General features: G+C 59.3%; 58 protein-coding genes and 1 pseudogene (1 of these 59 only partly in view). 33 read left to right on the top strand and 26 right to left on the bottom strand.

Translation table 11 applies throughout. The features are described 5' to 3' along the window. Positions 1–565, bottom strand: partial view of a hypothetical protein gene (locus tag IAG25_RS28440; protein WP_187607786.1) — the 5' portion only. Its footprint begins 230 nt before the window's first position; the window shows 565 of its 795 coding nt (coding positions 1–565); it begins with the start codon at positions 563–565; its stop codon lies off the left edge, out of view. A gap of 511 nt (positions 566–1,076) precedes the next feature. Here IAG25_RS28440 and IAG25_RS28435 point away from each other — a divergent pair. The 9 genes from IAG25_RS28435 (at position 1,077) to IAG25_RS28395 (ending at position 5,455) form a co-directional block, all read left to right on the top strand. Next, on the top strand, positions 1,077–1,523 hold the full coding sequence (locus tag IAG25_RS28435) for a hypothetical protein (RefSeq protein ID WP_187607785.1): 447 nt from the start codon (positions 1,077–1,079) through the stop codon (positions 1,521–1,523). Then, complete coding sequence (locus tag IAG25_RS28430) at positions 1,520–1,792, top strand: hypothetical protein (protein ID WP_187607784.1); 273 nt, start codon at positions 1,520–1,522, stop codon at positions 1,790–1,792. Before IAG25_RS28435 ends, IAG25_RS28430 begins: the two co-directional genes overlap by 4 nt. A gap of 11 nt (positions 1,793–1,803) precedes the next feature. Next, a complete protein-coding gene (locus IAG25_RS28425; protein ID WP_187607783.1) occupies positions 1,804–2,133 on the top strand; it encodes a hypothetical protein in 330 nt (109 codons plus the stop codon). Beyond that, complete coding sequence (locus IAG25_RS28420) at positions 2,114–2,884, top strand: DUF1173 family protein (RefSeq protein WP_187607782.1); 771 nt, start codon at positions 2,114–2,116, stop codon at positions 2,882–2,884. Before IAG25_RS28425 ends, IAG25_RS28420 begins: the two co-directional genes overlap by 20 nt. Positions 2,885–2,922: 38 nt before the next feature. Beyond that, positions 2,923–3,183, top strand: a complete 261-nt coding sequence (locus IAG25_RS28415; RefSeq protein ID WP_187607781.1) for a DUF1173 family protein — start codon at positions 2,923–2,925, stop codon at positions 3,181–3,183. Between the two features lie 203 nt (positions 3,184–3,386). Continuing rightward, positions 3,387–3,905 (top strand): hypothetical protein, encoded by a 519-nt coding sequence (locus IAG25_RS28410; protein ID WP_222946678.1) that lies wholly within the window; start codon positions 3,387–3,389, stop codon positions 3,903–3,905. Then, positions 3,902–4,216, top strand: a complete 315-nt coding sequence (locus IAG25_RS28405) for a hypothetical protein (RefSeq protein ID WP_187607779.1) — start codon at positions 3,902–3,904, stop codon at positions 4,214–4,216. Before IAG25_RS28410 ends, IAG25_RS28405 begins: the two co-directional genes overlap by 4 nt. A 55-nt stretch (positions 4,217–4,271) precedes the next feature. Further along, the gene (locus IAG25_RS28400; protein WP_187607778.1) at positions 4,272–4,667 is read left to right on the top strand and encodes a DUF7682 family zinc-binding protein; all 396 of its coding nucleotides are present in this window, start codon (positions 4,272–4,274) and stop codon (positions 4,665–4,667) included. A gap of 122 nt (positions 4,668–4,789) precedes the next feature. After that, complete coding sequence (locus tag IAG25_RS28395; RefSeq protein WP_187607777.1) at positions 4,790–5,455, top strand: Lar family restriction alleviation protein; 666 nt, start codon at positions 4,790–4,792, stop codon at positions 5,453–5,455. Between the two features lie 303 nt (positions 5,456–5,758). On the opposite strand, the gene IAG25_RS28390 is transcribed toward IAG25_RS28395, so the two are convergent. Next, entirely contained in the window at positions 5,759–6,952 is a 1,194-nt protein-coding gene (locus IAG25_RS28390) for an integrase domain-containing protein (protein ID WP_187607776.1), read from the bottom strand. Positions 6,953–8,649: 1,697 nt separating this feature from the next. On the opposite strand from IAG25_RS28390, the gene IAG25_RS28385 reads away from it, so the two are divergent. The 4 genes from IAG25_RS28385 (at position 8,650) to IAG25_RS28370 (ending at position 10,539) form a co-directional block, all read left to right on the top strand. After that, the gene (locus IAG25_RS28385) at positions 8,650–9,681 is read left to right on the top strand and encodes a PRTRC system protein D (RefSeq protein WP_187607775.1); all 1,032 of its coding nucleotides are present in this window, start codon (positions 8,650–8,652) and stop codon (positions 9,679–9,681) included. Beyond that, a complete protein-coding gene (locus IAG25_RS28380) occupies positions 9,678–10,007 on the top strand; it encodes a hypothetical protein (protein ID WP_187607774.1) in 330 nt (109 codons plus the stop codon). The genes IAG25_RS28385 and IAG25_RS28380 overlap by 4 nt, the downstream gene beginning before the upstream one ends. A gap of 155 nt (positions 10,008–10,162) precedes the next feature. Continuing rightward, on the top strand, positions 10,163–10,306 hold the full coding sequence (locus tag IAG25_RS28375; RefSeq protein ID WP_187607773.1) for a hypothetical protein: 144 nt from the start codon (positions 10,163–10,165) through the stop codon (positions 10,304–10,306). Next, the gene (locus IAG25_RS28370) at positions 10,303–10,539 is read left to right on the top strand and encodes a hypothetical protein (protein WP_187607772.1); all 237 of its coding nucleotides are present in this window, start codon (positions 10,303–10,305) and stop codon (positions 10,537–10,539) included. The genes IAG25_RS28375 and IAG25_RS28370 overlap by 4 nt, the downstream gene beginning before the upstream one ends. A 390-nt stretch (positions 10,540–10,929) precedes the next feature. Here the strand turns inward: IAG25_RS28370 and IAG25_RS28365 are convergent, their stop codons facing one another. The 5 genes from IAG25_RS28365 to IAG25_RS28345 form a co-directional block, all read right to left on the bottom strand. Beyond that, entirely contained in the window at positions 10,930–12,012 is a 1,083-nt protein-coding gene (locus IAG25_RS28365) for a DUF7146 domain-containing protein (RefSeq protein ID WP_187607877.1), read from the bottom strand. A gap of 253 nt (positions 12,013–12,265) precedes the next feature. Further along, complete coding sequence (locus IAG25_RS28360) at positions 12,266–12,808, bottom strand: single-stranded DNA-binding protein (protein ID WP_187607876.1); 543 nt, start codon at positions 12,806–12,808, stop codon at positions 12,266–12,268. Positions 12,809–12,819: 11 nt separating this feature from the next. Beyond that, complete coding sequence (locus IAG25_RS28355; RefSeq protein WP_187607771.1) at positions 12,820–13,611, bottom strand: hypothetical protein; 792 nt, start codon at positions 13,609–13,611, stop codon at positions 12,820–12,822. A 10-nt stretch (positions 13,612–13,621) separates the two neighbouring features. Next, positions 13,622–14,056 (bottom strand): hypothetical protein, encoded by a 435-nt coding sequence (locus IAG25_RS28350; RefSeq protein ID WP_187607770.1) that lies wholly within the window; start codon positions 14,054–14,056, stop codon positions 13,622–13,624. 108 nt (positions 14,057–14,164) lie between these two features. Then, entirely contained in the window at positions 14,165–14,464 is a 300-nt protein-coding gene (locus tag IAG25_RS28345) for a hypothetical protein (RefSeq protein ID WP_187607769.1), read from the bottom strand. A gap of 198 nt (positions 14,465–14,662) precedes the next feature. On the opposite strand from IAG25_RS28345, the gene IAG25_RS28340 reads away from it, so the two are divergent. Further along, complete coding sequence (locus IAG25_RS28340) at positions 14,663–15,313, top strand: nuclease-related domain-containing protein (RefSeq protein ID WP_309243978.1); 651 nt, start codon at positions 14,663–14,665, stop codon at positions 15,311–15,313. On the opposite strand, the gene IAG25_RS28335 is transcribed toward IAG25_RS28340, so the two are convergent. After that, the gene (locus IAG25_RS28335; RefSeq protein ID WP_187607768.1) at positions 15,285–15,515 is read right to left on the bottom strand and encodes a hypothetical protein; all 231 of its coding nucleotides are present in this window, start codon (positions 15,513–15,515) and stop codon (positions 15,285–15,287) included. The two genes, IAG25_RS28340 and IAG25_RS28335, sit on opposite strands and share 29 nt — an antisense overlap. A 277-nt stretch (positions 15,516–15,792) precedes the next feature. Here IAG25_RS28335 and IAG25_RS28330 point away from each other — a divergent pair, with 277 nt between their 5' ends. From IAG25_RS28330 to IAG25_RS28310, 5 genes are all read left to right on the top strand, one after another. After that, positions 15,793–17,025, top strand: a complete 1,233-nt coding sequence (locus IAG25_RS28330) for a hypothetical protein (protein WP_187607767.1) — start codon at positions 15,793–15,795, stop codon at positions 17,023–17,025. A gap of 71 nt (positions 17,026–17,096) precedes the next feature. Continuing rightward, entirely contained in the window at positions 17,097–18,278 is a 1,182-nt protein-coding gene (locus IAG25_RS28325) for a FlhC family transcriptional regulator (protein WP_187607766.1), read from the top strand. 21 nt (positions 18,279–18,299) lie between these two features. Further along, positions 18,300–18,470, top strand: coding sequence for a hypothetical protein (locus IAG25_RS28320; protein ID WP_187607765.1), 171 nt, complete (start codon positions 18,300–18,302; stop codon positions 18,468–18,470). A gap of 3 nt (positions 18,471–18,473) precedes the next feature. Further along, entirely contained in the window at positions 18,474–18,848 is a 375-nt protein-coding gene (locus IAG25_RS28315; RefSeq protein ID WP_187607764.1) for a hypothetical protein, read from the top strand. Positions 18,849–19,057: 209 nt separating this feature from the next. Further along, positions 19,058–20,167 carry a CAP domain-containing protein gene (locus IAG25_RS28310; protein WP_187607763.1) on the top strand — a complete coding sequence of 370 codons (1,110 nt, stop codon included), beginning with the start codon at positions 19,058–19,060 and terminating at the stop codon, positions 20,165–20,167. 649 nt (positions 20,168–20,816) lie between these two features. Here the strand turns inward: IAG25_RS28310 and IAG25_RS28305 are convergent. The 14 genes from IAG25_RS28305 to IAG25_RS28240 all read right to left on the bottom strand — a co-directional run bounded on the left by IAG25_RS28305 (position 20,817) and on the right by IAG25_RS28240 (position 35,793). Further along, positions 20,817–22,124, bottom strand: coding sequence for a hypothetical protein (locus IAG25_RS28305; protein ID WP_187607762.1), 1,308 nt, complete (start codon positions 22,122–22,124; stop codon positions 20,817–20,819). Between the two features lie 15 nt (positions 22,125–22,139). After that, positions 22,140–22,754, bottom strand: coding sequence for a type 4 pilus major pilin (locus tag IAG25_RS28300; RefSeq protein WP_187607761.1), 615 nt, complete (start codon positions 22,752–22,754; stop codon positions 22,140–22,142). 10 nt (positions 22,755–22,764) lie between these two features. Beyond that, a complete protein-coding gene (locus IAG25_RS28295; protein WP_187607760.1) occupies positions 22,765–23,883 on the bottom strand; it encodes a type II secretion system protein in 1,119 nt (372 codons plus the stop codon). 12 nt (positions 23,884–23,895) lie between these two features. Next, complete coding sequence (locus IAG25_RS28290; protein WP_187607875.1) at positions 23,896–25,614, bottom strand: GspE/PulE family protein; 1,719 nt, start codon at positions 25,612–25,614, stop codon at positions 23,896–23,898. 714 nt (positions 25,615–26,328) lie between these two features. Then, the gene (locus IAG25_RS28285) at positions 26,329–26,889 is read right to left on the bottom strand and encodes a hypothetical protein (protein ID WP_187607759.1); all 561 of its coding nucleotides are present in this window, start codon (positions 26,887–26,889) and stop codon (positions 26,329–26,331) included. 34 nt (positions 26,890–26,923) lie between these two features. Next, on the bottom strand, positions 26,924–28,204 hold the full coding sequence (locus IAG25_RS28280; RefSeq protein ID WP_187607758.1) for a hypothetical protein: 1,281 nt from the start codon (positions 28,202–28,204) through the stop codon (positions 26,924–26,926). A 19-nt stretch (positions 28,205–28,223) separates the two neighbouring features. After that, complete coding sequence (locus IAG25_RS28275; RefSeq protein WP_187607757.1) at positions 28,224–29,822, bottom strand: type II secretory pathway protein; 1,599 nt, start codon at positions 29,820–29,822, stop codon at positions 28,224–28,226. Between the two features lie 5 nt (positions 29,823–29,827). After that, positions 29,828–30,487: a toxin co-regulated pilus biosynthesis Q family protein gene (locus IAG25_RS28270; protein ID WP_255504011.1), complete on the bottom strand. Its 660-nt coding sequence runs from the start codon at positions 30,485–30,487 to the stop codon at positions 29,828–29,830. A 5-nt stretch (positions 30,488–30,492) separates the two neighbouring features. Beyond that, positions 30,493–30,915, bottom strand: coding sequence for a lytic transglycosylase domain-containing protein (locus tag IAG25_RS28265; RefSeq protein ID WP_187607756.1), 423 nt, complete (start codon positions 30,913–30,915; stop codon positions 30,493–30,495). Then, the gene (locus tag IAG25_RS28260; protein WP_187607755.1) at positions 30,912–32,171 is read right to left on the bottom strand and encodes a hypothetical protein; all 1,260 of its coding nucleotides are present in this window, start codon (positions 32,169–32,171) and stop codon (positions 30,912–30,914) included. Before IAG25_RS28260 ends, IAG25_RS28265 begins: the two co-directional genes overlap by 4 nt. Beyond that, positions 32,168–32,968, bottom strand: coding sequence for a transglycosylase SLT domain-containing protein (locus IAG25_RS28255; protein ID WP_187607754.1), 801 nt, complete (start codon positions 32,966–32,968; stop codon positions 32,168–32,170). Before IAG25_RS28255 ends, IAG25_RS28260 begins: the two co-directional genes overlap by 4 nt. After that, entirely contained in the window at positions 32,961–34,211 is a 1,251-nt protein-coding gene (locus IAG25_RS28250; RefSeq protein WP_187607753.1) for a TrbI/VirB10 family protein, read from the bottom strand. The genes IAG25_RS28255 and IAG25_RS28250 overlap by 8 nt, the downstream gene beginning before the upstream one ends. 2 nt (positions 34,212–34,213) lie before the next feature. Then, positions 34,214–35,086, bottom strand: a complete 873-nt coding sequence (locus tag IAG25_RS28245; protein ID WP_187607752.1) for a TrbG/VirB9 family P-type conjugative transfer protein — start codon at positions 35,084–35,086, stop codon at positions 34,214–34,216. 2 nt (positions 35,087–35,088) lie between these two features. After that, positions 35,089–35,793, bottom strand: a complete 705-nt coding sequence (locus tag IAG25_RS28240; protein ID WP_187607751.1) for a type IV secretion system protein — start codon at positions 35,791–35,793, stop codon at positions 35,089–35,091. 977 nt (positions 35,794–36,770) lie between these two features. Between IAG25_RS28240 and IAG25_RS28235 the strand changes: the two genes are divergently transcribed. From IAG25_RS28235 to rpoD, 6 genes and pseudogenes are all read left to right on the top strand, one after another. Then, positions 36,771–37,637, top strand: coding sequence for a hypothetical protein (locus tag IAG25_RS28235; RefSeq protein ID WP_187607750.1), 867 nt, complete (start codon positions 36,771–36,773; stop codon positions 37,635–37,637). A gap of 1,238 nt (positions 37,638–38,875) precedes the next feature. Next, the gene (locus IAG25_RS28230; protein WP_187607749.1) at positions 38,876–40,096 is read left to right on the top strand and encodes a ParA family protein; all 1,221 of its coding nucleotides are present in this window, start codon (positions 38,876–38,878) and stop codon (positions 40,094–40,096) included. After that, on the top strand, positions 40,083–41,123 hold the full coding sequence (locus tag IAG25_RS28225; protein ID WP_309243977.1) for a ParB/RepB/Spo0J family partition protein: 1,041 nt from the start codon (positions 40,083–40,085) through the stop codon (positions 41,121–41,123). Before IAG25_RS28230 ends, IAG25_RS28225 begins: the two co-directional genes overlap by 14 nt. Positions 41,124–41,369: 246 nt before the next feature. Further along, on the top strand, positions 41,370–42,518 hold the full coding sequence (locus tag IAG25_RS28220) for a hypothetical protein (protein WP_187607748.1): 1,149 nt from the start codon (positions 41,370–41,372) through the stop codon (positions 42,516–42,518). A gap of 608 nt (positions 42,519–43,126) precedes the next feature. Then, positions 43,127–43,330 (top strand): cold-shock protein, encoded by a 204-nt coding sequence (locus tag IAG25_RS28215; RefSeq protein WP_035504549.1) that lies wholly within the window; start codon positions 43,127–43,129, stop codon positions 43,328–43,330. 730 nt (positions 43,331–44,060) lie between these two features. Further along, positions 44,061–46,107: pseudogene (gene rpoD, locus IAG25_RS28210) on the top strand (RNA polymerase sigma factor RpoD). A 198-nt stretch (positions 46,108–46,305) separates the two neighbouring features. Here rpoD and IAG25_RS28205 read toward each other — a convergent pair. The 3 genes from IAG25_RS28205 to IAG25_RS28195 form a co-directional block, all read right to left on the bottom strand. Next, positions 46,306–46,716: a hypothetical protein gene (locus tag IAG25_RS28205; protein WP_187607747.1), complete on the bottom strand. Its 411-nt coding sequence runs from the start codon at positions 46,714–46,716 to the stop codon at positions 46,306–46,308. 494 nt (positions 46,717–47,210) lie between these two features. Then, the gene (locus IAG25_RS28200) at positions 47,211–47,417 is read right to left on the bottom strand and encodes a hypothetical protein (RefSeq protein WP_187607746.1); all 207 of its coding nucleotides are present in this window, start codon (positions 47,415–47,417) and stop codon (positions 47,211–47,213) included. Between the two features lie 256 nt (positions 47,418–47,673). Then, the gene (locus IAG25_RS28195) at positions 47,674–48,444 is read right to left on the bottom strand and encodes a DUF3047 domain-containing protein (protein ID WP_187607745.1); all 771 of its coding nucleotides are present in this window, start codon (positions 48,442–48,444) and stop codon (positions 47,674–47,676) included. Between the two features lie 640 nt (positions 48,445–49,084). On the opposite strand from IAG25_RS28195, the gene IAG25_RS28190 reads away from it, so the two are divergent. The 3 genes from IAG25_RS28190 (at position 49,085) to IAG25_RS28180 (ending at position 49,992) form a co-directional block, all read left to right on the top strand. Continuing rightward, positions 49,085–49,360, top strand: a complete 276-nt coding sequence (locus tag IAG25_RS28190) for a hypothetical protein (protein ID WP_187607744.1) — start codon at positions 49,085–49,087, stop codon at positions 49,358–49,360. 61 nt (positions 49,361–49,421) lie between these two features. Then, positions 49,422–49,727 carry a hypothetical protein gene (locus IAG25_RS28185; RefSeq protein WP_187607743.1) on the top strand — a complete coding sequence of 102 codons (306 nt, stop codon included), beginning with the start codon at positions 49,422–49,424 and terminating at the stop codon, positions 49,725–49,727. 49 nt (positions 49,728–49,776) lie between these two features. Beyond that, entirely contained in the window at positions 49,777–49,992 is a 216-nt protein-coding gene (locus tag IAG25_RS28180) for a hypothetical protein (RefSeq protein ID WP_187607742.1), read from the top strand. 20 nt (positions 49,993–50,012) lie between these two features. On the opposite strand, the gene IAG25_RS28175 is transcribed toward IAG25_RS28180, so the two are convergent. Continuing rightward, complete coding sequence (locus IAG25_RS28175) at positions 50,013–50,504, bottom strand: hypothetical protein (protein WP_187607741.1); 492 nt, start codon at positions 50,502–50,504, stop codon at positions 50,013–50,015. A gap of 874 nt (positions 50,505–51,378) precedes the next feature. Here IAG25_RS28175 and IAG25_RS28170 point away from each other — a divergent pair. The 5 genes from IAG25_RS28170 (at position 51,379) to IAG25_RS28150 (ending at position 55,474) form a co-directional block, all read left to right on the top strand. Next, a complete protein-coding gene (locus tag IAG25_RS28170; RefSeq protein ID WP_187607740.1) occupies positions 51,379–52,041 on the top strand; it encodes a CsgE family curli-type amyloid fiber assembly protein in 663 nt (220 codons plus the stop codon). Between the two features lie 53 nt (positions 52,042–52,094). Next, positions 52,095–52,532, top strand: a complete 438-nt coding sequence (locus IAG25_RS28165; protein WP_187607739.1) for a curli assembly protein CsgF — start codon at positions 52,095–52,097, stop codon at positions 52,530–52,532. 18 nt (positions 52,533–52,550) lie between these two features. After that, complete coding sequence (locus IAG25_RS28160) at positions 52,551–53,471, top strand: CsgG/HfaB family protein (RefSeq protein WP_187607738.1); 921 nt, start codon at positions 52,551–52,553, stop codon at positions 53,469–53,471. Between the two features lie 50 nt (positions 53,472–53,521). Then, positions 53,522–54,040 carry a hypothetical protein gene (locus IAG25_RS28155; RefSeq protein WP_187607737.1) on the top strand — a complete coding sequence of 173 codons (519 nt, stop codon included), beginning with the start codon at positions 53,522–53,524 and terminating at the stop codon, positions 54,038–54,040. A 159-nt stretch (positions 54,041–54,199) separates the two neighbouring features. After that, the gene (locus IAG25_RS28150; protein ID WP_187607736.1) at positions 54,200–55,474 is read left to right on the top strand and encodes a hypothetical protein; all 1,275 of its coding nucleotides are present in this window, start codon (positions 54,200–54,202) and stop codon (positions 55,472–55,474) included. The last annotated feature ends 227 nt before the right edge of the window (positions 55,475–55,701 follow it).

Genomic DNA, 55,701 nt, shown 5'->3' with positions numbered 1-55,701 from the left:
CCAGGCCGCCGAACGTTGTCACCACCGACTGCTGCGACGAGTAATAGACCTCGCGCTCGCCTTTCGAGCGAAACGACGCTTCAGACGAGACACGCTTTTCCAAGATGACAGCGCTGCTGGTGCGCTTGATCTCTGTATCGGGCTTGAGCCAGAAGCCATCGATGATGGCCTTGGCTGCCTGCTCGAAGGCGACGCGCTCGCCTGCTTCACCGCCGAACGTTCGTTCGAGGTGTCGCCAGAAGCCGTCCAAGTCAGGCACGTTTCCCTTCCTCAGAGCCTCCTCGACGTTGAGGCCGCATCGCTCGAGTTCGCGATCCTCCTCGATCTCGATTCGGCCGCCGGCCGGCGCGAATTTGCGGCTTGCCTCCATCACAAGTCGCGAGAGCAGCCGTCGGCAGAACGTGTTGAGCTCGCGCTCGACTTTGTATTCGCTTCGGGCTTCCATCGCCGAATACTCGGACAGTCCGTCAGCAAAGACATCGCGCTCAGCTTGAACGACGGCGCCATAGGCTGCTGCTGCCGCGGTTTGTGCCGTCTTGAACTGCTCGATCAATTGTGTGTACATGCGTGGCTCCCTGAAATGAGCAGGCGCACGCCCGCGATCGGGGACATGCCCCTGCGGGTAGAAAGAAAATTGACGATTGTCGGCGGCAGACAGCTACGCGCCTGATGGTCGATGCGCAAGTCGCGCGGGTGATGCTCCAACGATAACTGCGTGATGCCGCTTTGTATGGGGGAAAGGCGAGCGTTTGATGGTGTCTTTCGAAGCGCGCCCCTCAACACTTATCCACAGATTCTGTGGGCAAAGCTGGGGATAATCGCTCGCGACAGATGGAGGTGAGGCCGACTGAGCGTCGGGGGCTGCGCCGTAGGAAATATCATGACATTAGTCAATACGCGAAAAGAGCCACTAAACATACCTCTTTCGACTCCTGCGGTCAGCGTCGCTGAGGCCCGACGCTGGTGAGTGCATCCGAAAGGGGCGAGTATTCCGGTCGCTTTCGCGGGTCCGCCACTGCGCGACTGGGGCCAGAATCAGTTTGTGCACGCGCGTGCGTGAAGCCCACCACAGACGTATGAAAGCAAGTCACATCGCCACCCTAGCGCTCCTCAGTGTTTCAGCCATCTGCTCGACCGGCGGCATCACCATTGCCGCGCGCCAGTTCACCATCGAGCGCTCCGCCGTTCGCGTGGTTGCCGATAGCACCGTGGCGGCTCGGCTTCAGGGCCTCTCCGACGCGATTGATCTCGTCCCCGCAAACCAGCGCCCAGAACTGCTCTTGAAGTACGGGTTGAAAGACGAGCCGGCTCTGGCGGCCGCCTTGTCGGTGCAGCGTCGGGAACTCGACGCAGCAGCAAAGTCTCGCGCCGAGGAACTTGCAGCCAACGACAAGCGATTGACTGGGCTCCTCGCGGCCTGCGGCCTGAGCGCGATCGTCGCGATGATGGCGGCCGTGACGCTGTATGACATGCTTGCGGCCGCCGACCGGCGCACGCACGAATTGCAGCCGTTTGCTCAATGAGCCAGCGCGCTTTCGTGGCTGAGTTTGTGCCGATGCATGCCTACCGCATCGAGACGCACGCGTTACGGCTCGCGAATGGCCGATTTCCTGGCCTTGTCTTCGACCGCATCTTTTTGAAGATGCACAACGTGGACGGGCTGCGCTTTCTCGAATTCCAGCGTCCGAACGGCAGCCGACACGTCATGGTGTCCAGTGAGACTGAACGCGCCTTTCCGATCGGTCGGGCAACGGCTCTATCCGAAGACTCGCTGCGGCTCAACCGCGTCTAGCAAATCGAACAATGGAACTTATCATCGTTAGCTTTGAAGGCTTTACGAAGGATCCAGTCGGCGTACGGGCCGACGCTAAGCCGTCACCGGGCTTCCCCGACAGTTGGATCGACGCGCTTGTCGGGACTGGTTCAGTCTTCTCGCGCGATTACGCCGCTCCGGGCGCAGTAAAAACTATTGGATTGCACTTCCCCACCGGCTTCCATGCCGAGCAGTTCTGCCTGAGCGTGCGAAAGGTCGCCAATCTGCTTGGGACTCGGGCGCACATCCACAAGGTTCCCGCTGATCAGGCCAATCACACACTTAGCGAGGCGGGACGAAATGGCGCAAGTGTCCTTTGATGGAGTGACCGTCGCGATCGACGACGTTCAGAACAATCCTGCGAGGTATGCGCGCCAACTCCAACGCGCGAAGAAGTCTCCAGGGTACGCTCACTGCCGATGCAAGCCAGACGGCGCCGGGAAGCTTCTGCGTCTAGCTATTCGCCGTTACGGCGCGCTTTTCCACCTGGCCCGGTGGCCCGAAGAAGGGCCGTACCACGACGCGCAGCTATGCCCGCTCTATGCGTCGGCGGCCGTCGCCGGCAAGAAAAAGTCCGACGCCTCCGAGGCGATCCAGCAAACACCCTCCGGCCTGAACGTCAAGCTCGACGCCTCGCTGTCCGTTAGGACAGTCGAACACTCGCCTCGCTTGTCCGCGAACGCTTCGGGCACCGGCAGGACGCGCCGGGCCGCGCCGCTGCTCGGCTTCCTGCAACGCGTTTGGATCGAGGCGGATTTGCATATCTGGATGGGTGCCCCTGCACGCAGTTGGGGCCAATGCAACGCTCAAGTCGTGGCCGCACTGGGAGTAGGCAAACTCAACGGTAAGCCGATGCAGGACGTCCTGCACGTCATGCGTCACTATGAAGAGAACGAAGCGCAATCTATCGTTGCGGAGTTCGATGACTTTCTCGGTCGTATCAAGACGACGCCCGCGGTGTCTCAGCGCGGCTTGGTGCTTGGCGAGCTGCGCTCCGTGATGCTTTCAAGTATGGCTTCGTCGTCAAGCTTCGCCAGACAAAGCGCACCTTCTTCGCTTCGAGACACTTGATTGAGACGGCGGCCGCATCATCCCGATCTGCATGGGCCATGGTCGGCGACGCGAACGCGCGGATCGTGGCGTTGGCGGTCATCGAGCGGACAAAAGAAGGCAAACTTCGAATCGTCGACATCGCGCTCCAACTGTGCAACAGCAGCTTCATACCTTGCGACTCCAGTTACGAAGTGGCGATGGCCAACAGGCTCGTGGAGGAGCGCCGCCGCTTCACCAAGCCGCTCAGGCTTGAGACCGGCGATACACTGCTTCCAGACTTTCGACTGACAGGACACCGCGACACTGACCGCAGTTGAAGTCTATGGCATGCAGGGCAACCCGGAATATCTCGCGCGCAAGAACGAAAAACAAGCGCTGTACGCGCGCACCGCGACGCCTTGTGTCGAGTGAATACCGCCAGCAGAACTGGCGTCGGTACGACTGCCGGCAGCCGTTTGACGACTTGACAGCAGCCATCGCCGGGATACTTTGACCCGGTCTTCAACCATCTCAAAAACAAGTGAGCTCGAACTCGTTCTTTCTGAAACACGCGACGGCACGCCATGCCGACTCGCAGGTGAGCTACCCCGCGCTCGCAATGGCAAGTTCGATCGACCCGGTCGATGAGCGACGCAAGCAGATCGTTGTCGCGGCCGCCGACGACAATCATGTGCGCATGGTCTTCTTCAGCACCCTCGGCGCGATCCTCGACTTCAAAGCGTCGTGGGCAGAGATCGGTAGCTCCGCGCGTAGCTGGCTGACCTTTACCGTTCGTTGGAACAGGTGGTGGCTGCCGGACGCCTGCCACGGCCATGCCCTTGAGCAGCACGCGTCGGTGCCGACCGACCTGCGTCTCGCGCATTGTCCGGTTCCGGGCCATTCCTCCGACGACGCAGCCTTTCGCCGATATCTCGATACTGTCGAACGACACTGTCGGGGAGATCCGAGAATTGCGCGGGTCTTGTTGCCCGACAACATAGCTGGCGAAATTGACCGTGGTCGGCTTAGCGAGCGGGGCCACTTGTCGACTCCTGAATGAGCAACATCCTTCCCTTTACGCGTCTTCGATCTACCAACGATGTGCGCAGTCACGTCAACGACTGCGCGCATCGTCATATTCGCCTGGCCAAACACGCCGGCATCGTCTCCTGCGCTGACTGCGGTTCGGCGCTCACGCCCTTCTCCGCGCTTTCAATACTCGCGGAGCAGTACGGCCTCGCTCTCTCCCAGATCGAGCACCTCAAGGATCGACTGGCTCTCGCCGATGCCCGGATTCTCGAGCTTTCCGAAACCCTCGACGCCATCGATAACCTGAAAAGAGCACCGAAACAGCCTTCGACGGACACTTGACCGAGCGCCAATCAATGGTGCAATAGGCTATCAGCAACAGCAGAGCACTAGCACCATGAAACAGACGTTCGCATGCGGCCACACAGGCAAGGGGAAGTTTTGCCACACCTGCGCAAACGCAGAAAAAGAGAAGGCGGAGCAGCGCCTGGCGTTGGAACAAAAGCGAGCGGTGAAGCGCAGTTCGACTGCGGACGACGCCATCGACTTGTCCATGGTTCGCCATCTGTCGTCCGTGCAACGTGAAGCCCGCGATCTTCTCGCGAAGGTGAGCAACGGAATCCATCCCTTCTCACTCGACGGCAAGTTCCTAAAGTCCTCCGCCGGCAAGCTCGTATCGGTCCCCGTTGGCAGATCGTATCGGTTGCTTTTCGACGCCCCGTCGTTGAGGCCCATTCGCTTGGTGAGCCACGAGGATTACAACGCGATCGCGGCAAACCGCGTAGCTGCGTAACGTTTAGTCTCCAACTGCAAGGGTGCTTTGCGACAGTCGGTTCTGGCGACGGTACGCCGGTGGCTATAATCAATGGCTACCTTCATATTGACCCGCCGGCGCCCCGGCGACAGGACCGCGCCATGACTGACGAACTTTTTCCCTGCGACCACTGCGGCGGAAAATGGGCCTTCGGCTACTCACACCGGTTGCTCAAACGCCCGTCTGCCCCGGCGCGTGACTATCTGAGCGCCGACGAGCGTATTGCTCCCGAGATGAACGATCTTGAGGCACGCTCGTTGTTCGCGATTCCACAAGAAAAAGTCTGCTGCATTTACTGCGAAGACTGCGGCATGCAAACGCCTTGGTTTGCAATCGGCGACGACCGGCACGCGGCTTTTGAAAAGGCGGGTGCGATCTGGAACGCCCGCACCAGGCGACCGGCCGCCAAGGAGGGTGACCTCCTGAAGCTACTTAGAAAGGAACTCAGCGCCGTCGACGCGCCGTTCGTCATTGATCTGCTGGCGAGGACGGAAGGCGACTGGGAGAAGCGTGGTCCCATTTTCGCCATGATCGCCAGGAAGATCGCCGACAGCCAGATCACGCTGAGCGACTTCTGGCCGGTCGACACCGTTCTCAACGACGCAGCAAGGTATCGGAAGCTTCAGCAACTCGCTAAGCGCGTCTACATCGACGGCATAGCGTCTATACAGTTTCCGCGCATACCGGCGACCGGTGGAGACGAGGGCAACTTCGAGAACAGCGTGAACCTCGCTGTGGACGATCTTCCCGACAGAAACCGCTGGTGACTTGACCTTCGTCGGGGTCTGTAATACTTGGACTGTGCATGGCCATGTGTGCCAGCGACATCCCGAAGAAGGAAAAAAATGTCCCCCGTCGAATACATCCGCGCCGCCTACCGTCTCCGCGCGAGACTGGTCCCGCAGATCGCCACTTCTTTCGCGCTCGCCATCGTCTTAACTTATCACGTGCTGACTAGTCAGTCTCTCAACTGGCTTCTTCAGTGACCCGTTTGGGCCATATCGAGGCTAGGAAATATCATGATATTTCCTGCGCAAGAGGGGTCACCTATCTAACCAACTGATTTGAAATTAGTTTTGGTTGACCTTGCGGGTGACACGTTTAGGAACATATCCGCGAAACGGAACAGCGCCTTCATTTCTAGCGAGAATACGGTAGAGGGCCTGACGAGAAATTCCCACGGCCGCCGCCGCGACCGTCTTGTTCCCCCCGGCCGCCTCGACAGCGGCAGTCGCCTGCTCGAAGCTTATAGCCGCCGATCTTTGCTGCGCAAGGCTGTTGTAGCTAGCGATGTAGGCATTGGCCTTAGAGGGGCGACTATGGCCCGCCGCTTCAACCACCTGTTTCAGCGCTTCTCGGTGCAGCTTGAGGTCAGCCTTCTGGCCACCCCCTTTTACCGGCGCGGGCACTCCCGTTACCGTCTCATACATCTGCTGTAGATACTGGTGTCGCAGCCCATGACTCGTGACACCTAATCCCGCTTTCGTGACGCCGTGCCGCTTGAGAACATCATAGTAGTGATTCTTCCACTGCTTCTTGGTACACCCATCAGGTATCGTCGATCCGGTAAGAGTGTTGCAGTACTTCATTGCCTCTTCCAGTACCGCAGTCTGCAACTGGATCGGAACAAGACGGTCTCGGCCGCCTTTCGTCCCACGCGTAACGCTCAGCAAGCCATCGCGCCTCACGGATTCCTTCGGTCTTAGGAGGAAGCTCTCCTCAACGCGCAACCCGAACGCCGCCTGCAACTTCAACTGCATCGCGACGACCGGGTCCGTTTCAGCGATCTCGTTGATCATGGCTACGGCATCAACCTTATTGCCCTCCCAGGATCTGTCCTCCAGCGCCGAATATGTGCGAATGAGCCCCTGTTCCTTGCGATCGACGTAATCAGCCAAGGCACCCACCAGGGTTGACTTATTAACCCAACCGGCAAACGCGCGAAGGTATGTGAGCTTGTTCTCAATGGTGCCGGCGCTCTGCTTTTTCCGCACCCACAACTCGACGAGGAAGCGCACGTGCTTCGGTTTGATTGCCCACGGTGACTGCAACGCATAGCCATTCTCTCGAAGCTCAACGAAAGAGTGGCAAAGCTTCTGCAACCGGTACCCTTGAGTCTTCACCGACAGCTTCTTCGAGCTGACACGCGTGCGGCTATGTACGCGACCCGCGTTATCCAGGAACAGGACGCTAAGCGCGTTCTTGAAATCGGCCGGAAGCTTGTATTCATTGAGAAGCGAGCGTACGTTCACCGTCACTGCCATCTGTTCTCTCTCCAGTAGGTTCCAACAAAATATCTAACGCGCGATGAAAAGCGCAGCCTAGGTCAAACGCCTCCCGAAGTTCCACACGATCCGAGAATTGGCGGTCCTGTGCCCACGACGCTGACGACGCGATTTCCCATCCCGCCATCGCAGCGCGCTTGAGTGCTTTGCGTCGGGCCCTGACATCCGCAAAGCCAAAGCGCAGAGATAACGTCCAAATCGACCAGGCAGCTCGCGCATTGATTTCGTGGTCCATCCAACGGATCGTCCGTCGAGCCAACCGTGCGGGCAGCGATTTTTAGCGCCAAAGCGATGCGCTCGATCGACCTCGCACGTCAGTCCGTAATGGGGCATCTCGTTCGGTGCCTCAAACCTTTCCCAAAAAACCGGCCCTAACGCGACGTGGTACGAGCCAACGATTACTCGCCCCGTCATGCGCAATCTGAGGAGGCGAACCCGTTGCCAACCTCCTCCATTAAAAGCTCTCGTTCTTGTTGCGTAGCCGGACGACGTCGGTGACGCCCGGGTTTCTTTGCCGCTACGCGGGAGACCAGGGAGCCTATCTCCTGGCAGTCATCGCGCTGCGCGCCGCGTATCCCCGCCGGGCCCTGCCTTCCCTTTCTTTAGCGATTCCATTCGATAGCCCCGCACGTGGAAGAAACGTGCATCGACCGTCCGTATCTGCTGCGTGCTGCCAGCCACACGCTTCGCGTGTTGACCGCCACCGACTGCTGCTGGGAGCATATCGAACACGGACCCCCTTCGCGGTTATCTCGTCGTTGTGTGCTGTTCCCGCTGCTGTCAACAGTCGACTCGCGCGCCTTTCGCTGCGCGAATCGGCTATGCCGCTGCTACGGCTACCGCGCCGGCCTTGACGCATCTCTGCGCCCGTGTGCCCTGTCTTTCGACGGCACGACGTCGGCCATTTGCTCGGTAATTCGTTTGCGCTGTTTTTTCTCCGGTCGCGCCTACCGTTCGCCTTCCGTACAGGGAAGAGTGTTGCCCTTACGGCTTGCTCCACCCCCATCCCCAAGTCCGTTCAATCTGCCGCGGTGTATCGGGCGTCATGCAACGTACCCAGCTTCGTATGCTGAAAGGATGTGTCGATGCGCATTGAGATGGCGGCGTTCGTAGCACGGCAAAAGTGTCCGTGTGTCCGGGTCCAATCCGTCTCAACTTGCTAATTCGGGCAAAACCGCCCGCAAACCCAATGGATATCGCGTGTCCGGCTTCCTCAACTTGGGTCACCCTGTGCTTGATTAGCTTCAGAAAAAGGCCGCATCAATTTGCGGCCTGTGACAGAGGGCTTTTCGCTAGGCAAAGCGACGCCCTCGATGGTCCGTTCAGGAGGTCGATGCGCTGTCCGCGCGGTGGGTAATCAGCAGGATAGCGCGTAGACATACCAATGCGTACACGAAAGCTGCCTAAATCATGCGAGCTTTTGGATCCTTGACATCGCGCGCCGCTCGGTACAGTTCATCAAGCGTATCGGGGACTTTTCTCACCGATATCGTCCCAATAACTGGCAGATTAAAACGCGCTTGATGCGTTCGATTTTCATCTCACCGTTGAGGTGGAGATAACTGACACTTATCCGGACGTTTATAGAAACCGAGCCGTCGCCACCGACAATCTGCCACTTTTCTGTCAGATAACAGGCAGATAAATAAACGAACTGATTCACCTCTGGAGGGAGAATGAACGCACTTAAGACGCATGCACCCGTCCTCGCTGTCGACGTGGGATATGGCAACACCAAAATCGCTTTCCGCAACGGCTCAGACGTGTCAACGTTTATGTTTCCGTCGCTGACACCGCCGTACAAGGCGCATACGATCGCAAAAGAGAGCGCTGGGCTGATTACCACGCCCAAGACGGTCGCGGTAGAGGTCGAAGGTAAGCGCTATCAAGTTGGTCCGGGCATACTTTTGAGCTCACGCAACGGCGATGCGGGTGCCACGCTCAACGACGACTATTGCACTACGTCGAGCTATGCCGCGCTGCTGGCTGGTGCTTTCCATTTCGCAAACGTCGCGTCGGTCGATCGCCTGGTTCTCGGCCTGCCGATGAGGAACTTTCACACGCACGTGGCGCATCTGCGGAGTGCGTTCACCGGCAACAATGCGTACGGCCAAGTCGAATTCCATGTCGGAAGTGTCATTGTGCTGCCGCAGCCTCTCGGTGCATTGGTCAACTTCTCGCGGTATCACGAGTTCGACAAAGAGGACCCACACCTCATCATCGACGTCGGCTACTTCACCACGGACTGGGTAGTGGCGACTGGGCTGACGATCGACGAAGAGCGCAGCGGCGGTCATCACAGCGGCGCGTCTCACTACTACGAAGCCATCGCCGCTGTTATCAAGGAGAAACTGCATATCGACACGCAGGGAATTGAGCGGATCGATAAGGCGCTACGCACCGGATCGACGCTGCTGCTCAACGGGAACGACTACAACCTGCAGGAGTTTCTGCCTGGGGCGCAGACGGTCATCGACGCCGCGGTCAAAGCCATCCAAGCGGGCGTGAAGAACACAGTGGACATTCGCTCGATCGTTCTCACTGGGGGCGGTGCGGCTCTCTACAGGCACGAGATCCAGGCGCGCTTTCCCCACTTGAGGATCGACCATATGACAGATCCATGCTTCACAAATGTCAGGGGGTTCCTTGCCGCTGGCGAGGCGACGCTGCTGCGCGATAAGAAGCGCAAGGAAGGGGTGCCCGCATGACAGGCGCTTTGGAGATCAAGGTAACAATCAGCGAAATCGCGACGCCAACGCTGTTCGATGCTTTAGTTGCGATCTCCAACCCTCGGCAACGCGCGGCACTCCTGAAACGGCTGGCCGAAGAAGCTCTACGAGGCAGCGTCTCGGGTTCTCGCGTCTCGTTGAATCCCGGCATTGCCGACTCCGCCGGGGTCTCGCCAAGCAGGGAGCCAACCATCCAGCCTCACATCGGCGAGGCGGTGGTCGCTGTTCCGCGAAGGGAAGCGCACAACGAAGCCGAGCCTGATTTCGACTACGCGTTTCTCGCTGAGAATTTAAACCTAGAATGACCCGGCGATCGTAACAAGAAGGCACACTTGCTTAATTGCCAGCGATTCTCGTCCGTTATCCGATTCGTGTGTGATCATCACGGCGACTTGACATGGATTGAATGCTGGCAAGATAGAAACGTATCGACTAGGCCTGCAACGGCGACGGAGAAAACATGAGCTTGTTGGACAACTTGGCGCAGATCGACTGGACACGAGACGTCCGCATGTGGATCTTGGTCGCCGCAGGGCTGGCCTTGTGTGAGGCCGCGTTCCTTTTCAGCCACGCGATCAAAAATCGTAAGCAACGGGGAGCATGATGTACGCAAAATTCATGGCATTACCGTTTGTGACCCGGCGCATCATCATCGCGGCCGCGTCGTTCTTCTCGATGTTCTTGATTGTCCATCTGCCGAAAAACGGATTTAGCGAAACGTTGTTGTTCGCGGCGGGGCTCACCTTGTTATGGTCGGTGGGTATTCTGATTCCTTTCCTAAAAATACTGTTCTTCGTGTTGAAGTGGCGTTTGAGCTACGTCGTGCGCTTCAAATAGTCTCAGAGTGACGAGGTAAAAAAAACCCCGACCAATGGTCGGGGTTCGTTTTAACGGGGTGCTCAGTGCAGCAGAGACACCCCTTGTGCGCTCGCCTGTCGACGAATGCAGTAAAACCAAGCAGTGTCCAACGTAACGCCCTGCTTCTCCAGTCGGGCATGACCGCCTCTTTTTCGGTCAATCACGTCATAGGCTTCCGCCTCCGACTTCCCCACTCTGACCGAGCCGTTCTCAACACCGGACGTTGCCACAATCTCATACCGGCCAACAATCATGCTAAAGCTCATTTCCTCTTCTCCATTGGAAAAGCTCGGGCGGATTGCGGCCCCGGTTGGGGACAAATCCCCACCGGGCAAAAGTTACTGTTAGCGGACTGGACGCCGCCAAGAATCAAAAATGCAGTGCTTCGTGCAACTCGCGGCGCACTACCACAGCAGACGTGAGGCCGTGCGCGACGTGAGACGCACACCACTCGTCGGCGAAGTCGGTCTCCCGCTTCTTCGGCCGATGAACCATAGCCGTGTACCCTTCAGCGCGAAGCCGCTTTGCAAGCTTCAGGGCCGCATCGACGCCTGGCGACTTCCTGGTACGTGGATCGACCGCATCGAAGTCCGCGAAGATATGGACGACGCGGATGCCGAGGCCGTCTGGTACAACGAAATCGGCGAGAAGGATACGATTCAGGCAATACCAGACCGGCACACCAAACAGCATGTGCGCGGCATAGGCCGTCTCGAGACCCTCCGCGACGCCAATTTCCCCGTCAACCGGATGCATCAGCCGGACTGCGCCGCCGTTGAGCTTATGAAGCGTCACGTCGTTCAGCTTGGCCGGAAGGATCTCGCCATCGTTAGTAACGATCGACGCTTTCCCCGGTTTCGAGCGTTCAAGGAACGTGCGATGCAGCGTGCCGAGACGGCCGTCCGGCAACGTGAATCGAGCGAGGATGCCCGGCCACTGACCAATGACTTTCTTTTCGTGCCGGTAGTCGAGCATCGCCATGCGCAGTGCTGCGGACGGCGATGCTGTCAGACCCGGAACACGTTCGCGCAGATACCGCGGAACGAGGCCATCCGAGCCGACCTGCGTCGCTCGATCCCACATCGAGTCGAGCCGCTTGCGCGCCCACTCCGGATCGACCTTTCGGCCAGGCGCCGGAGCCGCCGGTTGCGCTCGGTTTTGCCGTGCGTCAGCCAGACTGCCACCTTCGAGTTCAATCATGAGTTCGCGGAAAGTCATGCCGGCGGACTTGCAGATAAGCTCGAAGCCGTCGCCGGCTTTTCGGTCTCCGTCGTTGCATTTGCGGCAGACCCAGTCGCCGCGGCCGCGGTTGTTGTCGTATGTGAAGCGGTCGTTTCCGCCGCAGATGGGACAGGGTGCGCCCTTCCCGGTCAACGAGCTTTTGGGCACTCCGTACTTCTGGAGCAACGCAACCCACTGTTCCGGGGACAGCTTGATGTCCTTGATATTCATTGGCACTCCAGTTGTGGTGTGGTTGAGGTCGATGCCTGAACAGGCGGTGAAATCGTGCTCAAAAAAAACGTCCGCCTTGCGCAAGGCGAGATGGCGGGCGGCTTTTTTCAGCAAGGGAAGCGAAAAGGCGGGGGTAGCGACGTTTGAGCGGGTCGCGTAGGAAGACACGCTTCGTTGCTTCGCCGACCGTTTTCCGGTTCGACGAAGCAACGAAGGTGAGGAAAAACTGGAAGCGAGGTGAGCTCTTACAGGATCAGATGGCAGCCCACTCACGACCCATTAGATAAGGCCTGAAGGGTATGTCGTCGTCCACATCTGCGAAGCCACCGCCTCCACCATACGACGTCGATTGCGGTTCGCGATTCGCCGGCGCGGGGTTGCCCGATCGCGGCTGCTGCGAACGTTCTTGACGTGCAGGGCGCTGACTCTCGAAACCGTCGCTCGAAGAGCGATCGCCAGAGGCCCGGCCTCCGAGCATCTGCATTTGATCCGCCACGATCTCTGTCGAATACCGCTCTTGCCCGGCTTGGTCCGTCCACTTGCGTGTGCGGATTCTCCCTTCCATGTACACCGACGAGCCCTTCTTCAGGTATTCGTTGGCGATTTCAGCCAGCCGACCGAAGAACGACACTCGATGCCATTCGGTCTGCTCCTTCATCTCGCCCGATGCTTTGTCTTTGTACCGATCGGTCGTTGCGAGCCGGATATTCGCGACTGCATCGCCGCTCGGCAAGTAGCGCGTTTCCGGGTCGGCTCCCAGGTTGCCTACGAGGATGACCTTGTTCACTGATGCCATAAAAAGCCCCTTTAAGATTTCTTCGAAATAGACCAAAGCCACTTGTCCCACAGCACCTGAGCGCCGCTGGCATCCAGCTTGGGCCGCCCACGTGCGTCGACTGCCGGCACCTTGGTCTTACCGACACGCCTAACTTCCACATGATCGCCAATGCGGCAGGCCGACTCTGCGATCGCGTCGCGTAGGCCCTCGCCTTGCAGGACGTGTGTCTCGCCGCGATGCTCGAGCGTTACGCAAAATGATTCGTATGTTTTGCCAGGGCGCTTTCCGTCGGGGAATCGCTTCTCGCCCCACTCTTTCAACACACCGTATCTCGCGCGTTCCTTGCGTCGATGTGACGACTCAGCGGCACGCGGCGGCGTCGATACAATAGCGTCTACAATTTCCACCTTTGGCCGGGCGTCGCCGAGGGCAACCGGTCGAGCGCGTTCGGTGTCGACCGTCCGGCTGGCAGGTTCGTCTGGTGACCGAGCGCCCTTGACAGCAGCCGCAATGGCCTCTGTTAGCGTGCCCTTGTGCTCGTGCAGCACTTCCCAGTGCGGCGCGAGCGCTGGTATCAGCTTCAAACCGACAGCCGTTGGCCGCAGCTCGTAGTCGAAGGCCGGACGAAACTGCACAACGACACCGCCTTCATCGCGAAACAGCATCGGTTGGCCGGCGATCGCGATGTGCCGCTCGTTGGGACCGCCCTTTCCAACCTCAACCGGGGATGAATGGCTTGCGGGATAGTCACTGCCACGTTGCGTCTGGGGCGTCACACCGAAGAGCGCTCCCAGCAGTCGACTGAATGTTGATGTGCTCATAGTTGAGCTCCTAGAGCAGCGTGCCGAAGCACTCGCGACGCACCTCTTCCATGTCGCGTTTGAGCAGTGGGTTGCTCAGGATGACGTCTTGCAGGATCTCGGGATCGACGCCGTTGATCTGGCACACGAACCGGTATGGCAAGGCGCCCTTCCAGAACTCCATGACCCAGCCGAGGGTAGCCCGGTAGTCTTCGAGTTCCATTTTCTTTCTGTTTTTGAGCCGCTCGCTGAACAACGCAGCGCAGTCCATCAGAGACTCGGGCATGTTGTCGCCGCGTCTGCTGTCAGTCGCGAGACTAATCAGTGCGTCGACCATCTTGTCTTTGACCGCCGCGCTCCACAGGTGCGGATCGGGCAGCGGGTCAGGCTTGGCCTGGACACGCGTAATCGGCGCTGCGGGAGCGTCGAACATGTCCAGTTGCCATGCGGCTACTTCTGCTTGCATGGGAATCTCCGGGTGAACGGGAACCCATGCCCCGCACCGGGATGGTTCCCGTTGGGGTGAGGGGTCAAGACCGCCCGGGCGGGCAGTCTTGACATTCAGGCGTAGCGACTAGTCGTCGGTGCCTGTCTTAAGTGGAACGACCACTGCGGACTTTGCGTACTGACGCTTGATATGCGTGACGTTGTCGTCGGCGGTAGCCAGAACGGCAGCGGCATGCGCAGGAGCTTTCGCATCCTCGACTTTCTCCTCCTTCAATGCCGACTTGATGGATCGCTTGATCCACGAGAAGACAACGAACAAAACGAACAAGAAAGCGAAGAACGAGTGCGCAGCGAGCCACAACGCAAAGCTAACAGCGACCAACCAACCGGGCGATTTCATCGCCTTGAGAACCAACTGCTTCGGCATTTTTTCTCTCCAGAAAAAAGACGCACTAGGGGATGTCCAGCCAATACAGCGCTGGATGGTTTTCGATGCTCGGGTGAGCAGGGAAAAACGGCGCGCGGAGAGACGCTTTCGTCACGGCTCACTAAGGCGTGGCGAAAGCAGCTCTATGCGGGAGACAGGGATCAAGCGCGACCGCGAGTTCTCGCGTGGCTTCGGTCGATGCGTCAGAGACGCGGGGATGCAGAGGAATTTACGCCGGTGTCGCAACTAGAGAGGCGCGAAAGCTCGCAAAAACATGGCGTCTTTCAAGAGACGACAGAGTTACTGCGCATAACGCGCCTTGACTACGTTAGGAGGGTGTCAAGCTGGTACAGACAAACCGACGGGACACCGCAATGCTTTTCGAAATCCTGGCCGCGGTCGGCCGCTACAATGCGTATCGGCATCTCGCAAAGGGTTCTAAGTTCCGCCCCTCGAGGCGCAGCTTCGACGCGATCGGCGCTGCCGGGGGGCAACCGACCAAGCGAAGCATCGCAAAACCCTGTACTGGCTCTGCGGGAACGACTTCTACTTGCACGAAGGCCCGCTCGCTATCAAACACGCACCAGGACCCAGTTCCCGACCGCGGAGATCGACCACCTCGCCGTGACGCCTTTTGGCGTCTTCATTTTTGAGACCAAGCACTGGTCCGGCCACATTGCCCCTTCGACCGCCAACGGCTACCACACGCACAGGCGCGGACGAACTGGCCGAAGACCGACGTTCCCTGAACCATCAACACCGCAAGGTCCGCTTTCTCCGTGCCGAGTTGCCACCGAACTGGCCGGTGATCGGAGCCGGCCTATTCGCATCCGCGGACGCGGTCCTTGATGCCCAACTTCCCTTGGGCCTGATCACGCTCGATCACCTGCCCCAGTGGCGTCGCACCAAACGAGACCTCCTCGATGGCGTCAAGCCTTTGAGCGTTGAGCATGCAATAGCCGCTGTTCAGATGTTTGCCGACGGATCGAGCGCTGCAACATAAGGTCACCGTCAGCAAAACGTAAATAATGGGGTCGCATGCTGCAAACATCGCAGGTCCTTTTTCTAGGTATTCCGTTTCACTTATGTAATTAAAGTCTTACAGAGTTCTTCCGTTAAACGTTTGCGGGCTGCACCAAAAAAGTGCCGCCTTATCTTCGGCGGGCTTAAAGAGGGATAAAAAAGTGCCTCTTTCCGCTCCGTCCGAACCTTACCGACCGTTACTCTTTGTTACCGAAGTGCAGACGGAAGCACCAGGGCAGTCGAGAGACGCCTGCGGCGCGACAAGCAGCACCGGGGGGTGCTGTAGCAAAATCTGGAGAGAAGAAATGCTGAACGGCGAGACGTCCAAGAACACCCCAACGAAGCAAAACAACCTTCCTATCAAGATCGATGACGAGGACTTCAATGAATTCATGGTTCCTCGTGACGATCACAGCCGTGTCACCCGCGCGAACATCGAGAAAGCGGCGCGCGTGCTCTTCGGCGCAGAAGAGGAACTGATCGCCCGCCTGACCGACGCCATGATGGCGGTTGCGGAATCGCGCGAACGGATTGCCGCTGAAATGATCGCCCTCGGCAATCAGTTGTTTCATTGCCACAACCTCGTGCGCAACAACATGACCGCAAAAGCCGGGGACAGTCGAGCCACGCGCAATCGTGCCGCCAACCTGGCCTACGACTTCTTCGATAGAGCCATGAACATCAAGCATTCCGCTGCGCGCAGTTACATGCGTTGCTACGAGCGCTTTGGCGACAACACCGAGGCGATCCGCATTTTCAACGTGGGCGAGTTGGACATGTTGAAGGCCAGGCACATCACCGACGCGACGATCAACGAGCTCATGGAGAAGAAGCAAAGCAACCCAGACATGACGCGCGCTGAGATGAAGAAGCTGTTGGACGAACTGAAAAACCGCGACAAGGCGCTGGTTGATGCTGAGAATCAGCTTGAAAACGTCGCCTCGTTGCTGGAAGACAGTAAGACGGAGTTGTTCCTTGCTGGAAAGGAAGTCGCCCACCTCAAAGAGGAACTAGCAGCTAACGCGCGCGCCTTGACTGCAAAGCAAGAAGACTTGGCGAGGCTCGATGACCTTCTGACCCGCCGCACGGCAGGTCTGAGCAGCATGGAGAAGGACATTGCCGACAAGGACAAGCAGATCGCGCAACTGCGCCGCGCCTTCGATAATCAGAAGCCCGTGGTAGAGATCAAGGAGGTCATCAAAGCTCCTGAAGGCTTCAGGACAATCAGCGCTGCGGTTGAGGCCAAGAACGCCGAACTCGCTGAAACGGAAAATGCGCTTGATGCAACGAAGCAGCAACTTGAATCGCTGCAGCAAGAGCGAGACCGCCTCAAGGCGTCCATTGACGCGACCCAGAAGGTACAAGAGTCATTGACGGCTGCAACAACGTCCTACGAGAATTTTGCGGGCAAGTTGTCGTCGGCGCAATTGGCGATGCAGGCCTCCAGCAATCCTGCGGAGCATCGCCCGTTGATCGAAGCGCTGGCTGGAATGTTGCGCAAGTCGCTTGTCGAGATCGACACGTGGCTTTCGCGATAACGATAAATAAACGATAACCCTGGACGGTGCGCGATGCGCGCCGTGTTGTACACAAACAATAAGAATTAGCGATGGCCATCAATACACTAAACGCGATCGAGACCAGCCATACTCTGCCCACGTTTCTTGCAGAGAAGATCCAGCGCGCGAATTACTCTTTGACCGACGTGATGCACAGGGTGCTTACCCGGTATGAAGGAGCCGAGGCCGTGCTCGCCGTATGCCTCGAAAACATCGAGACGTTCAACGAGCACGCCGCTCCGAAGGCGACGCTAATGAACATGCCTTTTCTGGCGCTTCTGCCAACGCTTCCCAACCCTCGCGACTGGGAAACCTTTGTCGACGACGTGCTGGTCTCGCCGACGGTTGCAGATCTCGCTTCGAACATGCCTGCCGTGGACGGCATGATCAGCCGCGATATTTTCCACTACAACTGCTACTACGTGACGCTGCTGAAGGATGTGCTGCACATGAACATCTTGGCAGCGCCGTTGCTGGGCATCACGTTCGAGCTCGCCGAGTATTTGACGACAAAGCCCATGCGCCAGCTTGAGGCGGCTATTGGCCGGATCAAATTCCCTCTCTTTAGATGGCGCTTCGAAGATACATTGTTCTGGAAAGAGTACTGCACAGGTTGGCTTTCCAACGAATCGGTTGCGCACTACCTCATGCGCACGTCCCAAATTCCGGCGTCGACGTTGCCCTATAAGGACTCTTGGTCGCATCTTCGGCTCGAACGTGCTGAACGCGACGGGTTCGCGCGTCTCTTCATTGCGCAGGGATGCCGTGCGTCCACGGCGGTGGACTTCTTCAACCTGAACCGCACGACGGCGCGCACGATCTACAAGCAAATTCACGGCGTTAGCTCGCCAGTGGGGTGCAGGACTAAGTCGCTCACGTGGTATGTCCAAACGGCAGTCAACAGAGTCCAAGCGACTTTCGTGGTCTGGCTGTACCGATGTGCGCTTCAGAACGGCGCGAATATCCCGGAGGCCCTGATCGCAACGAATGACATCGCGGCGAAGTTGTTCGGTGACGACCTCGTGATCACCGCAGATCGTGCGAACCACCTCGCCGGCGCGATGGCGATGGATTCGAGACTTTCTGTAGCGCCCTGCCGCTCCTGCAAGACCGACTACGTCCTCGCTAACGAGCAAGGAAAGATCGAACTGGCGAAGGATTTCGTGTGTCCGGGCTGCAACTATTCCGTTAAATCACGCCTCGCCTCCAAGCACAAGAAGGCCAGGTCGTAAATCCCACCCGGAGGTTGAGCGATGTCCCATGAATTTTCCGTCGAGGCCGGGCTTATCGTTTTTTCACGCGATGGCCGCGCGCAGTTTGGCTGGCTTGACCTCCAAACTGGCGCGTACTACGGTGAGGCCGACGGCTTGTGCATTGCGGATGCGATCGGCGCCATCGCGTTCCACTCGGACGTGACGCACTGAGCCATGCAGGACTTCGCTTACCTCTTTCGTGACAGCGCCGCCGCGTGGCTCGAAGGCCGCGGCGACGCGCGATTCCAACAGTACGAGAGGCACTACCGCGCAGATCGCGCAACGGTGCAGTCGCAGGAGGTGTTCGACCTTGAGCAAAGCAACATTCGCTTCGCGCAAAGATTCGGCTCTGGCAGGCGGCAGTTCGCGGCCGCGTCGAGAAGCAAAGCATTCGGCGCGCTCGCGACTTTCGCCATTCTCCTTTGGGGCGGCACCGCACTCCTCTCTTCAGTGGGCGCGACACAGCCCGTCGCGGTCGCGGCGGTGCTCGGCGTCGTCTTCGTCGGATTGCGCGTGAAGCACTTCCGCGCCCGTAAGCAGAAGCGATAGCAAACGGTTGCGATCAAACAACGATGCAAATCTCGACCCCTTACCAGGTATTACAATGCCTGCGCCGCCGATTGGCCAACGGCAATTTTCCAACGAGGAAAGCGGTTTCGAGGCTGACTTCCAAGACGACTTGACTTCGAACACCGCTCGATAAGATGAAAGTAAGCAGATCGTGGGGACGACTGCATTAATTAGATCGGAAACAACAAATGACGATTCAGAAGAACTTAAAACTTTCGATGGCTGCGATCGCTGCATCGCTGCTGGTGGCTGCTTGCGGCGGCGGTGGCGGCGGTGACAATGCAAGCTCCGGTGCAGCGCTCGCCTCTGGCGCGAGCACGCCGACTGGCAGTCAAACGACGTCAGGCGTCGCGCCGCGCACGTCGGTCGCGACGCCGAACTACGCGGCTGGCTCGTTCCAGCTCGCGGCGTTCAAAGAGATCAACGCATATCGAAATGCGATGGGCGTTGGCATGCTCAGTCAAGATTCGATTCTCGACACGTCGGCGCAAGCGCACTCACTGTATTTGTTTTCCAACCTCAGTACGGGTGTGATCAGCGTGCTGTCACACAACGAAATCGCTGGTAACGCCAATTACTACGGCGACACGCCGCTCTCGCGGGCACAAAAGGCGGGTGCTCCCACGGCGGAGTTCGTCGGAGAAATCGCCGCTGCGGGAGTCGCAACACCAAACTCATCCGCAGCCGCTGCTGACTGCGTGGGACAAACCCTGGCATCGGTCTATCACTTGGCTAACCTCACGTACAATCAGGAAACTGTTGGGCTTGGTTATACGCCCGGTAGCACAGCTTATCCGATCTACGCCTGCAGCATTGACTTCGGTCAAATGACCGGAGTGGTGGGTACGCCAAGCGCAAACGCTGTTTCGTCGTTTGGCGGCCAGCAAATCGCGCCCACAACAGTCGTTCATTCGCCTTATACCAACGAAAGCGGTGTTGCGCTTGCTATGCGCGCGGAAGCGCCGAACCCGGCTCCGGATGTATCTACCCCGGGGCGCCCGATCCTCATTCGTGTCAATGCCGTCCAAGGCGTCGACACGCTATCGGTGAGTCGGTACACCCTGACGGACAACTCGGGTACGGTCGTCGCCTCGCGCATTCTGATCCCCTCCGCAGCCACGGCCGGATCAAGTACGGCGGTTGTTGCCGACCCCAATAATGGGTTGCCAAGTGGCACTGCCGTATTGCTCCCGCTGGCGCCGCTTAAGGCCAACACGACCTATCAGGTCAACTTCGCTGGTGCGCGCAACGGCGCCGCGCTGTCGGCATCTTGGAGCTTCACGACAGCGGCTAACTAATCCAGCTTACTGACCAACAAACAACGCCCCGTAGTCCGGGGCGTTTTGCATTGCGCTCTACACTACGGTGACGCTACTGCAGCCGATTAACCACCCTGTCCGCCACATGTAATGTTCTCTGCCTGCGGTGCGAAGTCAACGGAGTCCACCGTGCTGTCGGGGTTAACAACGCAGTACATGATGTAGAGATGAGTCAAATCTCCGCAAGCGTCTCCCGAGTTTGTGTATGGTCCATGCGCCATCCACGAAAACGTACGCTTCGGGGGGGCGAAGTTTCTCAACTCTTGGAATCCTGAGAAGTCATAGAATCCCCTTGCAGACATCGCCACGCCGCAGCTTCCGACCGGATCGAACGGTATCACCGGTGGGGGCGGCGGAGCCGGCGGTGGGTTGCATGTATACACCCACGAACTTCCGTTCCAGGCTGGGCCCGCCTCGAAGCCGTATTCGCAACTAGGCGGCGGGGTCATGCACTGGTAGCGATTGCCGCTCTTCTGCCACGAGTACCCCGGATTGCAGCCCGGAGCACGCGGTACGCCTATTGGATTTTGAACCCATTCAGCTCTAGATTCGATCGAAACAGTCATCGTTGCACTCAGCGTCGCCAGCATCGCCAGCGACACCACCGCCTTGGTTCTCATTGTTTTCCTTATTGATTTGCGTAGGTGCAGCCGACGTCTATCTGAGCTTGCAATCCAAGCTGATCGGGAATGAGACTGTTCGCACCATCCGCAAGCACGTTGTAGATTTGGAGGATCCACTGAGACCCGTTCGAGCCCATCGTGTAACGCGCCCCTGAGATAGGCGGATTACGGTTGGAGTAGTCAGTTGTGGTTGACTGCGGAGTGATTCGATACCATGCCGCCCCACCTGGTCCACATGCAGGGGGATAGACTCCCCAACCGTTGTACCAACCGCTGTATTGAGCATCGGCAGACTGATTGCTAACAAGGCTGCTAGCTCCGACCCAGTTGCCGAACTTGTTGCAAACGAAGAGCTGGTTATTTCGGATCGTCACGCCGTTCCACGAACAGTTCGACGCCGCCGAGTTGATGTTTGCAACGGTGGCGTTCACTGTAGTCCCCGTCACCGTGACCGCACTTACCGTACCGTTCGAGGTGACGTTGCCGACGCTGATCGGAGCCGGAGCTGATCCCGAGTAGTTCTGGACATACAGCGTACCTTTGGTACGAACCGCCGCATTCGTGTCGTCGCCATAGTAGATGGTTCCGTTGGCCATCTGCAGGGTGTTACCAGCCGGCAATTTGAGCGTCTTTGCGGTTAGGTTTCCAGCGTTCTGGATGTCCTGATTGTTCGCGTTCATCGTGCCAGTTAGCGGTAACGCGCCGTCACGCCGGTAATAAGGCGAATTACCGTCCGCACCAAAACCGTTGATCGCCAGCACCATCCCAGCCTTGTTACCTACTGGATTAGGCAATGTCCACCCGCCATGAATCCCGGTGACCGTCGCCGGCGCTCGGTTTGTCGAGTAGCCGAACTGCGCTCCCCCGGCGGCAGCTAGGACACCGGCGCCGGCAATGTCGGCCGTCTTGTCCGTCATGCTGATCAGCGGCAGGCTGGAATAGATTTGCGAGGCGATATGGCAATTGCCCGCTGCGGTCGAGCAGTTGTCGGGCACAACGGCCAACGCGATCTGGTAAGTGCCGCCCCAAAACGGCCCGTTCTTGAACGTGACTTTGTTGTTCGACTGCGCGCTCAGTTGCGCCAGCGTCGGCGCGACGATGGGCGTTGACGTCGTCTGCGAATACCCCATTGGAATAAGCGAGGCGTAGTTGTTGGTAATGTAACTGCCAAGCGCCGAATTGATCGACGCGATGTTCTGCCCTTCGATCTGCAGCAGATTCTGGCGTTTGGCAGCGATGTCTTCCTTGATACCCTGTACCGTCAGCAAGGCCGCGCCGACCAGGACGATCAACATCTCAAGAATGCTTCCCATGTCGGCGGTCCGCGATCAGGTACGGGTGGTCCACAATCCCATCGACGCCATCGCGCCGTTCGATGCGCATGCAGTGGCGACCGTCTGCGGGTTGAACGTGACCGTCGGTGAGAAGATCGTTGTGCCGTTGACGGTCACCTGCGTGTAGACGGTGATCAGCGCAGCCGCACTCAGGGAGCAAACCGTCGATGTCACCGGATACGTCAGAATCAGCGAGTCATTCGAGGTAACGAGCGTGCCGACGGCCGCCGTCACCGTGCCATTGAACATGCCCTTGACCGACGACTTGTCCGAGGCGGCGCGCGAGCCCGCCGAATCGAAGGCGTGATTCTGCGCGAGCACCGTGAGCGTCTCCGAGGAAAAATCAGCGTCGTTCTGCGTCGCGTTCAGGATCCCGGTGTGAAACATCTGTGCTTCACTCTTGAACTGAGACGAATGAATCAGATCGAGCACATACTTGCCCCCCGCATAGACGGCGAGCGCGAGCAGCGCGGCGCCAGCCATCACCGCGCCTGCCTCGATCATCGACAGCTCGCCCGACTGCTTTTTCGCGCGGGCAATCTTTAGAATGCGCGCCCGGCGTTCTTTGATCGGGTCGACTTGAACTGCTTGCGTGTTTTCGTTGGTCACTTTCTTTTCCTTAATAGCTTGAAGCGGCGGGATTCCCCGATGTGAGGTTGACGGCACCCGTCACGACGTATGAGCCAATGCCGAGGGTCAGAAACAGTGCAGCGGCAAAGCCGAGCAGGATGAAGTGGGTCATGCGGGCGTTGCGTTTCACGGCTTCAACGACGCGATCGAGCGACTCCCGGCCTAGACTCTTGATGGCCGCTTCGAACTGGTCGCGGCCCGCCGCGTCGGTGATTGTGTCGACGATCGTGATCGAAAAGATGCCAGTGTCGAGCGCCCTCATTGGCTCATCAGAGCGGGCCGTCAAGCGTCGATCCATGATCTTCAGATGCCAGCGCAGCCACGGATCCGCTGTCTTGAGGAGCCTGTCGAGCGCCGCACGGAGCGTGAGGTTGGAGTCGAACAGGCCGGCGAGCGAAACAATAAGGAGCGCCGCGCGAAGGTCGCGGCGATTGCGCCAGAGCAGCGGCATGCGGTCGAACTTATCGCGAAGAGGTCCAGACCAACGCTTCAGGCTCGAAAAATAAGCGAGCACAAGGCCGATCATCGCCGTGAGCGTGAGCCACCAGTATTCGTAGCAAAACGTGTCGACGTGATAGAGGAACCGGCCAAGATCGGGCCATTGGTCGAGCGGCCGGACGTCGAGGACCTGCGGGAAGATGACGCCGCCAAACAGCATGCAGTACGCGTACATGTAGACCAGCAGCAACGCCGGGTAGGCCATCTGCACCGAGGTGGTCGACGACAGCACGCGCTTGGCCTTTGCGGCCATTTCCGCGAGCTCGAAGCCGCGAACGACCGCATCTTCGCGCGAAGACTCGTCAGCGATGTCCAGCAACGCGTACTCGTCGCCGGGGACGAACGGTTTGATTGCAAGCGCGAAGCTCTCCCCGCGCTGCATCGTCTCGCGGATGCGCGCGAACACACGCCACTCGAGCTTGCCTCGCGAACGGCTGCGCTTCTCGTACGTTTCAAGCCGGTCGAACAGCGTCTCGGTGTTGCGCAGGCCCTTCGCGGCGATATCGAGCCGCGTCTCGCGGTAAAAGTCCTCGCGGACTTTCTGAAACCGCCAGCGCGCGACGACCAACTGCTGCCGCACGGGCAGCATCTTTGCGAACGTGGTGATCATGGAGGACTAGGTTTAGACCATCAAGCCATCGACGCCGGGCATCACGCGGTACTGCGCGAACGACTGCATCGAGCGATTGATGAATTGTGGATCAATCAAACCGCGCGAAGCCTTGAAAAGAGCATGTTCATATAGCGTCTTTCCAGTCATATCTGCGTTATCGAACCCGGTACGACGCGCGCCGCGCCAAACTGCGCGTGCACCCGCCCAGTCGCGCTCGGCTACACGCTCCAGAAATTCCGGGGTCGGGCGGTACAGCTCGGCGGCCAGCGACGGGCGCTTCGTGCCACCTGCCGCCTTGCCGTTGCGCGTGAAAAGCCCCTTCAGCCGGCAGTGCTCGCAGCCGTCGTAGTTGCGGCACGCCATCGCCGAGGTGTCGAGACCGAACTTCGTGCGCAGCAATTCCAGATCGGCTTTGGGCATGACGTCTTCGGCCGGCAGCTTGCAGTGCTCGCAAAGCGTCGGAATCAGCTTCTGGTTGCCGACTGCATTGATAAATCCCTCGGAAGCGAGCTCGTCGATCGGCAGTTGCAGCCGCCGGCCCGCCATACGCATCACGGCCGCGATGATGTCGCCGGCGTGCAGCGAGAATCGCACCGGGTGACCGGTCAGCGCGAGTTCCGCGACCAGTCCCATCACGACGCGGTCACGGACTTCCCCGATCGTCAAATCGTCAGGGTCCTGCCGCATCAGCGTTCGAATCACCTCCGCATACTTGCGGTTGGCTTCATCGTCGGTTTCGTCCGGGCGGCGGATGATCGAGTAGTCCGACAGCCACGGCATTGGATACTCGGAAGGCTCGTTCACTGCGAACTGCTTCTTGAGTTCCCGATCTGGCAGCATGTACGAGAGGGCGCGCAGCGTCGTCGTCTTGCCCGAACCCGTCTCGCCAGTGAGCGCCGTAATGCCGCCGCTCACATAGTTGAGCGTCTCGATGAGCTCTAGCTGGCTCTTCTCCAGGCCCATGTCTTTCGGCAGCAGCACCGAATAGTTCTTGAAGTTGCCGTCGAGCAGACGCAGCGTGACGTCATACCCGCCCACCAGCGGAGACGACTGCCAGCGCAGGTTGACGGTGTCCGTCTTGACCACCAACGGAATCATTGCCGACTGGGGCGCGGTCGGCTGGAAGCTGTTGCCCGAGTTCGTGTTGCGCTGAACGAGATCGCTGTACGCGGCAAACAAGGCGCGACGAACGATGGCCTTCGGCATGCGGCTGAACGTGTACATGTCACCGTTCACGCGAAACCGAACTTCGACTTCGTTGTGAAACTCGCGTGGCTCAAAATGAATGTCACTCGCGCCGTATACGTGTGCGGCCTCAACAATGTCCCGGAAATTGCCGATCGCGCGGCTCGCTTCGCGGACTGTGCAGTTCGCGGACGCCGCGGCCTTACCCGAGTAGATTGCGGCGATCACGGCATCGGTTGCGATCATCTCCTCGCGCACGAGTATGTCGTTGGCGCCCAAGTCCTTGATGAAGGTCGCGTACTGCGCCTTCTCGGCGAACCGTGCGGTGGCCACCGTGATGGCCACGCCCGGTTGCAGTTCAACCGCGACGAATTCCTTGCGCGCGGCCGCGGGAATCCGCAGCGCGGCGTCGTCATCCGCCACGGTCAGAATGCGCTTGAAGTCAGGAAGTGAATCGGGCGATACGAGCTCCGGCCGCCCTGATGACAACCCACTGCCCTCAAGCTGTTCTTCGTCGTCCGCTGGCTGTTCTTGCTCTGCCATCGTGGGCGCGGACATGGACTTTTTCTCGTCCAAGGCGATGAGCCGCTGAGGCACCTCCGGTTGCTTCTCGGAAGCACGCGAGTTGGCGTTTGCACCAGCCGCGAGGCGTGTGTCAGAAGGCGCAACGTCCGCGGCAACGTTACGATGCCCAAGGGTTTCCGACGGCGCGGCCATCGGCTGCGGCTCAGGCCGCGCATCGTAGCTCGGTTGGGCAGCTGCTGGCGCCGCTTCGGCCGTTGGCACGCCATGCACTGGTTCGCTACGCTCCCTGGCCGCCATCGCCGCAGATATACTCGCGAAGGTTGGCCGTGCGAAGCTGGGCGGGACAAACGGGCGAAATGGCACGTCATCGTCGGCCGCATGCACCGGAGCTTCGGATCTCTCAGGCACCGCCTGCGCCGGCGAGTGCCAGTCATCGCCAACCTCTGTGCTCTCGACGTCCTCAATGTCGCCCCCCGACAGCGCGCGACCGAGAAACGTGACTTGGGGATTCACCGCGCGCGTGCTCACCGGCGACGCTTGCTCCGCCGCCAATTCGGCAGTTCTATCTCGCCGCTTCCGTTTTCCGGCAACAGGCTCTGCGGAGGCGAATTTCGGCTCCGCAGCAATGCCAGGCTCAACGAAGCTCGAGCGCGGAGCGCGGAACCGCTTCAGGAAGCCACCACGCGGAGCGTCTGGCGTACCCTGCTCTTCATGTGCGAACAGACCCATTGCTTATTTCCCAAACGGTACAAAGGTGGAAGCGGTCGATGAGACACCGCCCGGAGGAAGCGGCGAGGACAGATCAGTGATCGCCCTGACGGCCGGCGAGTCTGGAATCGCGGCGGGCGCGTCGGAGGGCGCTGCGATGGTCTCTGTCCAGTGGCGCTTGCCGTCGACAAGATTGACGGTGAAGCCGTCGACGGAGGCGACAGTCCAACCGTTGAGCAAGCGGCTGCCGCTGCGCGCGGTATAAGTCGTGCCTTGATAGTCATACAGCACGTAGGAGCCCGACATGTCGGAGTACGCGCCAACGAAGGTTGCTGGAATGACGCGCTTGAACGGGACACTGGGCTTGTGCTCAAACTTGGGCGCGGCTGGTGGGGCCGCCGTCACCGCCGCGGGCGTCGCGCCGAGTGGGGAAGCAAGGCCAACGCCGCTGCCCGGTGCCGCTGCTCCGCCTTGACCACCTTGCGGACCCCGCATCGAGTCGACGAGCTTTGCGCGCGCCAGCTTGTCAATGTCGTCCAGCGTGAGATGACTTTCCTGCGAAACCGCCGCGCCGGCGACGAACATGAGCGCACCGAAGCAGGCGGCCCGTGCTGGCCACTTAGTTGAGAACATAGTATTTACCCTTCGCAGTGAAATGCACCCCGGTACCGTCCTCTTTCAGCTCAACGTCGAGGGTGTCCAGTGCCATGTTGTCGGGCAGCCGCGCGAGCAGTGCGCTTTGCCACTTGTATCCGTCGATCTGCCACGTGCCACGCTGCACGAGCGGCCCCTGCACTTCGCCAGCCATCGGTTGTCGCGCAATGAGGCGCTCGGCGGGCCTGATATCAACGACGTAACCGTGGCTATCGAGCGTGTCCGGCTTAATCGAAAGCTTTTGCGGATCGGTCTGCAAGGCCTTGATGAGTGCCTGCTGAGTCGGCCACGTCTTTTGCTGGGCGAGCGCGACACGTTCAGCGACCGTTACTTCAGGCCCACGCGCGGTCAGATGCCAACCGTCCGGGTTGAAGAGGACCGGTCGCAGCGACTCCGGCGCGCGTGCGTCGAATTCCTTGAACGTTCCGCCCTGCCGCTTGTAGGTTGTGATGCAGGGACCCGCGATCGTGCAGGACGCTTTTTGAAACTGCCATCCTGCGACGTTGGTTTCCTGCGCGCCAAAGCTAGCGAGCAGCTTGGGTGCAAGCTGATTGGCAAGTGGAGCAGGCGCGGCCAGCGTGCGCATGACAGCCGACTGGTATTCCTGCATGAACGTCGGCGGGGGTGCCGGCGGCGGAGGCGGCGGGTTGAGCATCTCAATCAACTGCTTGCCGCCGAAGAACACGGCAGCGAGGATGACGAGCAACGGCACCGTCGTGGGCACCGCCACCGGGACCTTCTTGATTAGCCCGACCTTGCGCGCAACGAGCAGCTCGCGAAGGTCGAACGACTCGTCGACCGCGTGCAGCTGCGCGCCGTAACCCAGGGTCGCCAGTTCAAGCCCTGCTTTCGCGCACCCGTCCTCGATCTCGTCTCGCTTGTCGGCAAGCGCATTAAGTGCTACCTCCTGATCGAGCGAGACAGCGCCGCGCTGCACGAGCACCAAATGCACGCGCTCATCGTTCTGTATGAGAACGAGTACCGCCGGACGCCGACGAACGCGGTCCAACGACGCGATACGCGCCGCAGCAGAGTACAGCTTGCCGCCCTTGCGCTGCGCATGTTCAAGTTCGCAGAACCCGACGATGGTCTCGTCATTCGCCTTGTATTCGGTGTAGTGCGTCGCACCGGACTCCTCGACGTAGTGTCGGCGTTCGGCGCGGGCGCCCTTGGCGGAGTAAGCGCGCCAATCCAGCCCGAATACGAGCTTCGCGCCCTTTTCTCCCGGTATGGATTCGAAGTGCATAGGGATGCTTACCTCGCGCTCACATCGACGGGACGACAGTCGCCGTCAGCATGATCACTTGGAACGTCCGGCTCTTATTCCATGCGCCCGACAAGCCGCCAATGCCGTTGTTGCTGTTGCCGTCGTAGCGATTGCTCACCGCGCCGTACAGCACGACAGTCTGTCCATCGGACAGCGCAATGGTCTGGTCGTCCTTATTGCCGAGGATGTCAGGCAACTGGATCTGCTGCAGCGTGGCGCCCGAACCCGTGCTGATGGTCGTGAACGGGCCGTTCAGCTTCGAGCTATCGCTCCAGTACGACAGGATGATCTGGTTGTGGTCGTTGACCGACGGCAGAATGTTCACGAAGTCACCGACCGTGACGGATCCCGGCTGCAGACCCGGTACGCCCGCGCTACTACCGGCGATCGAGCCAACGCTCGGCGTGGTGGCTGCCAAATAGCCCTTCGTCTCGAATGAACCGATGGACACGGGCAGGCCGTTCAAAGTCAGCTTCGTCTGGGTGTTGTCCTGCACCGTCTTTCCGAATGCGTTGAGGCCGCTGATGATCGCGTTGGTGCCTTCCATCGGCGAGCCGGGCTTCAAGACCGACAGGCCTACGGTGCCGCCAATCGCTGTTGCCAACGACGTCGGCGACGCGACCGTGATCGAATAGCGCTTCAGTCCGTCCGAGATGCGGTTGAACACGATGTCCGCGCTGACGCCTGCTTGCGACGAATTGCTCAAGTCGACTTGCAGCGTACGCACGCGCAGCGCGACCTGACGCGTCGAGATCGCGTTCTCACGCGCGAGCAGCGCGCCCATGCGATCGACGGCTTCCTTGGTGTCGCGAACCATCACCAAGCGGCTTTGCGGATTGACAACGACTTCGCCGAGCGGAGACTTTAGCTTTTCCAGTTCCGACTGGATGATCGCGATTTGATCGAACGTGCCATCGCGTCCGGTGGACGTGATCGACGAGAAAGATCCGGTATTGCCCGATGTGCCGCCCGTGGTACCACCGGACGCCTGGTTACCGGTTGACGTATCCGTACCCTTCGACATCGTCGACTTGATGGACACCTTGCCCGGGATCGCCGCGATCGTGAACGTCTTGGTGACGAACCGGCTGATGGAAATGGTGCTGCCATCAAACGTCCAGTCGAGGCCGAGGTTTTCGGTCACGCCGCGCAGATACTCACCGACCTTGCAGTTACACGCCTGCGCATAGACCGGCTCGACATTCGACTTGGCCAATGCTTGCGGCTGCATCGGGGCACCCTGCCCGTTCCCGCCGTTGGTCTTCGGAATCAGCGCATCGCGCGGAATGAACACATCCGGGCTCAGATGCACCGGATAACCGGTAGCGGTGGAGACAAGCGTGGCGATCTTCGACAGTGGGAGATTGCCGGGGAAGACAACCGACTTCTCGCGGAAGATCGCGGGCAATGTGGCTTCATACGCGACCGGCACTTCTTCAACGAGCGACATCGACTCGGGGCCGTTACCCATCGCGCGGGTGGCTTCCGCGTTGGTCGCGTCATAGGCGTGGTTCACGTCGGATTGCGACACCGCGCAGCCGGTCAGCGATGCAGCCACGAGAATGGCAACGGCAGATTTGATTTTCGTGAGGCGCATGGCGATTACTCTTGGCAGTTGGCTGCGCGTGCGACGACGCGGATTACGTTATTGGTGTGCTTGCAAACCCGCGTGGGCGTGCGCATGTGATTGGTCGCCTGCATCACTTGTGTGAGCACCGACTTGAAATCACCCGAAAAGCTCGCGTTGAACTCCAGCGGCAAGTCGTCGTTGATTTTCCAGGCGAGCTGCCATCCCTGCTGCTGCAGCCAGCGATCGAGCGCATTGCGCAGGTTGACGTCCTGCGGCGTGATCGACAAAGTCAGGACCCCGCCGGGCACCGTTGCGCCGCCTTGCGACGGCACGATGACCGGGGCGACATCCATTGAGCCAACCGGCGACGGAGCGGCTGCACCGGGAAGTGCGACCGGAGCGGGACCGCCGATAGTGGCCTTGGCCGCGGCCGGAGCAGCAGGCGCGGCGGGAGCAGGAGTAGCAGCACGAACGACGGGAGTGACCGGCGACGCCATCGCCAACTGAGCGATGGGAGCTTTCGCGGCAGGTGCGGATAGAAGCTGCCAGCCGTCACCGGGCGGCGGTGCAAGGCGAGACTGGTCGGGGTCCGCTGCTGCAAGACTCGATACGGTCGTGAGTGCCAGACACGCGAACAAGTGAGCCACCATGCGCGCGGCGCGATGCGTTTGAATAGAAAAAGTAGGCGTCATGTCGGTCAATTCGCGCGTTGCAGGCGGCGGTAAATGTTGTTGGCGTAGATGAGCTGCTTGTTCGAGGAAACCGCGTTGTAGGCACCGACCGCTTTCCATGTCGGACCGAACTGCTTGATGTTGGAAGCCAGGATCCATGTCCCCACGTATGCGTTCACGCAGGCGTCGAACAGGTGTTGACGGGTGATGCCGAAGCGGCCCAGTTTTGGTAACCATGACGAGTTGATCTGCATCAGGCCTATGTCCTCGCTCCCATCGGTATTGCGGTTCGTCACATACGGGCGCATTCCGGACTCTTGCTGTGCGATCGCACGCACCACGCGAACGCTGACGCGGTGATAGCGCGCGGCATCGTCGAGACAATCGGCATGCGCGTGGAACGAGACGACTGCAAGGAGCAGCGTCGACACGCGAAGCGGTCGGCTCATGACGCGGGCCGATCGAAGAACCGCACATCGTGCTTGCGCAGCACGTTCACGACGTTCCCGTCTGCGTTGACGATGAACTGGTCGGCGGTGCCGTTGAACTTGTAATAGCGGCCCTTCTGCTCGCCCGAGCCCATGTGCGCCACGTCAGCGACCGTCACCTTGCCGACGGTGTCGGCGAACTTGAAGAACGTCGAGCCGTTTTCATCAAACACGCTTTGCAGCGCGGCCTTGTTCGCGGCGTCGAACTCATAGACGGTTCCCGCGACGCGGGCGACTTCGACCTTGTCGGCGTCGTTGGAGATCGTGAAGCGCTCGGCGCGGTTGAACGTCATCACGCCAGTCGCGTCATCCCACTTCGGGCGCAGCGACTTACCGTCTTGACCGGTTACCTTCAGCTCCGCAGCGGGCTTCACCGAGAACTTGATTTGGATATGGCTGTCGTCACCATCGCGGATCGCCAGCGCACCAAACTTTGCCGCCAGCACGGACCCGGATGCGGCCGGCGCGTCGGCATCGACCTTCTTCGCGATGTCTGCGATGGGGTCTGCCCCTGAGGTTGCGACCGACGCGGCCGGTGCTATAGCAGCGACCTGCGACACCGGCGCGACATAGTTGACAGCCACCGACTGCGGAGCCGAGCGGCGAAGTGTTACGTGGTGAGAGTTGAAATCGACGTCGGCGTACAGGTCGGACGCGGCCACGAGCCGATCAAGCGACTGCATCCAGTTCTCGCCATCGCGCGTTCCGAAGCTCGTCGAAGCCGTCAGATCGATGTCTTTCTGTGCGGACCCCGTCCAACCCTGCGGCACCAGTGCTTTGACCAATTGCGCGAGCGGCAGCGTGGTGTTCAGAGGCCGAGTACTTTCAAGGCTGCTGCGCGGCCCGATGAGCGCAAGGCGGCCGGAGAAGCCAGAAAAGCCGGACGGAGTGTCGCTGTGCGCCTTGTCGCCAATGAAGCGATTGGCCTTTTTCCAGTAAGCCGTGGCGCTCGAGCCGCCCGCCGAGTAACGGATCACCTCGGGCGTACCCGGCACAACGATGTATGGGCCTTGGCTATGTCCACCGTCCACGCGCAGCGACTGCCCGGCGCGCGGCTGGAAATACGTGTCGCTGCCATCATTGAAGACCAGTGCGGGACGCTCTAGCACATTGCCCGCGATCTCGTAGTCGAAGTCGAGCGGGTCTGTACCGGTGGCCGCCGCGTTCAGCGTGACCGCGGCGAGCGCGAGAGTAAGAAGAGAGAGCGTGTGCTTCATAGGCCGCGTTCGATTTGAGAAAGATGCTTCACGAAGCGCGCGAGGTATTCGCGGCCCGGGGCGGGATTAGCACTGTGGTAATACGCGACGGCCTTTACCGCGGAGTGCGTGAGGCGGTAGTTCTCGTTGAGGATGTCTTCTGCGACGCGGATGTTGGTCGCCGGTGCAAGGGCATCCCAGGCACTCGCGAAGCGCTTGCCGTGGTATCCCCAGTTCACTTGCATTAGGCCAATATCGAAGTTCGATCGGCCGTTGCTGATCAGATAGCGGACCGCGCGATACGCGTCCTCTCGGGTGCGAAAGAAGAAACCGCGACCCGCGACATTCAAAGTCCACGGCCATGCACGACCGTTGTATGCGGACTCATTGAGCGCGATGCCAGCGAGAATCTTGGGATCGACCGAGGTGTGCATCGCGTCGAACGGCGCCTGCGCGGATGCGCACGACCAGCCCCCTCGGCGCTCGGTGATGCTCGCTTGGGCGTCATCGGTAAGCGTCGCGGGGCGCAACCAGCCCCCCTTTACAAAGAGGCTCTCGAGGCTGATAGGCGAGCCGTCGATGTTGATCGCAACACCGCCAGTCGTGGCCTCGACCGTTTGGCCCTCAAATCGGTTTGCCCACGCCAGAAACGGCTTGAGTCCACATGCGTAGACGGGTTCGCCGGGCAACTCGACGATCGCGCGTTTCGTGCCGTCATCGACCACGATGCGCGTCGGGCTGATGATCGAATCGATGGTCGCCGCGTGTGCGCTGAGCGCCAATGCAGACAGGCAGGCAGCCGCCCATGCCTTAGTCATGGTATGGCTCCATGACGATGTCCTGCGTCACTTGCACCAGGAACTTCTGGCCCGGTTCGACGGTAATGGTCGGCGGGATATTCTGGTTGCGCTGCATGACGGTCTGGGCCGTCGCTGCCGCGACCTGCCCCGCCGTGTCACCATAAGTAGTGACGCCGTTCGGCGTCGCGGTCGTCGCCGTCTGAGAGCTGCTGTCGAACGCCTTTAGCAGAATCGCCGTAATGAAGCCCGCGCCGAAAATCTTCAGGAAGTGGTTGTTCACATCGCCCGAGAACCCGGCGTAGCCGTTCTGGTCCGCACCCTGCATGCCGTTGAGCGGCACGCTCTTGCCGTTGGGCAGACGCAGACTCGTCGAAGCGACCAGCAAGCGCTCTTGGCCAACTTTGACGTCCGCGCTGTACATGCCATTGATGAACGCGCCCTTCGGGATCATCAAGCAGTCGCCGCCCAAGCTGTCGTACACATCCTCATCGACCATCAACGCCACGCGACCCGGCTTGTCCGAGTTCAGCCCCTCCACCGTCTTGACGTGGATGACGTGCGGCGGCGTCAACGTGCAACCCGTCGACCGGCCATTGAAGGTTGTCCGTTCGATGCCGCCGCGTGAACCCGCATCGCGCAGGAAGGCGCGGTCGCGATCTTCCGGTGCTTGGCCCTGCTTCGCCAAGGCAATCGCCATCGCATCGGGGGTGTTGGCTCCCGCAGCGTTACGGGCAGCTCGTACCTCGTCCAACGAAGGGACGCCAGCGGGCAGTACGCCGGTCGCCGAGTTCGCCGAACGCGACGCGCCTGCCTGCTTGAAAATCGAGGACGTGTAGATCGCGTCTTGCGCCGCTTGGCGGGAAAGCTCGCGCGTGTCCGTGCTCGAGCCTTTGACTTCCTCCTGGAAGTCCGCACCGGTTAGCATCGGCTTGACGGCGGGCTTCGGAGTCGCTGCTTCAGACGCTGCATGCGCGGCAGCCTCTGACGCCGCTGCGTCGCGCTGCTGACGGATCATCTGGTCGATGTCGTTGTTGTTCGCGGCAGTGGGCGCTTCGGTACTCGATTTAAGCGCGGTCGCCTTCTTAATGCGCGCGTCTTCGTCTGCCTTGTTCGTCGCCTGCAGCTGATAGTAAAAGCCGAGGCCCCCGATGACGACCGCAGCCAGAATGCCGATGCTCATGATCGCATTGCGGGGCGTCTTGCCTTTGACGAGTGCTTCTTGCTCCGCGCTGGGTGTAGCCGAGTCCGGTTTTTTCGCCACGATCAGAACACCCCGAACAAGCGGCGGCGGCCGCGCGTCACCGTGACCTCGTCCTTGCCGGAACGCAGAACGATCTCATCGGCCAGACGCTGAAGGACAAGGAAGTCTCCGCGGCGAATGAAGTTTGCGACGACACGATCGCCGTGGTCGAGAATGAATGGGACCGGCCACTCCTGAGCTTTGGCCGGCATGCGCATCCAGACCGCATGTCCGTCGTCGAAGACGGTTTCCGGCGTGAATTCGGCGCGGCCTTCGACGCTGTAGTCCCAGTTCAGCTTGTCAAGCGCAACACCGATGCTTCCTGAGTCCGCACCACCGCGACCGCCTGTCGCCGTCGCGTCGTCGCGTGCGCTGACGCGGGCCATCGGCGCGCGCGGGTATTGGAAGCGCACTGTCTGATAGAACATGCCACCGGCCGGCGACGCGATAAGCGTGAAGTCGTACTCGCGCAGATTCGTCGTTAGGTGAAGCGTATTGACGAGGTCCGCCTTGTGCGGCTTGATGAACACATGGTTCATCTTGTCATCGTCGATTTCCCACTGGACGCTGTCGCCCATCGCCGGGTCAGCGATCAGCTTTTCGCCCTTCTCCAGCTCGATCGTCGTTAGCTTCAGCGGTGCAGTCAGCACGCGATAGATCTGGTCGCGGCTGTACGGGAACACGCCGATGCGCGCATCACCCGGCATCGTCAGAGGATCGGCCCCGCCGTTAAATGGATTGACCGGGCTCATCGGGTCGCCAGCCACCATCGCCGCATTGAATGCCGAGTCGCTCGATGCTTTCTTAGCCTCTGCGGCCGGAGCAAGCAACGCTGCACACGCAGCGAGGATGCACATGCCGATGACCGGCCGTTTGCTGAAAATGGTTGCGGTCATGCTTATGCGGTCCGCTCGAGGCGGAAGAACGGAATGAAGATGCCGAACGGATTCGTGGTAAGAGCCTGTTCGGCCGTCGGCGCAACGATCTGATAGCGCAAGGTCAGCGCATAAGACTTCACGTCGGGCTTGCCCGTCGCGCCAGCTTGCGAGGTAGTCGTCGTGAATTCGACGAGCACGGTCGAGTCTTCGAGCAACGCGATGTTGCGTACGTCGACTTCACGAATCAGTTTTGGGTTTGCGGTTATCTGCTGGAACGGTGCGTCGGCCTTCAGCCAGTCGCGGAATTGACCGGTCGCGGCCCCGATCATTTGCGCCTTCACCGAGTTGATGTTGGCGGTCATGCGAGAGGTTTCAAGACGGTCCGAAAGCACTGGCTCGATGGTGAACCAACGAACCGCCATATCTTTGACCGTCGTCCGAACGGCTTGGGAGTCGGGCTTGTACGCGACAAGCGCGGTGACGATCGGATGACCGCCGGTGTCGGCAGACACGCCAACGACGCGCGTGACCGAAGGCGGAGGTTGCCGAGTCCAAACAGCGCCGGCCGCGATGAACGCCAGGCCGAATGACATGATCATCCACCGGTTAGCTTCAAGTGTGAGCCTCGTGCTGGTCTCGAAAACCACCTTGCTTGGATCTTCCTCGGCATATGAGCCGGGGGCCGTGGACAGCGCGGCCCGACGCTTGTTCTTGAAAAGACGCATGGCAACCCTTTGGAATGGTCACCATTGAAACAGCGCAAGCGTCCCTTTTTTGGTGGAAAGACGGCTAGTTTTGTGCGTCTTTGGACCGTGGGCTTTTCGGCCGTGCGGCTTGGGTCACCGCCGCTGGCTAGGAAATATCATGATATTGGTCGATCCGAGAAAAGGAGCATGAAAGCATGCCTCTTTCTACAAGCCCGGAATGCTATGCCGTGATAGACCGGCATGAGCTGCATCAAAGATGCGTAAGGCCGATGACAAACGTTGCTACCGACCTGCGGTCTCGGTCTTATCACGTCATGGGCGTTCCGCCTAGCAGATGACGGTCACTGTCACTCGCATGCACGCGAACCAGTGTTAGTACGGTCGCTCATAGGTGAGTGCTATGCCGTGACTGACCGCATCAACGGTGACGGAAGGAATAGTTTGGCGCATCGTGCAGAACGCGGCGAGCCGCGCAGGAAATATCATGATATTTCCTAAAGCTCGCCTGGGTTTTCGTTAAGTGCATGAATTTTCGCGTCAAATCCCTGCCGAAGAGGATGTTACGATTAGGAACAACAAGCGATTTCGGTACAAAAAGGCGCTTTTGCGCTTCTGTTGCTCTGATGTGCCCAAAGATCCTAAGACCGAGTGAGTCAAGACCGCTGGCAATGCGGAATGCTATGACGTGGAGGCTTCGCTCGCTAGCCTGCTACAGACGCGCCCATTTGACCATCGTCTCGTCCTTGTAGAACTCTACGTCTTTTCAGCACACCAACTCTTTGCAGCTCTTCGAGCGCTTCACCAAGGCCCTCGCGAATTTACGTGGCAATCGCGATCACCTTCGTGTCTTAAATTTTTGCATCCTGCGTGTCCGAGGTGGGCCGAAAACAGAATTGTGCCTTTAATCTAAAGGCCTACTCGCCCCCCAGGTGTTTTTCCAGACTTTGGACGCGCCCGCGTTGTTGGTCAGCGCGCATCGACACATCAGTAAATCAATGACTTTCGACTTATCTACGAAATCGTTAGCAAAAGACCTGCTCCTGCTCGCTTCCGTCTATCAAAGCGGACTTGGGAAGACATGGCAGAACCAGACTGAGGCTGCCGGAGCGCTCGCCAGGCTGAAAGTGACACGCGCACACATAAACCGGGCGGTGCGGCTGAATGCGATGCCCCGAGCAGTTTTGTCGCTTTTCTCGTCGACGAAGGTTAGAGACGCAACTGCTCGCGAGTTGATACGGATCGAAAACAACCTCGGAAGGGATGAACTGCAACGGCGGGCTGAAAAGATCGATGCCAAGGGCCGGAGATGGCAAGAGCTTGTAGCGATGCTGGAAGGCGTGCCGCCGCCTATTCGGAGGAGGGCCGAGTGGAAGGACGTCACACCAATGGAGCGGGCGTCGCAGTTCGCGAACGGCCTGGCTTCTAATCTGTGGTCGACCGTGGCGGAGGCGGCCACCATCACCGGTTGGGACCGGCCGAAGCTTGCAAGGGCGGTCGCAATCTCAAAGCTCCCGTCAGAAGTCCTCAGCCTGTTCGACGGATCTTATATGTCGCTAGAGGTCGGCGAGACGCTGATTGGGATCCAGAGGACGATCGGCAAAGAAAAATTGATTCGGAACGCAATGTCGCTTCACGACAGGCCCAAGCGTCGCACGACGGATAAACTGTTAAATGCACTGGCGGGGGCACGGGACTATTCGGACATGTCGTTGAAGATACGCGCAACGCCGACAAGGATTAGCTTTGAGATGACTTTCGACGTCGAAAATGCGGAGCAGTTGCTAATTGACGAGGACGAGGTGAAAGGGCACATCCAAGCGATTTTGATGTTGTCGCCGCAGCGAGAGAAACGAAAGAAGTGACAACAATGGCAGGCGTCCAACCCAGTTCATGCGCAGATCGCCGGCGCTCGGCGCGCGCGCCTTTTGCCGAATAAGCACGCCATTCAAGCCCGAAGGCGAGCCTCGCGCCCTTCTCTCCCGGAATCGATTCGAAGTGCATTCTTTTGCTGACCTCGTGCTCACATCGACGGGACGACGTGGCGGTGAGCATGATCACACTTAGAAAGTCCGGCCCTCGTTCCAAGTGCGGACATACCGGCAATGCCGTTGTTGCTCGAGCCGTCATAACGATTCGACACCTCACCAAAGAGGACGACCGTCTGACAATCCGACGCGCGATCGACTGATCGTCCTTGCTACCAAGAATGCCGGGCAACTGGATCTGCTGCAGCGCGGCCCCAGAGCCGGTGCTGATCGAGGTGAACGGTCCGTTGAGCTTCGAGGTATCGGTCCAGTACGACAGGATGACCTGGTCGTGGTTGTTGGCCGACGGCAGTATGTTCACGATGCGGTGCGCGCGCCATTTTCTTCGAAAGACGGCGAGTGTCGTGCCGTGTCACTGCAGGCTTCCCGCAAAGGAAGTCGCAACGACCTGCTACGGCAACGCTATCCGGATTGACGCGTGGGTGGTGAGCGTGGTCTCTCGGTATCCGTCAGCACATTGCTCCCGAACTGGAGCCAGCTCAGGAAGTTCGTCAAGTGGATGATGGAGGAAGGTATCGCCATGTTTAGCGCGCTCACACCGGAGCACGCGGACCGTTCGGGAATGAACCATAAAAACGTATAGCTTTCGCTGATCTGACAGCGCCCATTCCTATGTACCTTCACGGCCGTGATCGATCTCTCCGGCGAAAGTTTCGCCGAAAAAAAGCGGGGGTGACTATCCCGCGCACTTTGTAACAGCTCGTTTACATAATACGCTCAACGACTTGGCTAGCCGCGCGACTCCGTGCAACGGTATCCGGAACGCGTGTCCGTTACGTTTCATCGGCGAACAGGAGGCTGAGGCGCTGACCTGGACCGCGGGACATTCAGACATTGGGTCAGCCGAGGGACGTGGACTTCCACGAGATACGTCGCAGGGCCGCGTTCACAGCTAAGCGGCTGGAGTTGGTGAACAAAGTGAGGGCGAAACGACTCTTGAGAGTTTACTTGAAGTAAACCACGTTAACGAATATGCTCCGTCTGAAGCAAATCACCCCTTTTTTTGATGTCTACATCTAATTTTGGGGTGATTATCGAAAACTCAGGGGAAATTAATGCCCGATAGCGACGTCCTCATCTCGAAGGCGCTAGCGGTCGATGACGCGCCGACGTCGATCGCGGATCTTCTTTCCATCAAGGAACGCAGCCAACGCGCGTTCAGTCACCGGCGCGAAATGCTGCTGGAGCCGTACCCGCGGAAAAAAGCACCGGTCTTCACTTCAAGCGACATCATTTCATTGTGCAACCTGTCGCGCGATCAATTCAAGTACCTTACGAAGAAGGGAGAACTCCCCCTTGGGCATCAGCTGCAAAACAAGCGCAATAAAGAATACTCGCTGGCGGATGCCATCGCCTGGGTGCGCGGCACGACCAAGCGGGCCGTACGACCCGAAGGTATGCGCGGCCGGGTCATTGCGGTGGCGAACTTCAAGGGCGGAGTCGCTAAGACATCTACCGCGGTAGCGCTGGGCCAAGCGCTATCGCTGGCCGGTCGCCGAGTGCTGGTGATCGACTGCGATCCGCAAGGGTCGGCTACCCAGTTGTGCGGCTACGCGCCCGATGCTGAAATCGAAGAAAAGCACACGATCCTACCGTTGATCTACCGCGAACACCCCACGCTCGATTACGCGATCAAGGAAACGTATTGGCAAAACATGGACCTGATCCCGGCGTCGACGATGCTGTTCGATGCGGAGTTCGAGATCCCGAAACAGATCGCCGATGCGTTGGAGAAACGGGTTCATTTTAAGTGGTGGGACATCCTGCGTGTGGGGCTGGAGCCGGTCGCTCAACAGTACGACGCGATCATCGTCGATACCCCGCCGTCCCTAAGCTACATCACGCTCAACGCCTTAGTGGCTGCTGATGCGATCCTCATGCCCTGCCCGCCCGAGGGTCTAGACTTCGCGAGCTCCACGCAATTCTGGGATCTGGCAGCGGAGACCCTGTCCGGCGTTCCGGGTTTCGAGGAATCGAAGAATTACGACTTCGTAAGCATTCTGCTCACGAAAGCGCGCAATACGGACCTGTCGCGCAAAGTCCGACAGTGGCTGGCCGACGCCTACGGCGAACGGCTATTGCCCTTCGTGGTGCCGGAGTCGTCAGTTCAGGCCACAGTGGCCGCAGGCCTCTGTACGATCTATGACACGACGAAGTCGGACTGGAGTAGCGGCACCTACGCGCGGATTCGCGAACCGCTGGATCAGCTAACCGAGTTTGTGAACTCGCATCTTGAACGTGCTTGGAAACGGGAGGCCCGCCGTGAGTCGGTTTAAGGATCGGTTGTTTGAAAAGATGACAGTACCGGAGACGGCACCACCGCCAGCCCCGAGTGCATCGCCTTCTGCCATTGCTGCGGAAGAGCCCAGGACTTCGCCGGGACGTCTGCTCAATGCCCAGAATCGGATCATCGAATCCGACTCGAAGCGCATCGAAGCGGAGAGCAAACTGACGGACGCACTCGCGCGCATCAAAGATCTGCAGGCCACAAAGGCAACGGGCGAGGCCTTGGAGTTGCCGGTCGATAAGCTCCACGAGATTCCTGGCCGCCGGCGGTTTATGGCGCCCGAGAAATACGCGGAGCTGCGTGAGAATTTGCGACATAACAAACTGGTGCACCCGGTCGTGGTTTTGGCTCGGGAAGACGGCGAGTGGGACATCTGGTCGGGTCACCATCGCTGGGATGCGCACAAAGATCTGGGCAGGACGACGATCCGGGCAGTGTTGGGTACGGCCGAGGATGAGAACGAGGCGCGTGACGGTGCATTCTTCGCCAACCTCATGCAATCCGATTTGACAGACTACGAAAAGTACATCGGTCTTAAGCGATTCCAAGAAGGACATGCGAAGCTTACCCAGACCGAAGTCGCCGATCGCACTGGGTTAAGCAAGCAGTTCGTGAGCGAACTCTATGCCTTTGACCGCCTTCCGGCTGAAGCTTTGGCAATCATTGAGCAGAACAAGGCAATAATCGGTAGCACCGCCGTCAAAGAACTCGCCAGCATTTCGGAGGCCGGGAAAGGTCAGCGCGTTACCGAGGCAATCAAACTCCTTGCCGAGAAGAAACTCGACCAAGGGCAGACGGTGAAATACGCGCGGGTAGCGGAAACACCTGTGCGCCCGACTGCCAAGCCCGAGACATTCAAAGTCAAAGCGGGAAAGACGACTTGGTGCGATGTGCGGCGTGTAAAGAACGTGATGCGGCTGGAATTTAAGGATGAGGCCGAAGCAGCCGAAGCTCAAGAAGCGATCCGGCAGCACTTAGAGCGATTTGCGCAGTCTCGCGTCGCAGAGAAAGTATAAGTCTTTGATTTTATTGCTGTCGTGAAACCCGACAGTTTGTACCGGAGTTACGAGATGTAGACGGCTTACAAAAAACAAAAGCCTTCGGCGCCAACCGAAGGCTTTTGAATGAGGGCTTGGCTGGAAACCGTACCCCGCGACACTCCCCGACTGGAAATCGGAAAGAGCCTCAACACCTCGGAGTGTAGCGCAAGGCGGCAGTCAGTCAAGCAAAACCGATCCATTTCTTAAAAATGGGCGACTGACATGTGCATCGCGCTCGCACCCTGTGCGGCTGGCGAGGGTGACTCTCACCCTCAAAAAATCGAACCGCTCTTCACGGACACCACAAACCTGCCTTGGGTCATCTTGCGTGCCGTACATCGCGCTGCACGACTTGATGGCGTCTCGACGCGAGCGCGTGCTGTGCTCGCAGCATTGGCCCGCACTGTCGACGCAGCCAAGCCTTTTGGCGAGATCTACGCTCGTCGCACGCTGCTTAGCGAGCGCGCGATGCAATCTGAACGGACCTTCTACCGCAGCCTCGCCGATCTTGAAGCCGCGGGTTTGATCGATCGTGCCCCTCAGCGTCGCTATGTCGAAGCGGGCCTATTTGGACGCGCGTATCTGTACCTGACGCAGAAAGCTGCCGTGCTGCTTGGATTGATCGAGGAGCCCACCGTGCAGTCAATCTCCACCGACTTAGCGCAGGCTTCATCCACGAAGGCCAAACGTTTTGAGCCGCCGCATGCCAATGTGGCAGACGGTGCTAATACTAAGGATCTAAGCCCTTTAACTTTTCAAAAGAGACAACCGGGCCAAGTTCCTCAGGACCTCCAGCGCCTGCGCTCCCTGGGTTTCTTGGATTTCTTGATTTTCAAACTCATGCGCGAAGCCCGCGAGGCTGGCAAGCGTCTTTCGGACGTCGTGGAAGTCTGCTGGCAGCACTTGCGCCAGGCAAAGCGCCCCATCAATTATCTGCGCGCGCTGCTCACAAGCACAACGGACTTCGGCTACCAGATGCGAGCCAAAGCCGCGGAACTCGCTGAAACACAGGCCGTAGAAGCCGCCCGTCTTGAAGCTGAAGCCACCGTGAAGGCCTTGGACGGCCGCTCGTTCGTCGATGTATTGGGCCAGACGCGTTATACCGTCACCGATCACGGCACCACCTTGACGGTCCGTAGCATTGACGGGGTAACTCGACAGGCGGCTGGGCAGTGGTCCCAAGGCTTTATCCGAGCACTTCGAGGAGGACAAATTTCCGAAGAAACGCTTTCAAACATTACTGCCGTTGCTACGAGTGGAGATCATCGCGATCTCGACATCGAAAGGCGATTAGCTGCGACTCCGCGAGCGCTTACTGTATCTGCGGCCGAGCACCTCACTAAGCTTCGTGCGCTATGTGGGCGGGCGTGAAACTGTCGGAGTTAGAATCTCATCGGCATGCATGCCTTGTCATACCGGGCCCAGGGCCGGAAACCGAGGAATCGTTTCACGCTCTCCGACGGATCTCTGAAAAGTGACTTCGGAGGATGCGTGACAGGCCCCAGCGCCGCCTCTGATGGCTGGACGTCGTCGTCACCCCTAGCGAGGAACGTAATGGCTCTACGCAGCCTTCGCGCGCGAGCGCGGCGACGGACTCTGCCGCCGTTTGGCTCCCTTCCCGCGCGGTCGAGAGGGAGGGGCGCGCCCAAGAGTTACTTTGGGGCTCTCCCCATCTCGCTTCTCCCCTTCGACGTCGGCTCAATTCCGGGCATGCACGGGGGCTTCTCAGCGCTTTTTTTCGACGGCCCATGGCGTAAAAGGGGACGACGCACGCTTTCCTTCAAGCCTAATAAGTCCTGTTATCGGGAGAGTTGCACCGCCGGGCCAGGAGGCAACTGCGGCCACGACGAAGACCTCACATGCGAGAACCCAAGGCCCTCGCCCGAACGTGGTTGCGTGCGCGCCGTCGCGGCATCAAGATAGCGTCTCCGGCGCACGCGAGAGCGGCGTCGTTTTCAACTTTCGGGGTCAAACTAAAAATGGCAACCGGTACGGTCAAGTGGTTCAAAGACGACAAGGGTTTCGGCTTCATCACGCCCGACGGGGGCGGTGAAGATCTGTTCGCCCATTTCTCGGAAATCCGCGCGGAGGGGTTTAAAACCCTCAAGGAAGGGCAGAAGGTGACGTTTGACGAGAAGATGGGGCCGAAGGGCAAGCAGGCGGCCAACATCAAGCCGGCGTAGCATGTAGCCATCCCGGCGATCGAGCGGTCGCTGGGGCGTCGATAGAACAGGCAGAGGCGGGAAATTACGGCGCTACAGGAAAGCGCCTTGCTGCCATGGGTCGGAACACATTGCAGGCGCTGAAACCAAGCCACCTCGCCAATGAAACCTTTGTGTTCTGGCCCGAATTTCGTGAAACATAAGGCGGATTCTTCATAAACAATATAACTTATTGTTTATGAACGATAATGTATCCAAGAAGTTGGGATCGACTGTTGTGTTTCACGGGATCTATGTCTCCCGGCCAAGCGAAACGGACAGTCAATGGATCTGGTGCCGCGATGTGAGCATGTGTCTCCCTTTCGTATCAATTTGGGCCTGTTTCGTATCAGCAGATACGTTTTCTCCGCGTCAGCGGCCGAAAAGGCACCCGCTGGCCGCTGCCGTCCGCCGGCAATGGCTGCAAATGAGACACCCGGCCTTTTCGTGAACACCGCAAGGAGTGGGACCGAATCCTCGAATTAGTGCGCCGCAGCAACTCGAGCTACAATTTTAGACAGTGCTCGCATCGCACTGACTCTTGAGTGCGCCAATTCATCCGGCCCGCTTGTGTAAGCAGACCGCGTCCCCGCTCATTCCGATATCGCAAGTCGCCTTCGCCTTCAGCCCTTGAATGTCCGTGACGCGCCGGCTGCTATGCGCTCAGCCGCCGGTCACGCCATCGCCGAGCACACCTGGCCAAGGAGAATGCATGACAAGCTTTGATCGTCAGAATTCTGAGACTGCTACAACCGCGTTCGTGCCTAAGGCCCCAGGCCGACGCGGGCCCAAGGCCAAGGCCGCTGCACTTTTGCTGCCGACGGACGCGATGTCCTCGGCAACTGCAGGACGAAGAGCGGCAGCGCCAGATGCGCGCGCTGATCCAGTTGGGCAAGTCGCGCGGCTACCTGACTCACCCAGAGATCAACGATCACTTGCCCGACAACTTCGCGCAGACCGCTGCAATCGAAACCATCGTCAGCACCTTTAACGACATGGGCGTGGCGGTCTATGAGCAGACGCCGGATGCTGAGACGCTGCTGCTGAACGACGTTGCGCCGGCCGCCATGTCGGACGATCAGACTGACGAGGACGCGGAAGTCACCCTCGCAACGGTGGATTCTGAATTCGGCCGCACCACCGATCCCGTGCGTATGTACATGCGTGAAATTTGCGGGACGGAGTTGCTGACCCGCGCGGATGAAGTCGAGATTGCGAAATGCATCGAAGTCGGCATTCACGAAATGGTCCACGCGATTGCGGCCTGTCCGGCGACGGTCTCCACGATCCTTTCAAGCGTCGAGCAAATTGAGGCTGGTGAACTGTGCATTGACGAATTGGTTGACGGTCTCCATGAAGACTTCGCGGCGGCCGATGCGGGGGACTCGGACTCATCTGATTCGGCTGAGCTCACCGCGGACGCCGCCGATGGGGATGATGGCAATGACCGCAATGAGGAGAAGGCCGACGAAGAGGGCGATGAGTTTGTCGACGAATGCGGCGGTACCGAGCAGCAGGATTCGGCGAAGGCAGACAAGTCCCGTCTGAAACAGCTCACGAACGACAGCCTCGCCATTTTTGCGCGCGTACGCGAGTTGTTCGCTGAGCTTCCGCGCGCCGACACGACCCAACGCGCGGACGGGGTCGCCTTCGCACAAGTGTGTGAGGCGATGTAGCGCGAACTGGCGCCCATTCGCTTTACGGAGCGAACTATCGATCGGCTGTGCGCGGACGTGCAACAGCGGGTCGCGCAGGTACGCGCGATCGAGCGCCGTGTTTTGCAGATTGCCGTCGACCGGTGCGGGTTGCCGCGTCAGAAGTTCGTCGAGTCCTTTCCGGGACATGAAACCGATCTCGGCTGAAGCGAACGCATGGCAATGGCGTCGAACAAATATGGCGCCGCGCTCAAGCGCAGTCTGCCGGTGATTCAGGCGGAGCAGGGAAAGCTGATCGAGATCGAAGCCACCGTCGCTTTGCCGTTGCAGCAACTGAAGAGAATCAACCGGCAAATGATGGCGGCCGAGTCGAAAATGCGTCAGTCCAGGGGCGAGATGATCGAGGCCAATCTGCGCCTGGTGATCTCTATCGCGAAGAAGTACGTGAACCGCGGCATGCACTTCCTGGATCTGATTCAGGAAGGCAATATCGGCCTGATGAAAGCCGTCGACAAATTCGAATATCGCCGGGGCTGGAAATTTTCCACCTACGCGACATGGTGGGTGCGGCAAGCAGTGACGCGTTCGCTTGCCGATCAGGCGCGCACGATTCGCGTGCCGGTGCATATGATCGAATCGATCAACAAGCTCACTCGGATTTCGCGCGAGATTCTGCAACAGACCGGTCAGGAAGCGCATCCTGCATTGCTGGCAGAGCGCATGGAATTGACCGAGGAGAAGGTTCGCGGCGTGTTGAAGGTCGCCACGCAACCGGTGTCTCTCGAGATGCCGGTGGGCGAGGACGCAGACGCTACGCTTGGCGACATGATCGAAGATCCGATGGCCGCGTCTCCTGCGGATGCGGCGGTGCACGCGAATCTGCGCGCCGCAATCGACGAGGCGCTCGATGCACTGTCGCCGCGTGAAGCGAAGGTCCTGCGAATGCGTTTCGGAATCGATACCGCCTCAGACTTTACGCTAGAAGAGCTTGGCAAACAATTTGATGTGACGCGCGAACGGATCCGGCAGATCGAACACAAGGCAATGCGAAAATTGATGCACCCGAGTCACGCCGATAAGCTGCGGCAATATCTTGACCATTAAGTCACCGGCCGACGCCCCCATCGATACGACACCTCGAACGCTAGTCATCGCCATACAGGAAGCGGCGCAGGCCTGATGGGCCAAGCACGCTTTCTTGCTGACTCGTCGCCCAAAAGAAGGCGGCTGGTCGCTAACTTCAAGCGTTGTTTGCTCGTCACGACGTCGCAGGGCGAGAACAGTTGAAGCCCGGCCTTAGCATTACAGCGATATTGATTGTTGCAAAAGCTCCAGCGCTTTCAACTCGTCCAATCGACCCGTGCGTGCTTTGCCTGCCAGTGTCTTGATCAAGGCTTCCGCTACCGGCTCAATACCGTGAAGATTGTCCAGGCTGGTCACGGAAGTGGAGGGAAGCGGTACGGCTGTTTGACGAGGTAGTGTGGAAGCGGGCTGCAGCGCGATTGTGGTCGGTGAGACCGACGGGAAATGCCGCTCGCTTTCGTCAATAGAGTGACCACCAAACTCGCCAAGAGCATCACTGGCATGATCTCGCGGGCCGACATCGATTATCTCTTTCTTACTCGGGACATTTACCGACCCTGTTACGCTTTGCACATCGCCCAAGGCGTGCGGGTGAGGGGCTTCTGTCCGCGCCCTTGCAGCGGCGCGCATCCTTGGCGCGCTACTCTGAGCTGCAAGCGCAGCCGGCTCGTCGTGTTAAACGGATGCGCGACCACGCGCAGCAGGGGTCAGCAAATCTGACACCGACTCTGGGATCTCGGCCTCAGAACGCGGCGTGTCCAGCCATCCGACTGGCAAGCCTAGGCGCTCTGTGAAACGGCTTGCTTCAGCGTCGTCCATGCGTTTCTTGCCATGTAACCGGTGGGCCATGTTGGAACCGTTCATCGCCATGACCACTCCGAGTTTAACTTTTGATCCATTGCGGGTCGTCAGAACGTAGAGGTTAGCGCGTCGAATGCTTTCGACATCAGTGCCGTCGCTTAACGGCAGCGAGTGTTGCTGGGCAGTCTTTTGAGATGCTCTGGCTTTCGATGATGCGCCCTTGAGGGCAGCACCTTTCCTCGGATGTACGGCGATTTCGGGCGCTCGATTCCTACTAGCCCCGGGCAAGCCGCTCACTGTTTTCCTCGGCATTTCCGGTTCCTCTAATGAACTGACTTCAACAGATGGTGGTTGGTCGACGTTGACAGCGAACGCAGCTTACGTACTTCAGACTCTGCTTGTGCCTCATCGTCCGTTTGAACGAAGTCGAGTGGTGCCTTCAGGCGAGAAATGGTCTCGGGGGTGAGCGCTGGATGAGGCTGATCAAAAAAGCCATGCGGCAGCCCGAGCATGGCTTCCGCGACGTTCATGGGAAATCCATTACGCCCGCCCGCCGGCGAGTCACACGCAGTCGAGTCGAACCGATTCGTGACTTGAATAATTGCTCAGTGAGAGGGGACGTGCTGAACACAAGTCGCAGGGCTGTACGGATTATGTCTCGTTGAACAGATAGATCGGCATGAGCACGGATGAAGCGCCGAGCAACCATTCGATTATGTGCGCAACCGGATAAACTCAGATCAATCGATGAAAGATAGAAGACTCCAGTGAGCGCGTTGTGCCTTGTCAGTGACCGGGAACGAATTGGATGTCTCCGTACCAGGCGCGTGTCGTGGTTCCGGTATTGTCGGTATCGGTCAGCAGACCGTAGCCAGTGATGCGTCCTGGCGCTTCGTGAAAGACCTTTTCGTAGTCTTGGACGATGTTGCGGTGCACGCTTCGCCACTGGCCCGCATCGCCAGGCTGACCGGAGACGACGATCATCTGTACGCGGCCGGTATGCGGGTTGGCGATGACGCTGCTCGGCGCGGCCGACGTGGACCAGATGTACATCAGTGTTGCATAGGGCAGATCCTGGCCACCCAGGTGCTTCGCGACTTCCATGCTGGCTCGGTCGAAAAGCGACAGCTTGCTTTTGTCGCCGTCAAATACGAACACCAGTCTCGCCGGAGCATCTTCCTTCGCCCCGACGCGGTTATCGGCGCCCTCAATCGGCCCTTCCGCTTTCCAGCGCCAAACCACGACGGGTGTTTGAGCGAGATCGATATCGCCCTCGTGCATCAGGGCGGAAGCGGACCGGTTCGCGTTCGCTTGCAGGACGGTTGTCTGGCCGTCGCGAACCAGTGTGTATTCCGTCATCGACTTGCTCTTCACAACCGGCAAGTTCTTCCACCCAGCGGGCAGGGGCGCGCCTGGCTCTGCCGCTGAGAAGGCGACGCCCGGAGTTCCGCTCTGGGCGAAAATGGAGAGCGGCGACATCAAAAACGCGATGCACACGGCAACCCCGACGGACCTGGTTGTCCGTTTCCGCGATTGCAGGATGGAAAAAAGATGCATGGCTGATTGCCTTCGGCCTTAGCCTTCGTCCATTGTAGCGGACTACGTTGTCGCCACTGCATCTTGTCGAGTACTTGCTGACGCTTTCGGAATGACGACTCCTGAGGCAGTATCGTCGCGTGTCTAGAAGTTGAACATTCACGGACAGATCACGTGGTGGCATCACGACTGGTCTGTAGTCTCAGAAACGGCTGCTGCGGCAGTCAGGCGCATCCGTCGCGCCGCGCGGGCGCCGCGGTGATCAACCTAATCTTATCGCGGAGGTACCGCAGCGCATGCTAACCGACTATTCAATCGATGCTTCCTTCACCCGTGACAAGGTGTTTTAGTTCCTGAATGGAATCGGCATTCCTTCTCGTTACGAGGTCGGAGCGACCGGCTTTTCTGACGGATGCCGCATTGACCAAGGCACCTTGGCTGTCGATCCCAGTGTAGGATATCAACCGTGCTTCACGAATCGGCCCATCTGGCGATCACGCCGCGCTGCTTCTGAACTTTGATGGACGGCAATCTGTACGCGGGCCAGCGCGAGATGCTCAGACGCATTGACGAAAAGGGCTTGCATCCAGATACGCCACTGTATCGGGCCGTCATTCAATGCTCGGACCCGGAGGCCACAGCATGGGCGTAGGCTGCTGGCGTGAGCCTCGGTCTCCCGGGCAGCGAGATTATTCGCGACGACGAATACGATGGCGAAGGCGCAGACATTCGACTCGCCTTGCAGATGAATGCATACATTGGCATTCATGGTTTCGCGCACGCATGCTTCTACACGATTCGCAAGCGCGGTGCTCCCGACGCCTGGCCGCGATTGCGCTTCTGGACGCAAGAAGTTGCCGCCGACGCGGGAGCGCAGCAACTTGACTTGTCGGTAAAGCACGGAAAATCTTCAACGGTGCCGCTGTCAACGATATGACCTCTTTAGGTGATCGAGATCAAGCGATGCGAAAACTGAAACTGGACACGAAGGAATCGAGATGAATGAGAACGATGTGATCGAGGCTGCGAGAGCGAAGTGGAACGCGCAGGCGGACGTACATAACCAATGGGATGAGCTGGGCTGCGACGAAAAGCTTGAATGGGTCGGGCGAGTCGCACTCGAATCGGTGTACACGCAAGCCGTCGAGGCGTGGATGACTGAAGATGGCGAGCGCGTCATCACGGACGCCACGAAGCAAAAGATGCCGCGGGCGGTGCAGGTACCATACACCGTGCCGCTTACTCGGGCCCAATCGACCGAAAAGCTGAGCGAAGAGACCTCGAAAAACGGCGAAGCAGACTGACTCCAGGGGCGCCCGGTAAGGTTGAAAGATGAGCTAGCATGGTGAAGCAATGGCAACGAAGACGCTAAGAGACGGAACGTATCAGGCAACCTGCAAGGAGCGAAATGCGCTAGCGGCGGCGATGAACGGCCACAGTGCTGTCTATCCGCAAGCGCGATGCACGATTGCGAAGGGCTGGGCGGTATTCGTCCGGGAGGGGAAAGAGGTCTGGGAATGCAACGCGGCCTACGCTGAAGCGAATTTCAAGCTTGAGCGAGTGGGCTGAGGGCGCGGCCTCCGGCTGTCCTAGCCTTGGTGACGTGGTGCGTGAAGAGAGGAATGCCGCGCGTGGAGTAGAACAGCGTCGCTGGATGGCGCCTTGAATAGGAGGTCGTTGGTGCGAGCGACGACGACGGGGCCGCTCGTCTCCTTGGAGAGCGACTCGACGCCGGCGAGGGTGTTCGGTCCCGTCGTGAACCACCCGTTTCTACTGGCTGATCTCGTCAGGGTACCGAGAGTCTGAGAGTCGAAGTTGGACTGATCAGGATGCCGCAAACTTTCCAGCACTTTTCGAAAATCGGAGCCCATGTGCGTTGCAGGGACGCCGAGCTTGTTCAGCGTCATCTCAAAGCATAAAGACGCCGGTTTCGACGTTTTCACGTCGTCGGAGGAGATCATTGCATCGAACGGGTGCGCGACCTCCACATGGTCCAAATAGGTGTCGAGCTCATCCTGCTCTGCGTAGTCGGTATCGCTTGAGCAAGGATGAGTGTGCTCGGCCCCCAACGAATCAGTCATTGTTCTTTATGCCTACGCTCGTCACGAGCTTTGCGGTCCGGGCGCGTCACGACCACGTGCCCACAATTCGCTCACGTCGGTACTCGTTAAATCCAGCGGAAGTGTCTCGGTGGAAACACTTTCGACTGGGGGCAGCGTGAGGTTTGTTTGACGTGCTCTCTGCAGAGTTTCAATGCCAGTTGGCCAAGCTAATTGCGCGTCATTCAGTTAAAGAATATTTTCGCTCGTGCTTGCCAGAGGCGCATAGATCCGACTAAGTGAGAAAGTGACCAGGACTGCGTCAACCGGTACGACACTAGCGTTGCGCAAACGAGATAAAAGACGCAATGGACTCGCATGTGATCGGTGCTGATTTGAACGTCAGGCTCGCGCATATACCGTTGTGCGGAATTCGGCGGGAGCGAGGTGTTAAGCAACAATGTGTCACCAAGTCTCTTTTTATGGAGGCTAGGGTCCCGTGCCCGATGCTTGCTTCCTTTGCTGGCAATCGACGGTTATGCGGTCAAGCCTCCATTCGATACGAACCTGCTGAGGGATGACTGAGAGAAGGTTTGCAATCTCGATCTCGAGCGTGATGCATTCGCACGGTCGCGCAGTTGAGGTAATGAGAAGGATGGGAAGTTTGTTTCTCGCGCCTAGGCTAGCTGCGAGAAGCAGCAAACGTTTTCTTACACGGGTCGATCGAAACATCAACAAAACGCTTTCTTCTGCTGCCTCGTTCCTTTCACTTTCGGGGTTCCAATGTGGGGCGGACAACATTGCAGTTACACGTTATTACGGAGAATTCGTTCCGTCGTACAAATACAAAAACGAAACGCTTAAGACAGAACGTCAGAAAACCGCACCATAGCGGTCATGGACATACGGGGAAGTCATGCAGCGAGAGAAGAACAATCCGCGCTTGAAGGCTTGCGTCATTGCGGTGTGCATCGGGGCGTCTGTTGTCGCTACGCATTCAAGTGCGCAGGATGCGGAAGCGCCTCCGGATGCACGCATCAATGCGACGCGCGAGGCACAACCGCTTATTTCGCTGCCCAGCACGCCGACGCCCAGTCCCGTCGGCAACACGACGGCGCAGCCCGCCCCGAGTGGTGCGCCTCTCACGCCGCGCGGCACGGTGAACGCAGCGTCGTCGCTCGACAAGAGCGCGACGCTTTCGGCGACGCCGCGCGCCCGCACCGCGGACATAGAAGGCAAGCAGCCGCTCGCCGACGAACTCGGCGGCGTCGTGACGACCGATACGGTGACGCTCGCTGGGCAGGACTTCTACACCTGGTTCGCGCAGGCGTGGGGCACGATTCCCCTGTCCGACCGTTACATCGTCTCGGTTCACGAGCGTCCTTCCGCGCGCTACGGCAGCCTCGTGTGGGTCGAATACAACCAGCGCCGCGTATTTCAGGCGTTCCTGCCGATTGCCCGCTCGAACGTGAAGCCGGTGGCGGAAGGCGCGGCGCAGATCGCTTTTCAGAATGTCATGCAGGCGGACCTGACCCGTCTGCTGTTCCGTGACGCCGACATGGCCACGGACGAACTATAAAAACGCATCACAAAAAATAAAGCATTAAGGCCAAAAACCTACGGGGAATCACGATGAAAACGAATGCGCTCCTGCAACGCGCGCTGCTCGCTTGCGCGCTGACGATGCCGCTCGCCGCGACCGCCACCTCGCTCGTCTATGAGCCGGTGAATCCGAATTTCGGCGGCAATCCGCTGAATGGCCCGAACCTGCTCAACGAGGCGAACGCGCAGAACAAGTACAAGGATCCGTCGACCGCCAGTCTCGGCACGGGCAGCCAGTCGACGCTCGATCAGTTCAACACGCAATTGCAGCAGGCGATCCTGTCGCGCGTCGCGTCGTCGATTTCGAGTTCGATCGTCGGCACGGACGGCACGCTTCATCCGGGCACGATCAACACGGGCAACTTCTCGATCGCAATCTCGCAAGTCACGGGCGGCAATCTGCAAGTGACGACGACCGACAAGACCACAGGCGCATCCACGACCTTCATCGTCGGCAACGGCCAGTAACGCGAGAGCACACACGCAATGAACAAGAACGCTTTCAGGACCGCTGCGATGGGCGCTGTCATCGTCGCGTCGGCGCTGCTCACGGGCTGCGTCACCACGCCGATGCCTTCCGCGGGCAACGCCACGCTCACACCGCCGACGCGTGTCACGCGCGACCTCACGCATCTGCCGTCGCCCAAGGGCAGAATCGTCGCGGCTGTGTATGGCTTTCGCGATCTGACCGGCCAGTACAAGCCGTCGCCGGACAGCTCGTTTTCGTCGCAGGTGACGCAGGGCGGCGCGTCGTTTCTCGTCAAGGCGATGCGCGATTCCGGCTGGTTCACGCCGGTCGAGCGCGAGAATCTTCAAGACCTGCTGACCGAGCGCAAGATCATGCGCGCGCTGGAAACGCCCGACGACAAGAAGAACGCGATTCCCCAGATCGGCGCGCTAGCGCCGGCGAGCATCGTGCTCGAAGGCGGCATCGTCGGGTATGACACGAACATCCGCACCGGCGGCGCGGGCGTCGCGTATCTGGGGATCTCGGCGTCGCAGCAATATCGCGTCGATCAGGTGACGGTGAACCTGCGCGCCGTCGATATCCGCAACGGCACGATCCTGAACAGCGTATCGACGACCAAGACGATCTATTCGATTCAGGTCGATACCGGCGTGTACCGCTTCATCGGCTTCAAGGATTTGTTGCAGGCCGAAATCGGCATGACGCGCAACGAGCCGCAGCAGCTTTGCGTGAACGAGGCCATCGAATCGGCGCTCGTGCATCTGATCGTGCAGGGCGTGGCGAACCAGACATGGGCGCTCAAGGACATGAAGGACTGGTACGACCCGACGATGCAGCGCTACTTGCAGGAAAACCAGGGCTACGCGCAGACGATGGAAGACGTGAATCCGCCGTATAGCCCAATGAAGATCGATCCGCCGAAGACCATCGGCAGCTGAATCGGCTGCCGAATGGGTAGTCAAGCGAAACTGAACAGGAGGAGACCAGCATGAAATCACTGCGCGCCTCGAAAGCCGCGCTGTGTGCAGCGCTCTGCGCGGCCGTGTCGCTAGCGGTGTATGCCGCCGATCTGTCGTCGGTGTCGGACTTCGGTCCGCCCGAACCGGGTTTCGGTGGTGCGGCCCAGGTGGCGCGTGTATCGCAGCAAGGCACGGCCAACCGGTTGAACGCCGTCCAAGCCGGACATAACGGCCTGATGGCGAATCAGATGGGCATCGCCAATGCGGCGGCGACGGCGCAGGCGGGCAACGACAACTGGACGGTGCTGCAGCAAAGCGGCGTCGCCAACCAGTACGCCGGTTATCAAGCGGGACAGTACAACCGTTCGATCGCGGTGCAGAACGGCAGCGGTAACGAAGCAACGGTCACGCAGATCGGAAACTCGATGTCGTCGCAGGTGACGCAGCTCGGCGCCAACAACGAGATTTCCATTCTGCAGAACCGTAATGGCTCGGGACTGTCGGTCACGCAGACCGGCGGTGCGAGGGCGGCAGTCCTCATTAAGTAGGCAGTGATCCTTCCCGGCGATATGCCGGGGCGAGGGGACCAGGAAGTTTGATTTCAGTGTGAATGTGGTGGGTAGGGTGGAATCGGTCGTCGGCGGGGGCTGGCGGCATTTAGGATTACGAATTGCTGTAATTAAAACTTCAATCAACGAGGCATAAAAATGAAAGTCAAGGCAATCACTATCGCTATGGGTCTGGCAGCACTGGCATCGACGTCGGCATTCGCTGATTCGAGCTTCGAAGGCGCAACGGTCAACCAGTTCGGCAATGGCAACACCGCAGGTGTGACGCAGACGAATTCGCACAACGACAAGGTGAACGTGCTGCAAACCGCGGACGGCGCGAACGCCAGCGTCAGCTCGGACGCGGGCGGCTACAACGTCACCGATATCAAGCAGACCGCGAACGGCAAGGGTGCGTCGAAGCTGAACGCGACCGTCACGCAAAAGCAGACGGTCGGCGAGAACACGACGGTCCGCCAAAACGGCAACAGCCTCACCGCGACGATCTCGCAAACGTCGTCGATGTACGACACGGATACGGTCAAGCAAGCCGGCAAGAACGCGACGGCTTCGATCACCCGCAACGGCTCGGCCTACAACACGGTCAACATCGATCAGGGCACGGGCATGACCTCGGGCCAGACCGACGGCGCCAAGGCGGCGGTCACGCAGACCAACACCGTTGCCAACACGGTCGACATCCTGCAAGGCAACAAGGCGGGCATCGCGACGATCGAGCAGCGTGACGGCGGCTACAACCATGCGCGCGTCGAGCAAACGGGCGGTGGCACGGACGCGACGATCGAGCAATTCTCGGAAGTGGGCGATCACGCGTCGATCAAGGAAAGCGACGCGGCACGTTCGCGCATCCACTCGGAATACGGTGGCAACAACACCAATACGATCGTACAGAGCGGCGCGAACGCACCGCACTACGCTCAGATCAACCAGAGCTTCGCCACCAACGATACGACGACGATCATCCAGACCGGCTCGCAATACAACGAAGGCTACGTCGACCAGATTCGTTCGTCGAACGACACGGCGCTCCTGATTCAGGACGGCGACACCAACAAGGCAGCGGCGCGCCAGAACTACGGAAGCGGCAACACCGTCATCGCGGCGCAAATCGGCGGCCACAACAAGATGGACCTGACGCAGCAGGCTGCGTTCGAGTCCACGCTGCTGGCCGGCCAGCTCGGCGGTTACAACGACATCAAGGCGTCGCAGTCGGGTACGAAGGAAGATCTCACCATCGCGCAGGTGGGCGACCTCAACAGCGCGAACGCTTCGCAAGCAGGTTCGTACAACACGGCATTGATCACGCAAGTCGGCTTCGCCAATACGGCCACGACGGCACAGAGCGGTGTAGGCAACGCGGCGGTCGTCAACCAGGCCGGTGCGTTCAACAAGGCGAACATCGTTCAAAAGTAAGAACGACGACGATTTGAAACACTTTCGGGCGGGGAGCGGCTTTCGAGACTGCTCGCCGCCCGTTTTTCGTTGACGGCCACCGTCGGATCATGATGGCAAAACGCGACGCGCAAATCGCCATCAGAAATCGACCTGCGCGCAAAGCAGCATTTGCGCGGTGCGGCATTCATCACATACGCGCCCTGCTGGATCCAACAAGGAAAACCATTCTCGGAAAGGGCGCCGTC

The sequence above is a fragment of the Caballeronia sp. EK genome (assembly GCF_014384845.1).
GTDB lineage: Bacteria > Pseudomonadota > Gammaproteobacteria > Burkholderiales > Burkholderiaceae > Caballeronia > Caballeronia jiangsuensis.
This window is presented reverse-complemented; position numbering and strand designations above follow the sequence as displayed.

Excerpts from the sequence above, each read along its gene's own strand:
- IAG25_RS28435 (WP_187607785.1), top strand. The coding sequence starts at position 1,077 with ATGAAAGCAAGTCACATCGCCACCCTAGCGCTCCTCAGTGTTTCAGCC.
- IAG25_RS28430 (WP_187607784.1), top strand. The coding sequence starts at position 1,520 with ATGAGCCAGCGCGCTTTCGTGGCTGAGTTTGTGCCGATGCATGCCTAC.
- IAG25_RS28425 (WP_187607783.1), top strand. The coding sequence starts at position 1,804 with ATGGAACTTATCATCGTTAGCTTTGAAGGCTTTACGAAGGATCCAGTC.
- IAG25_RS28420 (WP_187607782.1), top strand. The coding sequence starts at position 2,114 with ATGGCGCAAGTGTCCTTTGATGGAGTGACCGTCGCGATCGACGACGTT.
- IAG25_RS28415 (WP_187607781.1), top strand. The coding sequence starts at position 2,923 with ATGGTCGGCGACGCGAACGCGCGGATCGTGGCGTTGGCGGTCATCGAG.
- IAG25_RS28405 (WP_187607779.1), top strand. The coding sequence starts at position 3,902 with ATGAGCAACATCCTTCCCTTTACGCGTCTTCGATCTACCAACGATGTG.
- IAG25_RS28400 (WP_187607778.1), top strand. The coding sequence starts at position 4,272 with ATGAAACAGACGTTCGCATGCGGCCACACAGGCAAGGGGAAGTTTTGC.
- IAG25_RS28395 (WP_187607777.1), top strand. The coding sequence starts at position 4,790 with ATGACTGACGAACTTTTTCCCTGCGACCACTGCGGCGGAAAATGGGCC.
- IAG25_RS28390 (WP_187607776.1), bottom strand. The coding sequence starts at position 6,952 with ATGGCAGTGACGGTGAACGTACGCTCGCTTCTCAATGAATACAAGCTT.
- IAG25_RS28385 (WP_187607775.1), top strand. The coding sequence starts at position 8,650 with ATGAACGCACTTAAGACGCATGCACCCGTCCTCGCTGTCGACGTGGGA.
- IAG25_RS28380 (WP_187607774.1), top strand. The coding sequence starts at position 9,678 with ATGACAGGCGCTTTGGAGATCAAGGTAACAATCAGCGAAATCGCGACG.
- IAG25_RS28375 (WP_187607773.1), top strand. The coding sequence starts at position 10,163 with ATGAGCTTGTTGGACAACTTGGCGCAGATCGACTGGACACGAGACGTC.
- IAG25_RS28370 (WP_187607772.1), top strand. The coding sequence starts at position 10,303 with ATGATGTACGCAAAATTCATGGCATTACCGTTTGTGACCCGGCGCATC.
- IAG25_RS28365 (WP_187607877.1), bottom strand. The coding sequence starts at position 12,012 with ATGAATATCAAGGACATCAAGCTGTCCCCGGAACAGTGGGTTGCGTTG.
- IAG25_RS28360 (WP_187607876.1), bottom strand. The coding sequence starts at position 12,808 with ATGGCATCAGTGAACAAGGTCATCCTCGTAGGCAACCTGGGAGCCGAC.
- IAG25_RS28355 (WP_187607771.1), bottom strand. The coding sequence starts at position 13,611 with ATGAGCACATCAACATTCAGTCGACTGCTGGGAGCGCTCTTCGGTGTG.
- IAG25_RS28350 (WP_187607770.1), bottom strand. The coding sequence starts at position 14,056 with ATGCAAGCAGAAGTAGCCGCATGGCAACTGGACATGTTCGACGCTCCC.
- IAG25_RS28345 (WP_187607769.1), bottom strand. The coding sequence starts at position 14,464 with ATGCCGAAGCAGTTGGTTCTCAAGGCGATGAAATCGCCCGGTTGGTTG.
- IAG25_RS28340 (WP_309243978.1), top strand. The coding sequence starts at position 14,663 with ATGCGTCAGAGACGCGGGGATGCAGAGGAATTTACGCCGGTGTCGCAA.
- IAG25_RS28335 (WP_187607768.1), bottom strand. The coding sequence starts at position 15,515 with ATGTTTGCAGCATGCGACCCCATTATTTACGTTTTGCTGACGGTGACC.
- IAG25_RS28330 (WP_187607767.1), top strand. The coding sequence starts at position 15,793 with ATGCTGAACGGCGAGACGTCCAAGAACACCCCAACGAAGCAAAACAAC.
- IAG25_RS28325 (WP_187607766.1), top strand. The coding sequence starts at position 17,097 with ATGGCCATCAATACACTAAACGCGATCGAGACCAGCCATACTCTGCCC.
- IAG25_RS28320 (WP_187607765.1), top strand. The coding sequence starts at position 18,300 with ATGTCCCATGAATTTTCCGTCGAGGCCGGGCTTATCGTTTTTTCACGC.
- IAG25_RS28315 (WP_187607764.1), top strand. The coding sequence starts at position 18,474 with ATGCAGGACTTCGCTTACCTCTTTCGTGACAGCGCCGCCGCGTGGCTC.
- IAG25_RS28310 (WP_187607763.1), top strand. The coding sequence starts at position 19,058 with ATGACGATTCAGAAGAACTTAAAACTTTCGATGGCTGCGATCGCTGCA.
- IAG25_RS28305 (WP_187607762.1), bottom strand. The coding sequence starts at position 22,124 with ATGGGAAGCATTCTTGAGATGTTGATCGTCCTGGTCGGCGCGGCCTTG.
- IAG25_RS28295 (WP_187607760.1), bottom strand. The coding sequence starts at position 23,883 with ATGATCACCACGTTCGCAAAGATGCTGCCCGTGCGGCAGCAGTTGGTC.
- IAG25_RS28290 (WP_187607875.1), bottom strand. The coding sequence starts at position 25,614 with ATGGCAGAGCAAGAACAGCCAGCGGACGACGAAGAACAGCTTGAGGGC.
- IAG25_RS28285 (WP_187607759.1), bottom strand. The coding sequence starts at position 26,889 with ATGTTCGTCGCCGGCGCGGCGGTTTCGCAGGAAAGTCATCTCACGCTG.
- IAG25_RS28280 (WP_187607758.1), bottom strand. The coding sequence starts at position 28,204 with ATGCACTTCGAATCCATACCGGGAGAAAAGGGCGCGAAGCTCGTATTC.
- IAG25_RS28275 (WP_187607757.1), bottom strand. The coding sequence starts at position 29,822 with ATGCGCCTCACGAAAATCAAATCTGCCGTTGCCATTCTCGTGGCTGCA.
- IAG25_RS28270 (WP_255504011.1), bottom strand. The coding sequence starts at position 30,487 with ATGACGCCTACTTTTTCTATTCAAACGCATCGCGCCGCGCGCATGGTG.
- IAG25_RS28265 (WP_187607756.1), bottom strand. The coding sequence starts at position 30,915 with ATGAGCCGACCGCTTCGCGTGTCGACGCTGCTCCTTGCAGTCGTCTCG.
- IAG25_RS28260 (WP_187607755.1), bottom strand. The coding sequence starts at position 32,171 with ATGAAGCACACGCTCTCTCTTCTTACTCTCGCGCTCGCCGCGGTCACG.
- IAG25_RS28255 (WP_187607754.1), bottom strand. The coding sequence starts at position 32,968 with ATGACTAAGGCATGGGCGGCTGCCTGCCTGTCTGCATTGGCGCTCAGC.
- IAG25_RS28245 (WP_187607752.1), bottom strand. The coding sequence starts at position 35,086 with ATGACCGCAACCATTTTCAGCAAACGGCCGGTCATCGGCATGTGCATC.
- IAG25_RS28240 (WP_187607751.1), bottom strand. The coding sequence starts at position 35,793 with ATGCGTCTTTTCAAGAACAAGCGTCGGGCCGCGCTGTCCACGGCCCCC.
- IAG25_RS28235 (WP_187607750.1), top strand. The coding sequence starts at position 36,771 with ATGACTTTCGACTTATCTACGAAATCGTTAGCAAAAGACCTGCTCCTG.
- IAG25_RS28230 (WP_187607749.1), top strand. The coding sequence starts at position 38,876 with ATGCCCGATAGCGACGTCCTCATCTCGAAGGCGCTAGCGGTCGATGAC.
- IAG25_RS28220 (WP_187607748.1), top strand. The coding sequence starts at position 41,370 with ATGTGCATCGCGCTCGCACCCTGTGCGGCTGGCGAGGGTGACTCTCAC.
- IAG25_RS28215 (WP_035504549.1), top strand. The coding sequence starts at position 43,127 with ATGGCAACCGGTACGGTCAAGTGGTTCAAAGACGACAAGGGTTTCGGC.
- IAG25_RS28205 (WP_187607747.1), bottom strand. The coding sequence starts at position 46,716 with ATGCGCGCCGCTGCAAGGGCGCGGACAGAAGCCCCTCACCCGCACGCC.
- IAG25_RS28200 (WP_187607746.1), bottom strand. The coding sequence starts at position 47,417 with ATGAACGTCGCGGAAGCCATGCTCGGGCTGCCGCATGGCTTTTTTGAT.
- IAG25_RS28195 (WP_187607745.1), bottom strand. The coding sequence starts at position 48,444 with ATGCATCTTTTTTCCATCCTGCAATCGCGGAAACGGACAACCAGGTCC.
- IAG25_RS28185 (WP_187607743.1), top strand. The coding sequence starts at position 49,422 with ATGAATGAGAACGATGTGATCGAGGCTGCGAGAGCGAAGTGGAACGCG.
- IAG25_RS28180 (WP_187607742.1), top strand. The coding sequence starts at position 49,777 with ATGGCAACGAAGACGCTAAGAGACGGAACGTATCAGGCAACCTGCAAG.
- IAG25_RS28175 (WP_187607741.1), bottom strand. The coding sequence starts at position 50,504 with ATGACTGATTCGTTGGGGGCCGAGCACACTCATCCTTGCTCAAGCGAT.
- IAG25_RS28170 (WP_187607740.1), top strand. The coding sequence starts at position 51,379 with ATGCAGCGAGAGAAGAACAATCCGCGCTTGAAGGCTTGCGTCATTGCG.
- IAG25_RS28165 (WP_187607739.1), top strand. The coding sequence starts at position 52,095 with ATGAAAACGAATGCGCTCCTGCAACGCGCGCTGCTCGCTTGCGCGCTG.
- IAG25_RS28160 (WP_187607738.1), top strand. The coding sequence starts at position 52,551 with ATGAACAAGAACGCTTTCAGGACCGCTGCGATGGGCGCTGTCATCGTC.
- IAG25_RS28155 (WP_187607737.1), top strand. The coding sequence starts at position 53,522 with ATGAAATCACTGCGCGCCTCGAAAGCCGCGCTGTGTGCAGCGCTCTGC.
- IAG25_RS28150 (WP_187607736.1), top strand. The coding sequence starts at position 54,200 with ATGAAAGTCAAGGCAATCACTATCGCTATGGGTCTGGCAGCACTGGCA.